Raw genomic sequence first — 57,671 nt, 5'->3', positions numbered from 1 at the left:
CTGTCAGCTCGTGATAATGTGTGGAAAAAAGCGTTTTGGCACCAATATGATCGTGAACAAATTCAATGATCGCCTGCGCAAGAGCCATTCCATCATAGGTGCTTGTCCCGCGTCCAATTTCATCAAATAAAATCAAGCTGTTTTTCGTTGCATGCACCATCGCATTTTTTGCTTCGAGCATCTCTACCATAAAAGTACTCTGACCAGAAATCAAATCATCTGCCGCCCCAATGCGTGTAAAGATTTGGTCAAAGATCGGAAGAGTCGCCTTCGATGCCGGCACAAAGCAGCCAATTTGCGCAAGAATGGAGATAAGCGCCATTTGTCTCATATACGTACTTTTCCCTGACATATTTGGTCCAGTAATGAGTAAGGTTTGCCGGCCATTTCCCATATGGCAGTCATTCGGTACATACTCCTGGTGATCCATCACTTTTTCAACGACTGGGTGACGACCATCTATGACATCTACCTCATCCTCTGAGAATTCTGGACGGATATAACGGCGTTTTTCACTGACAGTCGCAAAGCATTGGAGAGCGTCCAGCTCACTCATTTGTTTTGCGAGCAGCTGTAATCTAGGAATATAACCTTTCACTTGCTCCCTGAGAGCTGTAAATAGTTCATATTCCAATTCGTTGATATTTGATTCTGCTTCAAGTATCAGTGCTTCTTTTTCTTTTAATTCAGGTGTGATATACCGCTCTGCATTGGCAAGCGTTTGTTTTCTTTCATAACGGCCTTCCTCCAGCAGATGTGTATTTGCGCGTGTCACTTCGATATAATAACCAAACACTTTATTAAACCCGACTTTTAAGGAGCGAATGCCGGTATATTCTCTTTCCTGCTGTTCAAGACGTGCAATCCAGTCCTTTCCGTTTCGGCTGGCATCACGGTATTCATCTAATTTTGCATTGTAGCCATCTTTAATCAAATTGCCTTCTTTTATCGTCATCGGCGGATTTTCATAAAGTGCATCTTCTAATAAATTAAGCAAGTCACCACAAGGATCAATCGCATTCGCTCTTGATTTTGCCATTTCCTCTGGCAGTGAGTGCACAAGCTCTTTAATGGCTGGTACTTGTTTTAAGGATTCCTTTAACTGAATGAGATCACGGGCATTTACGTTGCCAAATGCGACGCGGCCCGCTAAACGTTCGAGATCATATACTTGCTTTAACCGTTCACGCAGATCCTCTCGTTCAAAGAGATGGTCCATAAGAATTTGCACCATTTCCTGGCGTTCTTTAATGTGCGAAAGCCGAATTAACGGCCGGTCGATCCATTGCTTGAGCAGCCTTCCACCCATCGCTGTTTTTGTTTCATCTAACAGCCATAACAAAGAGCCCTTCTTGCTTTTTGAGCGGATCGTCTCTGTTAATTCAAGATTTCGTTTTGAGTAAAGATCAATTTTCATTGTTTGTTCGAGCTCAAACACTTGAACTTGCTGAAGGTGATCGAGACTTCTTTTTTGCGTTCTTCTTAAATAAGCATATAATGTCAAAAAGGCCGATCTTAGTTGCTCGCTCAGGCGGGACACGAGCCGCTCAGCTTCATCGATCAATTCATCACTATCTTCGTATGAAATGGTCGCTTGGCACCGATCCTTTAAGGTCTTGACTGTTTCCTCATCCAGCTGCTTTGACACCACAATTTCTTTTGCACCGACAGAATAAATTTCAGACACGACTTCATCTAATCGATCAATGAAAGCCGCCATGTTTTCACCAGTAGATAAATCGGAAAGTGCAAGTCCATATCCATTTTCAAACTTTGTCACAGAGGCAATGAAGTTGTTTTCATTTTCACTTAAGCCTTTACCATCCATCACCGTACCTGGTGTAATGAGTTGAACGACTTCTCTTTTGACTACACCTTTTGCCGTTTTAGGATCTTCCACCTGCTCACAAATCGCGACCTTGTAGCCTTTTGAAATCAATTGTTCTATGTATGCAGAAGCAGAATGATAAGGAACACCGCACATTGGTATGGTCCCGCCATCTCTGCTTGTTAGCGTGATTTCTAATTCTTGTGACGCTTCTTTTGCGTCATCAAAAAACATTTCATAAAAATCGCCTAAGCGAAAAAATAAAAAGGCATCTTGATACTCTGCCTTGATTTTTAAATATTGCTGTATCATGGGCGTATAACTTGCCATATTTCTAATCCCTCACTATATTACATTCGAATTCATACCATCTTTCATTATAGCATAAAAAATCACCTTTTTTCTCCTAGATAGGACACAAAAAAACTAGGGGGATATGCGCCCTAGTCATCAATTACTCTTCTGGATCACCCGCTAGGAATTCTGGATGAATATCCTCTAACTCCTCATCCACCTCTTCTTCCCACTCATGATCATCTTTTTCTTTCCAGCTTGAATTGACCTCTACAACAATTTTTGTTTCTCCTACCACTTCAGCAATGAATTCACGCTCTGCCTGAACGATAATTTTATTGCCGTTTGGAGAAATGGTCACTTCTAGACAATTCGGCTGCTGCAGCACTTTTGCAATCACTTCGTGCTCATCATCAAGGAAATTTTTATCTTTATATCTTAGTTTGATGATGTCTACATATTTCACCCGTTCTGTGACGACTTCTGTTTTTGTGTTATCAGCGTAAGAATACCATACGTTAATATCAAAGGTTCCTTCAATCTCAACAGTTTTACCGACCTTTTCAGCATCATACTTATGATTAATGATCCAACCACCTAGGATGCTGGTTGGTTTTTGCGATGGAGAAATGGTGTGTGTGCTTTGGGTGAATTTCCTCCCTTTTGCAACCACCGCTTTTGTAATAATTTCTCTGTATTCAGACATTCCGGCATGCCTCCTTGTTCTTGATCGTTTTATCTTATGCTGGGCATTCGTCTAGTGTGTCACGATTTTGAACTTCATGTTCAATTAAATTCATTTCTGTTTCAGTGTATGCATGGTCGCCCATAAACTTGCCTTGAAAATTGGAAAAGTTGGAGAGTGAGAGATTTTGGGGTGACGAAACAAGAAGTAGAATGGGAAGTGTGATTTTTGTTCTTTCAAAAAATGATGATAGCAAAACAAAAAACCCCGCATTTGCGGGGTTTTCTCATTTAATGGAGCAACTTGGTGATGAGTTTTTCACTTTTGAACCGGTTTCTCCTAATAAGAGGTCACCGCCGGTTGAAAGAATGATTTCATCTGTTACTTGATTAGAAATCGTATGCGCTACGAGCTGAAGCAGGGAATTGACTTCCACTTGTGATTCTTTAAATTCTTGAATCACTGGAATTTCATCCAGTTCTTCTTGCAGGGCATCGATTTTTTCTTCGACTTGCTTTAAGGCTTCATGTTTGCCGTAATGCTTTAAATTCACAGCTTGTTTTTGAAGCGCCTTAATTTGATTAATAATCGTTGAAATTTTTGTATTTTCATTGATTTGCGCTTCTGCTTTCTTGAAGAAATCAACTTCTTCTGTTTCAGAAATCATTTTAGCGAGCTCTCTTGCGCGCTCGACAATCTCTTTTTTTGAATAAAGCGTCATTTTAATTCACCTCGATAGCTTCTCCAACCATTTCTCCGTCAAGAGACCAAGTTTTGGCTTGTGTGATTTTCACTTTGACGATGTTGCCAATCGCTTCTTTTGGTGCTTTAAAATTCACAAGCTTGCTTTTACTTGTATATCCGGCTAGGATTTCAGGGTTGTTTTTACTTTCACCCTCTACTAATACTTCGACAGTCTGCCCTTCATATTCCTTCATTTTTTTCGCAGAAATTTCATTCACGAGGGCATTCAGGCGCTGCAGACGTTCTTTTTTCACATGCATTGGCACGTTGTCTTGCATTTTCGCTGCTGGTGTTCCTTCTCTTGGAGAGTAAATGAACGTATAAGCAGCGTCAAACTCAACCTCGCGATAGAGGGAAAGTGTTTCTTCAAACTGCTCATCTGTCTCATTTGGGAACCCAACAATAATATCCGTTGTTAATGAAGCATTTGGCATCGCTTCTTTGATTTTGCGCACAAGATCAAGGTAACGCTCACGGTCATATTTTCTCGCCATAAGCTTCAAGACAGAAGAACTGCCTGATTGAACTGGCAAATGAATATGATCGAGAAGGTTCCCACCCTTAGCAAGCACTTCAATTAAGTGATCGTCAAAGTCACGCGGGTGGCTTGTTGTAAAACGGATACGCGGAATATCGATTTTACGTAGCTCATCCATCAAGTGTCCAAGACCATATTCCATGTCTTCAAAATCTTTTCCATACGCATTCACGTTTTGACCAAGAAGGGTAATTTCCTTATATCCTTCTGCCGCTAAACGTCTGACCTCTTGAATAATTTCGTCAGGGCGGCGACTTCTTTCCTTACCGCGCGTGTAAGGGACGATACAGTATGTACAGAATTTATCACAACCGTACATAATATTCACCCAGCCCTTAATTTTTCCTTGGCGGGCTCTTGGAAGGTTTTCAATGACATCGCCTTCTTTTGACCAAACCTCGATGACCATTTCTTTTGAAAGATAGCATTCAGATAACAGCTCTGGCAGGCGGTGAATGTTGTGTGTACCGAAAATCAAATCAACAAATGGATGTTTCTTCAAAATACGGTTGACGACAGATTCCTCTTGAGACATACATCCGCAGACACCTAAAATTAAATCTGGCTTTTCACGCTTTAATGCTTTTAAATGACCAAGCTCTCCGAACACTTTATTTTCCGCATTCTCACGAATTGCACAAGTGTTTAATAAGATGACATTTGCATCCTCCGTTGAGTTTGTCGGTTCATAACCAAGCGCCATAAAAATACCAGCCATCACTTCTGTGTCATGCTCATTCATTTGACAGCCATATGTGCGAATATAAAACTTGCGCCCGTTTCCTAACCCTTGAAAACGCTCGTCAATTTGAAATTGATTGTATTCGACTTCTTCTTTACCCCGTTTTTTTGCATCTTTTAAGGAAGGCGGAATGTACACAGCTTCAAAATACTGGCTATAGTCCTTCTCGGATTTTTTGTCCGATGAACTTACTTGTCCGCTCGCTTTTCTCTGCTCTTCATTCATGAATTTGTACTCCTTTCAAACCAAGCTCCACCCTACAGTATAGACTATTTTTAATGAATTGAAAATAAATTCATACGTGCCACTACTTTTCAATCCACACGAATTTTGCATGAATATTGAGTAGGTTTCAGATGTAGATCGTCTTTACCTAAAGGGTTTTGTATTTCTTTGACAATCTTCATATGCTGTGTACCGACACTCTCAACTAAAGTAATCACATATGATTCTTTTTCCTCTTCTGCTACCATTCTTTCTTGTTCAGATAAGAAGAATGGAAAGTCTTGGTGAGTCAGTTTAGATCCTTTTACTTCTATGAGCTTCTCTTTTCCATCGGGGTAATAAGATTTGATATCAAATCCATGACCATCTTCCGTCTCAGCCACCCAATCGACAGCTTCCGCTAATTGTTCCCGACCCACTGCTTTTAATTGCTCTACTTCCTTACGATAAACAAATTTCTCTGCTATTCTACCTGTCTCTTCGTTTTGCTTTGCTCTTTCTTCTCTTAATTGTTTATAAACATCTCTATGAATGATTCTTTTTCTTTTAAATTTGTTCTGATCTTTCACTTTTGGAGTAAGGTCCTGATCCAAATATACTTCGTAAACAAAATCATAAAAAAACTCATTTAAAGAATTGATATCTTGTATTAATTGGTGATGGTCAAAATGATCAATATTATACTTTTTAAAAACCAATGAGCTTGCCACGTATTTTTTAGGTCTTAATGATTTACCCAAATGAAAATCACCTATATGAAAGCCCTCTAGTCTTTTATGGTGCTTTAATTCCGGCTGTAGCCTCTTCCTCCAAATAGCTGCCTCTTCTTTAATTTCAGATAAAGATAAATTTTCAGTTCCAGTTTCAATTGTTAAATAAAAATCTTCCCCGTTCTCAGCAAATAAAATAACAATAAATATTCCTTTTTGTGTCGTTGTTTTTTGGGAATTAGGATTTGTCGTTAATCTCCTGTCTAAAAGTGCAATCCAAAAACATTCTGCAACTTTTCCATTTCCTGTAGATGCTTTAATATCGATCCTATCCAAATTCCTCATATAACGTTTTTCTAATTCATAACGAATGTTGTTTGGGATTTCTTTATTAAACATGTTGTGAAAAGGGTGATTCTTATCTGTTCTCCCTTTGTTCTTATAATCTAAAAATTGCTCATAAAAATTTTCTTTATTAAATAACATTTGTCTCACCACTTACCTCAATAGATCTTTTTACATACATTATACATAACAAACGGTAGATTTGATGAAATATGGAAAGAATAGTGCAAAAAAAGAGAGCCTGCGCTCTCTCAATCAAGTATGTTCAGTTTTTTTGCTTCTTCTTCGATGATCGTCAGTGCACGGTCCAGTTCTTCTTTTGTGTGCTCTGCTGTGATGATGGCTCTAATTCTCGCTTTTCCTTTTGCTACAGTTGGGAAAGCGATGCCCTGGGCAAACACGCCTCGGTCTATTAAAGCCTTTGAAAAGCGAAACGTAAGAGCTTCGTCTCCAATCATGATTGGAATAATGGGTGTTTCTGTCGGAGCAACTTGAAATCCAAGGCTGACGACTTTTTCTTTGAAATAGGCGGCGTTTTCCCAGAGCGTGCTAATTCGCTCTGGTTCGTCTAACAGCACTTCAATCGCTTCTTCACACGCTCTAGTCACAGCTGGCGGATGTGAGGTGCTGAATAAAAACGGTCTTGCTTTATGCTTTAAATAATCAATCAAAACGGCTGATCCCGCTACATAGCCGCCGAGCACTCCGACAGCCTTACTAAGTGTCCCAACCTGAATATGCACTCTGCCGTCGAGTTTAAAATGGTTGACTGTCCCGCGGCCATTTTCACCAAGCACGCCCGAGGCATGTGCATCGTCTACCATCACAAATGCATCATATGCTTCTGCGAGCCTGACAATCTCAGGAAGTGGCGCAATATCTCCATCCATCGAGAACACACCGTCTGTGACGATGAGACGAACGCGGTAATTCATAGATTTCTTTAAAATTTTCTCAAGCTCTTCCATATTGGAATGACCATATACTTTTTTATCTGCTTTTGTTAACCGAATGCCGTCAATGATTGAGGCATGATTCAGTTCATCTGAAATCACAATATCATCTTTTGTCAGGATACTTGATAAGACCCCTTGATTGGTCGTAAAGCCTGATTGGAATACAAGGGCTGCCTCGGTCTTTTTAAATGCAGCGAGCTTTTTTTCAAGACGTTCGTGCATCGTCATTGTGCCAGCGATCGTTCGTACCGACCCCGTACCAGCACCGAATTGATCAATGGCCTCTTTTGCCGCTTTCATCAGCCTTGGATGTGAGGTGAGGCCTAAGTAGTTATTTGAGGAGAGCTGTATGACAGGTTGTTCATTTAATGTCACAGTGGATGATTGTTTTGAGTCAATCTCTTTCAATGTTTGGTGAGTGCCTTGCTGCTTCATTGTTTCCAGTTCATCTTGTAAATACGTGAATTCTTTCATCATTTCTTCCCCCTTTGATTTGATGGCATCATCAGTACGACCTTTCCGCACATCCCATTTCTCATGAGTTCAAATCCCTTTTCGAACTGTTCAAATGGTAGTGTATGGGTGACAACTGGCTTGACATCGATGGTATTTGTTCTTAATAACTCAGATACTTGACGCCACGTTTCAAACATTTTTCTCCCCGTGATCCCTTGCACGGTTAATCCCCTAAAAACAATTTGATTCGTAATGTCAATTGTCACTGGTCGTTCTGGCAAGCTTAGTATATTGACTTTCCCTCCATTTGCACAAGCTTCGAGAGCTTGATTAATGGCAACTGGATGTCCTGACATCTCGCATATCACACCTGCCCCCTCCATCCGCGTGAACTGCTTAATCACCTCAACAGGATCATCTTTTCCAATATCCACGATATGGTCTGCTCCCATTTCCCGGGCAAGATTCAGCCTGTATTCGTTTTGATCGACAGCAAACACTTGGACAGCACCGGAAGCTTTCGCGACGGCGATCGCCATTAAACCGATTGGTCCGCAGCCAAAAATCGCCACTGACTTACCTGAAACAGGTGTGTGCAGCACTGTATGAACCGCATTGCCAAGCGGCTCTTGAATAGACGCAAGCTCTACTGGCATTTGAGCTGGATTGTGCCACACATTTTGTTCAGGTACTTTGACATATTCAGCAAAACAGCCGTCAATGTCTACTCCTAAAATTTTCGTTTCATTGCACAAGTGCTGTTGACCTGTTAAACACATAGAGCACTGATTACATACAACATGTGTCTCTGCCGATACAAAATCCCCTACTTTTGCACGTGAGACTTGCTTCCCCGTCTTGACAACTTCCCCTGTAAATTCATGTCCAAAAATGTAGGGCGCTTTAACTCTTCCCTTTGCCCAGTCATCCCAATTGTAAATATGCACGTCTGTTCCGCATATCGAAGTGGCTTTCACCTGAATCAATACTTCGTGATCTTTGATTTCTGGAATCGGCATCTCCATCAGCACCGCTCCGTAAGCGCTTTCTTTTTTAACAATTGCTTTCATCGTTCCACACATGACGTACAACCCCTTTGTTAAAAAACTTCTCCCAATGAGATTTTAACACGTCTTATTTTCGTCGTAAATACCATTGTCTACTGTAAAAAGACAAATGAACACTCCACATATTTTTTTGGATATTTTTCTAAAAAAAAAAAGCAAATCCCCATAGAAAAGGAGATTTACTTTTTGATTCACCGTCTTTTTGAAACGGCAATATATAAGGCTGGCACAATTAATAGTGTCAAAATTGTTGAGAAAAAGACACCCGATACAATGCAGATTGCCAGCGGCTTAAAGAGCGGATCATTACTTAATGCTACAGGCATTAGGGCAACAAGTGCCGTAAATGCTGTTAGTAAAATTGGCCTAATCCTTGCTCTTCCCGCTTCAATGACAGCTGTCTGTTGATCGAATCCCTGCTTACGCCGCTGCTCAATAAATTCGAACAAGACAACCGCATTTCGGACCACGATACCAGCTAATGAGACAATTCCCATTGTTGCCATAAAGCTGAACGGCGTTTGTGTGACAAATAGTCCGATAACAGCTCCAGATATCGCTAAGTAAACCGTTCCTAGAACTAATAGTGGAAGCATCAATGAATTGAACTGGAAAGCGATGGTCACATAAATGAGAAGCAAGACAACCCCAAATAAGAGACTAATTTCAATAAAGAACTTGGTTTGATCTTCATTTTCTCCGCCTTGAGAAATAGCTAGATCCTTCGCTGCATCTGTTTTTCCTACTTGATCGACGACTTCTTTCATGTCGTCTTTAAACGACTCTGACGTGCCAGGGTACGCCTTCAGCGTAATGGTCGGAATTCCATTTTCATGTGGAATGCTTTCGTACTGCTCTGTTTCTTTTTCTTTTACATATCGGCTAAGTGGCTCGAGTGAAGGCATACCGCCTTCATTTGAATTGACAGGCACTTTTATTTCTTTTAGCTTTAATCCATTTTGATGTGTACCTACATGCTGTTTGACCACTAAATCGATATTTTTTGTTCCTTGTTTAAAGCTGCCTAATGGCATGCCTTCTGTCACAAGACCGAGCTGTCTGCTGACAAGCTGAGCGCTGAGGCCATCCTCTGCCATTCGGTCACGGTTTAGTTCAAAGGAGATCGTTTTTACCGGCTGATTGACATCGTCAGTGATCAAGCTCGCTCCTTTTTCTTTCATTTCACTTGTGAGCGTTTCTTTGACATCAATGAGCTTTGCAAAAGAGTCACCCGCAATGGTTACTGTCACAGGTGCACCAGTTGGAGGTCCTTGAACAATGGTTTTCATAAAGATATCAGCATCTTTAAATTTCTTACGCAATGGCTCTGTCATACGATCGATCAATTGTTTACTCGTCATCTGATCATTGTCTACTCTCACGACAACCTGACCAGTATGATCACTTGCATTTGAGATACTTTCATTAAACAGGTTCGGTACACCGCCGCCTGCAAAGATCGCCGTCTCTTCAATGCCTTTCTGCTGTTTCATCTCTTGTTCTATTTTCTCTAATGTTTCATTTGTTTTGTCTAATGTTGTTTCACTTGGAAGTGTGACAGTGACAACCACTTCTTTCTTATTCGCTGCAGGGAAAAATTCAAATGGTGTGACGAAAATTAGTAAAAAGGCAAGCGTTGCAACAAGCAAACCACTTAAACCAATAAGCAGCGGACGCTTCACAATATTCGTCAGCACACGGTCTGCATAAAAATCAGCTAATTTTTTTAACGGTTTGCCTAGGAATCCTGGCTCTTTTTGAATTTTCTTGTTCTGTCTTTTTCGGTTCACAGTATATTGATAGACTGGCACTAGTGTCAGAGAAATTACCATAGACGCAAGTACAGTCGTTACGAGGACAGACGGTAATGCTCGTATAAATGAACCGTTTGCACCTGATAGGAAAACAAGTGGCAAGAAAGCAAACACAACCGCAAGTGTTGAGGTCAAAATAGACCCTGCAACTTCTTTGACCCCTGCAATCGTTCCTTTCAGCGGACTTTCATATTTTTTCATCTGCCTTAAAATATTATCGTTGACGACAATGGCATCATCGACAAGTATTCCTAGGGCAATGATAAATCCGATAATCGATATCTGATTGAGGTCCACTTGTAAAAATGGCAACGGAATCGTTCCGATTGTGATTGATAATGGGATGGCAAGTGAAACGATGAACGCACCGCCAATGGTCAGACCAAGTGTGGTGACAACAATAACAGCGATGACCGCAACAATGGCTTCTTTTATCAAATCATTAAAAATGGCATCCACTTCACTTTTTTGTGAATAGTAGTTTACCCACTCGACACCACTTGGAAGCTGCTTCTCTTTCTCAATAACATCACTGACTTTGTCATACATTTTAGGAATATCAAGCCCTGGTTTGATATTGACTGTAAATGAATAGGCAGGCTTTCCGTTATACGACACAATGTCACTTTTCTCTTTTTCTACTTCTTTTAAGCTGCCAAGCTGACTGATTGTGACCGGTTCACGGTTCGTTTTGGAGAAAAGCTCAAGCTTTTTCACTTGATTCAAACGGTCGTAGGCATCGATGGACAGCTTAACCTTCTCGCCGCCTGTCCGAATGTCGCCTAGTGGAGATGTGTCAAATTCCTGATTGATGGCATTTGTGACATCCGTTACACTTAACCCTTCATCCTCCAGTTTACTTGAATCTAAGTTTAATACCGCTTGTTTGTCATTGAATCCTTTGATGACGACACTGTCTACCCCATTGATGTCCTCAACCTTTTCCTTCAACGCACGCAGCGATTCCTGACTTTTTGCTAAGTCTGCTGATTGACTTGCCACAGCCATATAAGAACCAACCGGCACGCTGCCAAACTCATCCTTTACATCAGGCTCCATCACTCCATCAGGAAAGGACGACGCAGCACTTGTGGTTTCGTTCTTAATTTGACTTGCCACCTTTTGAAAGTCGGCTTGATCATCAATTTCAAGCACAATATTTGAAAACCCAATGGCAGAAACAGAGCTCGTTTTCTCTACACCATTGATATCAGATATGGCTGATTCGAGCTTATTGGTTACATCACTTTCCACCTTTTTTGCATCCGCACCTGGGAACACGGTGGAAATCGTGACGATATTCGCTTGGAATTCTGGCAGTTCTCGCTTAGGAAGCTGTGTAAATAAATAGCCGCCAGCAATGAGAACAATAAAAAATAAAATAAAAACAAGCTTTCCTCTTTTCAAAAAAGCTTCAACCATTATTTCACCTACTTAAATATTTATTTTTGATGAAGTATTTTTAACTTAATCTTAATTTATCATCATGGTGAAAAAATGCAAGCTCTAATATGTCATTTTTATCTATTTCATGAACTGAATTTGTTATATAAGAAATGTATAGTGGTAAACAAAAACAACCTGCTTACATGATGTAAGCAGGTTGAAAATAATAAAATTAGAATTATCGTGGCTCAACAATCAATTTGATGGCTGTTCTTTCTTCTCCATCGATAAGAATGTCAGTAAAGGCTGGAATGCATATCAAATCCACTCCACTTGGTGCAACAAATCCCCTTGCTATGGCTACAGCCTTGACCGCCTGATTCAGCGCTCCAGCGCCGATTGCTTGTATTTCCGCTGCACCGCGTTCACGTAAAACGCCTGCTAATGCTCCTGCTACTGAATTCGGATTTGACTTTGCTGACACTTTTAAAATTTCCATTTCTGCTCCCCCTTAAATTTACAATGGATAAGTGAGTGTTCATTAGAACAATCTTTGTTAGATGATGCTATTTTTTGAAAATCCATCCCCAAAATGTTTTTCAAAAATAGCAGGCTACCTACCATTTTTACTATATTCACGATAGAGGGCGCATATTCCTTCTTTCTGATTAATATTTTTCTGAAATAAATATGTGAACATTTATTCAAAGAAAATATGGTCATCATTTATCAAAATTCGATCAATTTTGACAGCTTTTTTCGACTGTTCGTCAATTTCTACGATTACTGCACTTAATGTCGTGCGTCCTTCCGCAATCTCAAAACGGACTGGAAGACTCGTTTTGAATCGTTTAATAATCGTCTCCCGATCAACACCTAAAATGCCATCATAAGGTCCTGTCATTCCCACATCTGAAATATACGCAGTTCCTTTTGGCAAAACGCGATTATCTGCTGTTTGAACATGTGTATGCGTTCCAACGACACATGATGCACGGCCGTCTGTATACCAGCCCATCGCTAGCTTTTCACTTGTGGCTTCACCATGAAAATCAATAAAAATGAACGGTGTACGTTTAGATGCTTCCGCAATTAACTCGTCTACTTTTTGAAATGGGCAGTCAAGTGGGGGTAAAAAAGTACGTCCTTGCAGGTTGATGACGGCTAATTCTTTCCCTTGTTTTTTGATAAACGTCAGACCTTTACCAGGTGTACCTTCTGGGAAGTTCGCCGGACGAACCATGTTGGCTGCGTCATCGATGAAATCAAAAATGTCTCTTTTATCCCATGTATGGTTGCCCATTGTGAGCACGTCAGCTCCTGCTTGCAGCAGTTCATGATAGATTTTTTCAGTGATCCCTTTTCCATGAGCAGCATTTTCTCCATTGACAATGGTAAAGTGGGGCTGATATTTCTTCTTTAGCTTTGGCAAGTATTCTTTCAGTGTGTCTCGTCCAGGTGAACCGACAATATCTCCAACAAATAATATTTTCATGCGCTTTGAACCCTTTCTCTTATAAATTGACTTCTTATCAGTGTTGCATATTTACACAAAAAAATAAAGCGGCGCTAAGCGCACCGCTCTATTTTGCATACTCTACTGCGCGAGTTTCTCGAATGACCGTCACTTTAATGTGACCAGGGTAATCGAGCTCGTCCTCAATCCGCTTACGAATATCCCTTGCTAGACGGTGAGCTTCAAGATCATTAATTGAATCCGGCTTCACCATAATACGTACTTCACGTCCAGCCTGTATCGCAAACGATTTTTCAACACCTTCATAAGATTCAGAGATATCTTCTAATTTCTCAAGTCTCCGAATGTAATTTTCAAGCGTCTCACTTCGTGCACCAGGGCGTGCTGCAGATAATGCGTCTGCTGCCGCAACAAGAACAGCGATAATAGATGTCGGTTCTTGGTCACCGTGGTGAGAGGCAATACTGTTGATGACAACAGGATGCTCTTTATATTTCGTCGCAAGCTCAACGCCAATTTCTACGTGGCTTCCTTCTACTTCATGATCAATGGCTTTTCCAATGTCATGCAGAAGACCTGCTCGTTTTGCAAGCTTTGCATCTTCTCCAAGCTCTGAAGCCATGAGACCTGCAAGATGTGCAACCTCAATTGAATGCTTCAGGACATTTTGTCCATAACTTGTACGGAATTTTAAGCGACCGAGAATTTTGATGAGATCCGGATGCAGACCGTGAACTCCGACTTCGAATGTCGTTTGCTCACCCATCTCACGGATATAATCATCGACTTCACGGCGTGATTTTTCCACCATTTCTTCAATTCGTGCAGGATGAATGCGGCCATCCTGGACTAGCTTGTCCAGAGCTATCCTCGCTGTTTCACGTCTAATCGGATCAAAGCCCGATAGGATAACAGCTTCAGGTGTATCATCTATGATCAAGTCAATACCTGTTAACGTTTCTAACGTACGGATATTTCGTCCTTCACGTCCGATAATACGACCTTTCATCTCATCATTTGGAAGATTGACTACAGATACCGTCGTTTCAGCTACATGATCAGCTGCACAACGCTGTAACGCAAGTGAAAGAATATTTTTCGCCTTTTTATCAGCCTCTTCTTTCGCTCGGTTTTCAGATTCTTTCGTCATGACTGCAATGTCGTGGGAAAGCTCATTTTCAACTTGATCCAGAATGATTTGTTTCGCTTCATCTCGAGTTAAACTTGAAATACGTTCCAACTCGGCTTTCTGCAAACGAATCATATCATCCACTTTGCTTTCCATCTCTTCAATATGTTGTTGTCGTTCATTCAGAGAATGATCTCTCTTCTCCAACAGGGACTCCCGTTTATCTAAAGATTCATCTTTGCGATCAAGATTTTCCTCTTTTTGAAGTAAACGGTTTTCTTGTCTTTGAAGCTCATTACGTCTTTCACGAACTTCTTGCTCCGCCTCTACACGAAAGGAATGAATTTCATCTTTCGCTTCCAAGAGCGCTTCTTTCTTCAATGCTTCCGCATCACGCTTTGCATCCTCAACAATTTGTTCGGCCATGTTTCTTGCGCCGGATATTTTTGCTTCTGCAATGGTTTTACGAACAAAGTAGCCAACAACTAAACAGATTAGGCTCAGCAAAATGGAGATGATCGTAAACATCGTAGGCGACATATTTTCACCTCCTCTTGCTATGAACTTGGTTTTACAAATAAAGTGTCGGCATGTACATTGTTTTGTGTCTCAACATACAGGGCCTTCACAGGGAATGAGATCCTCACTGCCCTTGTCAAGTTTAAATTAGTTATCAATCATGTTAAGAAAAACAAGTGATACATTTCCATTGTAATTGTGTCGGAAATACTTGTCAAGCTTGCTATCTTAACGTTTGCAAAAGCAGATCAGAATTATTCTTGATTCAGCAGCTGATATATTATATTGTTCACTTGGCCCAGTTTCGTGTTATTTTGAATGTTTGACAACAATACAACAATGGTTTGTCCAGATTTGCTAAAGCTGTTCAAAATGTTGAAACCCGGCATGACACCATGGTTTGAATAGCTGCCGGGAGCAACATAAAATCCCATTCCGTATGTGGAGCTACTTCCTGGCGTAAACATCTTTTTATAGCTCTTCTGCGAATACAGTTTGCCGTCTATCAGTGCTTGGTCAAATTTGCACATATCTATAGCACTCATATAAATATCTCCAGCACCATACAGCTGAGATAGATCAGGCATATACGGTGTAATCATTCTGCCGCCTTTCAGTTTATACCCTACAGCAGGATAAGGGTTTTTTTCATATGTTTTGTAAAAACCTGCATGCGTCATTCCTGCCGGTTTAAAAATATGATTCGTTATATATTGTTCATAGGACTCACCGCTTACTTTAGCAACAATATAAGCAAGAACAGAATAGTTGGAATCCTTGTATTCCCATACGCCCGGCTGACGATTAATTCCCTGACGTTCTATATCTTTTATTAAATTGTCCGGAGTAATTGCGCCGTTTCCTTCAATATGTCCGTTTATTCCCGATGTATGTGTAAGTAGATTTTTCAAGGTAATCTTTTGTCCGTTAGGGAAATGAGGTAAATACATGCTTACCGGATCACTTGTCTGAAGTTTCCCCTTTTCCTCAAGCTGCAAAATAGCGGTTGCTATCAGCGCTTTTTGTGACGAACCGACATAAAAAGATGTCAATGGATTATTTTGAATTTTTTGTTTACGGTCTGCATAACCAAAACCTTTATTTGTTACGATTTCTCCATTTTTAACCATCATGGCTGTTCCGCTGAAACCGATCTCATTTAAATAGCTGCTGATATTTTGATTGCGGTCTACTGTTTTGATTTGTTCCTCTGATTTTTTGACGGTTTTCTTTTTGACTTCTTTTTTCTGGCTAGTACTTGAAGCTGCTGCAGTTTGTTGAAACGGGTTGTTCTCTTCACTATTTCGATGAAGCACATTCCACATCGCTAAGTAAATCATCGCTGCTAAAAAAACAAGCACAAGTTTTCCCCTCTGATTTGGTTTTCTCTGTCTGCGTTTTGCAGTTCTACTGCGGGTTGGGCTTGTCATTACCTTTTCCTCCCAAAATAAATCCCATTTTATATTTTAGACGGATGAAGTACTGAAAAAGTTGTCGAAAGTTTTTTGCAAAATAAAAAAGGCTGAGTTTTTTCACCCAGCCTTTTGTATCATTTCATACTGATTTTATTTTTATTCTAATTCTTCTAGCGCCTCTTCAGCTTCCTGCTGCGCTACTCCGTTATTATCCAAGCCGTAATGTTCGCGAATTTGCTCCTGAATCATTAGCATGATATCTTTGTTTTCTTTCAGGAACTGTTTCGCATTTTCGCGGCCTTGTCCAAGACGTTCCTCTTGGTAAGAATACCAAGCACCGCTCTTTTGTACGATATCTAGTTCGCTTCCAAGGTCGATGATTTCGCCCTCTTTTGAAATTCCTTCACCGTACATAATGTCTACTTCTGCAATACGGAATGGCGGTGCTACTTTGTTTTTCACTACTTTAATTCTCGTTTTATTCCCCATAATGTCATTGCCCTGCTTCAGCTGTTCAGCACGGCGCACTTCTAAACGAACAGATGAATAGAACTTCAGCGCACGTCCACCTGGCGTTGTTTCAGGGTTACCGAACATGACCCCAACTTTTTCACGAATTTGGTTAATAAAGATGGCAATGGTTTTTGATTTATTAATGGCACCAGATAGTTTACGAAGTGCTTGGGACATCAAACGTGCTTGTAGACCAACGTGTGAATCACCCATGTCTCCTTCAATCTCTGCTTTTGGTACAAGAGCAGCTACTGAGTCAATAACAACAATGTCAACTGCACCACTGCGGACAAGAGCTTCTGCAATTTCAAGTGCTTGTTCTCCTGTATCAGGCTGAGAAAGTAACAACTCATCAATATTGACACCTAGTTTTTGAGCGTAAACTGGATCGAGCGCATGCTCTGCATCAATAAATGCAGCTTGTCCTCCCTGCTGCTGAACCTCGGCAATGGCATGAAGTGCTACTGTCGTTTTACCAGAACTCTCTGGACCATATACTTCAATAATACGGCCACGAGGATATCCACCTATTCCTAGTGCAGTATCAAGTGCTAACGAACCACTCGGTACTGTTGAAATACGTGTATCTGTTCGCTCTCCTAGTTTCATAATAGAGCCTTTACCAAACTGTTTTTCTATTTGTTTAAGAGCCATATCTAAGGCTGCTTGACGATCACTCATTCTATTGTTTCCTCCTTTATCAATTCCACTATCTATACTATACCTTGTTTCACCTCATTTGCCAAGAAAAAAACGAACACATATTCGATTTTTTCTTGGCAGATTTTTAAGAAAAGAGTGATTTCTATTAGAAAAAACACTCTTTTATAAAGGAGTAAACCTAACAAAAAACAAAATTAACTTTCTTTTAATAAATTGAGCAAGTGATGCAGTCCGTATTTCACAGCGCGCTTTCGAATGCCCGACCGGCTTCCTGTAAACATCCATTCAAACACGTCTGTATGGTCTTTCATAGATAGCCCGATGAACACTTTTCCGACAGGCTGTCCCTCGTGGGTATCAGGGCCTGCTACACCCGTAAAGCTAATGCCAATATCACTTCCCGTAAGCTTTCTAGCACCTTCAGCAAGCTCTAAAGCACACTCTTTGCTAACAGCACCATGAGAAGACAATGTTTCCTCACGGCAGCCAAGCACCTGCTGTTTGACTTGGTTTGTATAACAAACGATACTGCCGCTTAAAATCGACGATGCACCTTCAAGATCTGTCAGCCATTCAGAAAACATTCCGCCTGTCAGGCTCTCAGCCGCTGCCACTGTTTTCCCGTGTTCGTGCAGAGCCTTGGAGGCTTCACGGACAAGTGATGTATCACCATACCCGTAGAAGTACTCTCCTACACGCGCTAAAATTTTCGCTTCCGTCTCTTTTAACAGACGCTCCGTTTCTTTTTCATCCTTATGCTTAGCCGTGAGCCTAAGTGTCACTTCACCGTCAGATGCGAGAGGTGCAATCGTTGGGTTGGTTTGAGCATCAATTAAATCTTCTAGGTCTGTTTCAAGCTGTGATTCACCGATTCCGAAAAAGCGAAGAACAACAGACACGATTTTTTCCTTCAAATCCAGTTTCTCAGATATCAGCGGCTTCGCCTCGTTCTCAAACATTGGATGCAGTTCACTTGGCGGACCAGGAAGAAGCATATAAAACGTATCGTTTTCTTGAATAAACATACCTGGAGCCATTCCAAACCGGTTCACGAGCACATCAGATCCTTCTAGGACGAGTGCCTGCTTCCGGTTATTCGGTGACATGTCTCGTCCAGTCTTTCGAAAGTATTCTTGAATGGATTCAAATGCTTCTTCATTTAGCACGAGCTCTTTTCCAAGCGTACTTGCGATGGTTTCTTTTGTTAAATCATCTTTCGTTGGTCCAAGACCACCTGAGAAGATAATAAAATTCGATCTTTCCTGCGCCACTTGAATGGCCCTTTTTAAACGCTCTGGATTGTCACCAACTGCTGTATGGTAATAAACATTCACACCAATTTCAGCCAGCTGTTTGCTGATGAATTGTGCATTCGTATTCGTAATTTGCCCTAGCAATAGTTCGGAACCGACTGCAATAATTTCTGCTTTTCTCTCTGACTTCAAAGCGTACACGTCCTTTTTAGTTAGCATTCTTTAAAGCTTCCCAGTTTTTCACAAAGTAATCCCAGCCTGACACAACAGTGAAGAACACTGCTACCCACATCGCAAGGTCACCAAACGGGAATGATACAAGTTCGAACGGCAGGTTATGCAATAGAAGAGCTGAAATCGCAATGATTTGCGCCCATGTTTTCACTTTTCCAAGCATATTAGCTGCTACCACTTCACCGCCTCCGGCTAGTACAAGCCTTAGACCAGTTACAGCAAATTCACGGCTAATGATCACAATCGCCATCCATGCCGGCGTGAGGTTGTACTGAACAAGTATAATTAAAGCAGCTGAAACAAGCAATTTATCTGCAAGCGGATCTAAAAATTTACCAAAATTCGTCACTAAGTTCAGTTTACGCGCATAGTACCCATCAATCCAGTCCGTTGTCGAAGCAACAATAAACAGTATTGCTCCAACAAGATGTGTCACTTCGATGCTGACGTGACCAAAACGCGCAAAGCCCCAATCTAAAGGTGCAAGCATAATAATCATAAAAACAGGGATCAAGGCGATCCTAGAAAGAGTTATTTTATTCGGTAAGTTAAACATGAATTTCAATCCTCCAATAAGCCATTTTTTTATGTATATATAATAGTAGGAACAAAAGAAAAGTCATCTACTTGCTTAAGATGACTTTTCCTTTCCTTTATTCACAATCACAATGTTTTGTGTCATGGTGTTCTTAGGGTCTAATTCGTACTTAAGCGTCTCGTCATTCACCTTAATATCAATTCCAGTCGCATTGCCTAGACGGATATCGACCTGAGAGAGCTCAGACAAGTCTGTTTTAAACGATTCGCCATCTTTAAGTTCACCCATTTTCAGCACTTTTCCAGATTCGTCTCTGACGCGCAGCCAAGAAGCTTTTGTAGCAGAAATGGTTAACTCCATCTCATCTGCGCCTGACACTTCATACGTTGTCGTTGAGCCTTCTGTATTCGCTGCCTTCAAAGAGACCGTTTCATCGTCTTTGGATGAATCCTTTGATGAGTCATCTTTTTTAGATGATTTTTCTTGATCATCTGACGAAGCTTTTTCTTTTTTCTTTTGATCCTTGGCAAGAGATGAATCCTCAGATACTTCATACTTAGATTCTGACTGCTGAGGAGCCGTCTGGTTGTTCTTCTGTCCGCTATCATGATTGACCGCCTGCACGATGACATAAATGATCGCGATGACCACAAGGACGCCTCCAATAATCAAGATGGTCGGCAGCAGCTCAAGCACCTTCGAGGCAGGCTTAGGCAGCTCTCTTTGCGGCTTAATATTTGATAATTTATCAGATACTTCATCGTTATATGTGCTCGGCACATCTTTACGAAATTCTTCGAACAATTGTTCAGGATTTAGTCCAACGGCTTCGGCATATTGTTTAATAAATGCTCTGACGTAAAATTTACCTGGAATAATATCATAGTTTCCTTGTTCGATTGCTAGCAAGTAGCGCTTTTGGATTTTGGTCACCGTCTGAAGATCCTCCAGCGACATCCCTTTTTCCTCTCTGGCCTCAATGAGCCGTTTTCCCAATTCAGTCAAAACAAACACCTACCATTACCATATTAAAAATCGAAGCCAGAAAAACCAGAATGATCAAACACTTGTGGTTCTTCAGCGTGCTCATATGTAATCTCTTCGTCTGCACTATTACGCAATTCAATGATATAGTCGAAATCATCCATTGTATATTCTGAATTTTGAATAAAGATGTCTGGATGCTCAACTACTTTTGTTGCCGGCAGTCTCATAATTTCTCTTAAAAGCTGCAAGTGCTTCTCAGAACCTCTTCGCGTCGACACAATCCCATCAATAATAAAGACGTTATCTGGGCTGTATTCATCCGCAATCAGCTGACTTCGGATCGTCTGTTTCAAAAGAGTCGACGATACAAATAGCCATCTCTTGCTGGCACATACACTTGAAGCCACAATTGATTCTGTTTTTCCGACACGCGGCATCCCGCGAATCCCAATCAATTTATGTCCTTCTTTTTTAAATAGTTCTGCCATAAAATCAACAAGAAGACCAAGCTCGTCCCTTTCAAATCGGAACGTCTTTTTGTCATCTGCATCACGCTGAATATATCTGCCGTGACGAACCGCTAAGCGGTCACGAAGTTTTGGCTGTCTTAATTTCGTTACTTTTATCGTTTCCATTGTATTTAAAATTGATTCAAGGCGCTTAATTTGATCTGTATGGTCACAGCGCAAAAGCATTCCGCGTCTTGATACATCAACACCATTAATTGTCACAATATTAATTGAAAGCATCCCCATTAGAGATGAAATGTCTCCTAAAAGTCCGGGACGGTTTACCTGTATCTCATATTCAAAATACCATTCGAGCTTTGCCAAATGATATTACCCCCTTCATTGTGGCAAATTTTTACCTTCCTATATCATAAAGCATTTTCACATTTTTAGAAAGCACAATGTTGTGAAACAGTTAAAATAAAAAGAGAGGCACAAACGACCCCTCTTTTTGTTTAGTGCGAGCTATTATTTTCAACCAGTTTGACCATCATATTGGCAATTGCGCGCTGCTCATCTTCTGATGCAACGCTCCAAAGGTCAGCAAGTACTCTTTCTTGCTCGTTCTTTGCTTCAACTTCGTTAGCTAAATATCCGCCAATTTCATACGCAAGGTTATTGATGGTATCATCTTTTAAGCCTTTATCCTGCGCATGATTTAAGCGGTCACCTAAAAAGTTTTTCCAATGGTCCCAGTTCTCAAGTACTGACATGTCGATTCCTCCATTCGAAAAGATGAATTACAGCCATAGCTTTTGTCATGGAGTTACGAATTATACACGTTATTTAACAGTACCAGCCTCCATTAACGGATAAAATTTGACCTGTCATATAACTTGACTGCTTTGAGGCGAGAAACCAAATGACATCTGCAATCTCCTCAGGTGATGCAAGCCGGCCAAGCGGGATTTCTTCCTCCAGCATGTCAATATCTTCTTGTGTGAAGCTTTTCATCATGTCTGTATGGACAGCACCTGGCGAAACAGCATTTGCTCTAATTCCACTTGGGGCAAGCTCTTTTGCCAGACCTTTAATAAACGCATTTTGCGCCCCCTTTACCATGCTATACAGCACTTCACACGATGCACCTGTTTCTCCCCATATTGAGCTTACCGCAACAATATGACCTGCTTTTTTTTGAATCATGGCTGGCAATAGGTGCTGGGTGAGCTCATATGGACTTGTGACATGAAGCTGCACCATACTGGCTAATACGTCTTTTTCTGTATCTGTCACTAATCCGACATGACTCTTACCGCTATTTAATACAAGAATATCTGGACATACAGGCAGACGGCTGACGAGCTCATCTGCTCCGCCCGTTTTAGCTAAATCCGCTTGAACGACATGCGTCTGAATATGACATGTTTCTTCCAGCTCAGCGGCAAGCTGAACGGCTGTCTGTTCATTTTTGTGATAATGGAGTATCACATGGCAGCCTTCCTGGGCAAGCTTTTTTGCCGCAGCCTGCCCAATCCCGCCACTGGCACCTGTTATCAGCGCCCAACGACTCATCACATGGATTCCTACTTTCTATTTGAAATATCTATTCTTTTCGTTTAAATGGGAACCAGTTCGCTGATCCGAACAATTTCACCATCACAGGTACGAACAATGGTAGCACAACGAGTGCGTACAGCAAAAGTCCTGTGAGAACAAGTGTTGCAATCTGCAGGAGAGACAGCACTCCTGAAGGAAGCATGGCTGCAAATGTTCCTGCCAAAATAACAGCAGCAGACATAATGACAGAGCCCATATTCTTCATTGATTCGGTCATCGCAAACTGAATGTCTTTTGTTTTGTATTCATTGAACCTCTCCATTAAGAAAATCGAATAATCGACTCCGAGCGCCATTAATATGACAAATCCAAAGAATGGAACCGCCCAGTTAATGCCCGGATATCCGAAGAAATGAGTGAAAATAAATTCTGTCATTCCGATAGCTGTAAAGTAAGTCAAAATAAGTGAACCTACCAAGTACAGTGGCATCACAAGCGAACGGAACAGGATCACAAGGATGAGGAAAATACCGATCATCATGTAAAGAACCGTCTTATTGAAATCTTGGTCTGAAAGCTGTTTTAAATCAGCATTCATACTTGATACACCTGAAACGCCGAATGATGCATCTTTTAAATTCGTTTCAGGAAGTGCCCGCTCGACAGAAGCTTCTACTTGTTTGATCGTCGACATGGCTTCGTTGCCATATGGATTTTTTTCTAAAATGACATCAATCTTTGTCATCTTGCGGTCATCCGACATGTATGAATCAAACACTTGCTTGAATGCTTTGTTTTTCAGCACGTCTTTTGGGATAAACCAGCCGGCCATGTCTTGATCTGGTGCATTTTTCAGTTCGTCTAAGTAGTCACCTGCACCCATTAATCCGCTTGAAATTTTCTCTAAGCCATCGACGCTTTTGTTCAGCCCATCTGTCAGTTTGGTCAGGTCATCACCAAAGCCGCCAATCTTTTCTTTCATTTGTTTTTGACCATCAATCACTTGCCCGGCACCATTTGCAAGCTTTGGCATATTATCAGCTATTTGCCCTTGACCTTTAGACGTTTTATCCAATCCAGTTTCAATTGCATCTAAGCCAGCAATGAGTTCATCGATTTGACTCGTCAAGACTTTTTGCTGCTCTTTAGCTTTTGCGATAAAGGCATCCGCTGCTTCAAGCTGTTTTCTAGCTTCTTTCGCTTGTTTGGCATAGCTGTCTGCCTGTTTTGCGCCTTCTTGCAAGGTCGTAGAAAGTTCATTATATGAAGCTTTGATGGCTTGATACGATTGATTTTCTTTCACCTGCGGAATTTGTTTTTCAAGTGTACTAAATTGTTTATTTGCTTGTGTGATTAATGCTTTTACATCCGCTGCGGCAGAGGAGGACGTATCCACCTGCGCCAATGCTGCCTTTAATTCTTTGGAAATGCTTTTATATAGCGACACTTGCTGATTTACTTGTTCGACTTGAGTCGTTAATTCTTTTTTCGCACCTTTAATTTTTTCTTTAATCTGTGCAACACCGTTTTTGTTTTGATCGATTCCGCCTTGTAAATCTCTTAACGATTTTTCGATGTTTTGAATGCCTGTTTTCACTGATTCTGTACCAGAAATCAATTTGTTAATGCCTTTTCCAGATGATTTGATTTGCGGCGTTTGATCCTCAATGGATTGACTCATTGTCGTCAGTGCATCTTGGATTTTTTTCAAGCCTTCATTACTTTTATCAAGTCCGGTATTTAGTTCTTTTGCTTGTGATTTCACGTATAGATCACTCAGCCCTTTACCGACAGGACGTGTCGCACTTCTCACTTTACTTACGCCATCTGTTTGTTCAATTGCACGGCTGAGTTTTTCAACAGCAATCAGCCCTTTATTGTTGTCTAACAGATCAGCTGATTTCACGACAATCGTTGCAGGTAGAGCTTCTCCTGGTCCAAATTTGTCAGAAATCGTATTGAATGCATTGACTGATTCATATTTATTACCGATTTCATCTAAGCTGTTATAAGAAAGCGTTTCTTTATACATGAGAATGGGCGGAAGCGTAATGATTCCTACGATTAGTAAACTGAAAAGTGGTTTTTTAAATGAAAAGCGTCCTGCTGTTTCCCACATTTTTGACTGCGGATGCGCAATATCACCTTTAATCGGCCAAAATAACACTTTTCCTAAAACCGCCATAAAGAACGGAACAATCGTGAGAAGCGCCACAATGAGCACAGCAACACCAACTGCTACTGCAACAGCTGATTTATAGAGCTGAAACTGTGCCAGGCCAATACATGTAAAACCGATGAGCACAGCAATTCCGCTGAATAAAACAGTCTTTCCTGCTGTTTTATACGTAATGAGAATTGCCTCAATTTTATCTTTACCGTGTGCGATTTCTTCTTTAAAGCGGCTGAGAAGTAGAATGCAGTAGTCCGTTCCTATTCCAAACATGATCGCGACCATGAAAATTTGGGTAAAGGTCGAGAGCGGGAAGTCGAGATATTTAACTAAATAAGCCACGATGGATTGACTCACCAAGTAAGACAGAGCTACTGCGACTAATGGAACGAAAGGCGCCACAGCTGATCTAAAGACAAGGACAAGAACGATAAGAATAAACCCAATCGTAATGAACTCTGTTTTCTTCAGACCTTCTTGCGAGCTTGTGATCACGTCATCATCAATTAACGGCTGTCCTGTCATTTCATATGTGAGATTTAAGCTCTTCAGCTTTTCATTGACTCTTTCTTTAAAATCGGAAGCTTTGATTTTGTTTGAGTCATATGTAACTGGAACAAGGAGCGTCGTGCGATCTTTAGAAAGCATCTGTTTTTTGATATCTTTATTGGCGTCAAAATAAGAAGTGATGTCCTCGACATGTAGATCTTGGTCCTTTTCTAAAATCTCCATTGCCTTTTTTAAAGATGTTTCTCTTTCTTTGACGATGTTCTTTTCTTGAAAGACAATGACAATTGATTTTTCTGTATCACCGTTTTCAGACATTTTCTTTAATAACTGATTTGCATATGAGGACGGATAGCCGTCTGGTACTGAAATTTGCCCTTTTTCTTTTGTTAATTGCGCCATATTAGGGGCGGTGATGAGTAACACTGCCGCTAATACGATCCATAAAATCGTGATCAGCCATCTACCCTTTATGATTGCTCTCATTAGTACTTTGTGCCTCCTCTTCGATGATTACTTGATAGATCTTTTCATATGTTTGAATAAATGATTCCATTTCTTTTTCTTCCAGCTTTTCAAAATAAGATCGAACGAGATCCTGAAGCTGCTTTTCCATTCGGCTGACCACATCTTTGCCCTCTGGCGTGACGTAAAGGTGAACATTTCTTCGATCGGCTTTATCGTGCTCACGGACAATATAGTTTTTTGTAAAAAGACGATTGGTCATGGAGGTTACCGCACTTTTATTCACATTGCATACATTTGCAAGGTCAGTAGACGTACATCCAGGATGTAAATTGATGTATCGAAGCGAGTAATACTGATCAAGCGTCAGCTCTTTATCAAGCTTTTCCGTGATCATACTCGATACCTTTTTTTCCATCATAAGATAGACGTCTGCATATCTCTGAATGAGCTGTGCAATTTTATTTTGTTCCATACGTTGCTCCTTTTTTAGTTTAAGTGTTTAACTATTAAAGAGTTTAACTAATGAACAAAATGATTGTCAATGAAAATCCATACAAATCACAGGCTTTTATTCATTAGAGACAAAAAAGACAAACTCATTTATCTGAGTTTGTCTCTCTTTATTTATTTGGTTTTCGGGACGACTTTGAAAACGGACATCCGTTCTTCATCAATTTCTTCCTCTAAAATTTGCTGAATGTCGGTTAATTGGATCTGTTCCAGCATAGTCACGACATCAAATAAGCTCATGTCTAAAAATGCATATCGGGTAAATTGGTTTGCAATGTATTCAGGAGAGTTCATCGCTTTTAAAAAGCTGCCGATTTTCTTCTTACGCGCGAGCTCAATTTTCTCTTCTGAGATCAAGTTCTTTGCTTGAAGAAGGGTTTCTTTTAATACTTTCGCCAGTTGATCAGGATCATTTGTGTCTCCGCCAACTGACGTGAAGCCAAAGCCGCCTTCTTCCGTATAATCGTAGCTGAAGGTCTCATCAATTAAACCTTTTTCATACATTTGTTCATATTGTAAGGAGCTTTTACCAAACAGTGTCTCTAAAATGAGATTCATTCCGAGCTCATGTTTTAACAGCTCATTTCCTTTTTTATGAGGATTCTTTGTTTTCATACCGAACATACATTTCGAGCCTTGTACGTTCATTGGAAGTTCGTATTCTTTTCGGTACACACCTTCAGGCTCATTGATGTCTTTTCGTTTGATCTCTGGCTGGTCTGTAAATGGCTTTTTCGCCTGATTTGCTCGAACTTGATCTAATATTTGCTTCGGATCAACGGGACCGACAACAAATAGAAGCATATTGCTCGGGTGATAGAACGTTTCATAGCATTCATACAAATGATCTTTTGTAATCGGAGCAATGCTTTCTACTGTTCCAGCTATATCAATTCTCACGGGGTGCTCTTGATATAGATTTTCAATCAGACCGAAGAATAAACGCCAGTCCGGATTGTCATCATACATGTTAATCTCTTGACCAATGATGCCCTTTTCTTTTTCGACCGTTTTTTCAGTAAAATAAGGTTCCTGAACAAAATCAATGAGTGTCTCAAGATTTTGTTCGACATTTGAGGTGCTTGAGAATAAGTAAGCTGTTCTCGTAAATGTCGTAAAAGCATTTGCGGATGCTCCTTGTTTACTAAATGTATGAAATACGTCTCCGTCTTCTTTTTCAAACAGTTTATGCTCTAAGAAATGGGCAATTCCGTCAGGCACTCGAATCATGTCTTCTTTGCCAAGCGGCACAAATTCGTTATCGACAGAGCCATATTTGGTTGTAAAGGTCGCATAGGTTTTGTTAAACCCTTGCTTTGGGAGCACATAGACGTCAAGTCCGCTCTCCATTTTTTCGTGATAGACCGTTTCTTGCAGCTGGTCGAATTGAATTGTTTTCACTGTCATGAAGCACCCTCCGTTCCTTTAAGAAAATAGGTCGTATCCCATTCGATTTTCTGACCCACTTTGATGATGTCCTCTTTTGTCACTCGGTCAAGTGCTTCTAAAAAGGAATCAAGCGTTTCCCCTGTTGGCACAACGGCATGCTGATACAGGTATTCCGCTGTCCCATAAGATGTATCGATCGTTTCAAGCAGCTGATTTTTGACGACAGCTTTTGTTTGGTCAATCGCTTCATCTGAAAAATCACCTTTTTGCATCGCTTCAAATTGTTCTTTAATGATGTCTACTGCCTGCTGATAGTTGCCGACTTCAATCCCTGACATGACCATCATCAAGCCTTTAAAGCTCTCAAGTCTAGACACAGCGTAGTACGCAAGACTTGCTTTTTCCCGAACATTGATGAATAGCTTCGAGTGTGAGAAGCCGCCGAATATGCCATTAAACAAATGCAAAGCCGGATAATCGTCATCTGCAATCGTCGTATGCGTGCGAAAGCCGATATTCAGTTTGCCTTGCTTCACGTCTTCTTCGTCGATGACTTCTTTTGCTTCTCTTTGCGTGCTTGCTGATTCAGCGTGTTGTTTAACCAGTTCTCTATCACTTGTTTTGAAGTATTGAGAGACCATTCGGCTGATGTCTTGTTCGTCTACATCTCCCACAACATAAAGATCAAGCTGATTTGTTTGAAGCGCATGCTTATATGCTTCAAACAGCGAATGAGCTGTGATCGTTTCGATATCTTCCATTTCTCCATTGACGTGCAGTGCATACGGTTCACCTTTGCACATTTCCTGCACAAGCCTTAAGTTCGAGTAACGCATTTTATCATCATACACTGCTTGAATTCGCTGTTTTAAAGTACGTTTTTCTTGATCTACATATAATTGACTAAACGCTCCATTTTCAACATACGGATGGAATAGTAGATCAGATAGTAAGGCAATCCCTTTTTCTAGTAAAGGGGTTTGATCCTTTAAATATTTCTCATTCGCCATTTCCAGGCGGAAGGTAATGATGTGATTCTCCCCTTTTTTCGCCATGTCTGCCGAAATTGTAGCACCATAAAGCTCATCAAAATAAGCACGCAATTCTCCTGTTTTCGGCATTTTCTCTGTTCCTCTTAACAGCACATGCGGGAAAAGTGAACGCATGGTGACGTCATCTTTCGATAGAGGCGCAAGCATTTTAAAAAGGATTGTGACCGTTTTAAATTTTTCTGTTTTGACAATATGAGTATGAAGACCAGGTGTGTCTAGTGTCTTCTCTTGTAAGTACGTCATGAGAAACCTCCTTTGTTCATCCTATTTATTATGTATTAGAACATAGCTGATATATACGTAAAACAGCCATTTAATAGACATTATATCAATCAGAGGAAAGGATAGGAAATAAAAACGCCTCTGCTATAAGCAGAGACGCCGGTCGTTATTTCATTCTAAAAGGCCACCAATTCCATTTACCGAAAATACGAACCATGACCGGGATGAAGAGCGGTAATACAACAAAAGCATATAATAAAAGCCCAATGAGTATGACCGTTGCAATTTCAACAAGTGATAATACACCGGACGGCAGCATAGCGGCAAAGGTCCCCGCTAATATCGCGACTGCTGAAATAATGACGGAACCCATATTTCTCATCGCTGATATCATTGATGCTTGCACATGCTCTCCCTTCCATTCATTAAAGCGATCCATTAAGAAGATCGAATAATCAATGCCAAGGGTGACAAGAATGACAAAGCTGAAAAATGGGACAGCCCAGCTGAGACCGTCGTAGCCAAAAAATGTTTTAAAGATCCATTCTGTTAAACCGACGGATGTAAAATACGTTAAAATGAGTGAAAGTGTTAAGTATATCGGCATGACGATTGACCGTAATAATATAATTAAAATGATAAAGATGCCAACTAGCATGAAAATGACCGTTCGAATAAAGTCACCGTCAGATGTTTCTTTTAAATCTACATTTAAACTTGAGATACCAGACACACCGTAATTTGCATTCTTTAACCCGCTGACAGGTAAATATTGATCAAGGGTGTCCTCAATTTTCGCAACGCCTTTCATCGCTTCATTGCTGTATGGATTCACATTTAAAATAACTTCAAAGGTTGTTAATTTACGATCTGGAGACATATACGTATGAAAGATTTGCTTAAATTCAGGGCGTTTCAGCACTTCTTCTGGAATAAACCAGCCTGTTATTTCTTCATCTGGCGCTTTCTGAAGCTGCTTTAAATAGCCGTCCGCCTCTGTGAAGCCGCTTTTGACCTGCTCAAGCCCTTCAATACTTTCATCTAAACCATCTGTTAACAATGTGAGTTTTGATGAAAGCTGGCTAAATCCTTTTTTGATGGCTTTTTGACCGTCTGTCAGCTGGTCTGCGCCATCTTCAATTTTAGGCATTTCTTTAATCAATTGTTTTTGACCCTCATTTGTTTGATCAAGACCGGCATAAATTTGATCCAGTCCTTCCATGAGCGCTTGTACTTGACGTTTTACTTCTTTTTGCTTGCTTGATAGGCTTTGAATCACTGAATCTGCTTTCTTGATCTTTTCTTTAAAGACAGAGGCTTCCTCTTCATACAGACTCATTTGGTCCCCTGCTTGATCAAGCATTCCTTTTGTGTCTTTGAATACTTTCTTTATTTCTTTATATTCATCCATATCTTTTACTTCTGGAAGCCGTTTTTCAAGTGCTTCAAACGATACATTTTCATACGAACTTTTTACTTTTTTAATGGTGGTTATTAGCTGCTGATTTGATTTCGCATGACGTTCAAGCGTACTCACCATTCGTTTAAGCTCTTGAATCATCGCTTCACTGCTTCGATATTCTTGCTCTAATTCCTTTTTTGCTTCTTTGATTTTACTTCGAATGGTTCCGACGCCATCTTTACTGCGCCTCACCCCATCTTCTAAAGAGATCAGGGACACCCTTACTTCTCCAATGCCGCTTTTGATCGCTTTTGTTCCATCAATCAGCTGATCAATGCCTTTAGCGGATTCTTGAATTTTTGGTTTTTGTTTAAGAAGGGCAAGATTTGTTTCGGTCAAACCATCTGAAATTTTTCCGATTCCTTCATGGCCTTTTCCTAATTCTCCGCCCAGCTCTTTTGCTTGAGAGGTGACGTAAAGCTGACTTAGCCCGTCCCCAACAGGCCGAGTGACACTGCGAACTGTTTTTACTTCGTCAATGTCATTTAATTTACGGGTCAGTTTTTCAATTATGACAATCTTTTCTTGGTTATCTAACTTATTGTCACTTTCAACAAGTACATTCAGGGGCAGCGCTTCCCCAAAGCCAAATTGCTCTGATATCGTATTAAATGCAGACACTGATTCATACTTTGTCCCAATCTCATTTAAGCTGTTATAAGAAAGAGTCCCGTCGTACATCAGAATAGGAGGCACCGTAATGAGTGCAACTAAACCTAGGCTGATCAGCGGCCTTTTAAATGAAAAACGCCCAGCCCATTCCCACATTTTACTTTGCGGGTGGCGAATGTTTTCTCTTTTAGATGGCCAGAAAAGGGATTTTCCAAAAACAGACATAAAAAAGGGAACGATGGTGACAAGGGCGATCAGCAGGATACCAACTCCAACAGCAACACTAACGGCTGATTGATACAATTGAAATTTGGCAAACCCAATGCTTGAGAAGCCGACTAACACGGCTAAGCCACTGAAAAGGACCGTTTTCCCTGCACATTTATATGTGATGATAATCGACTCTTTGACATCACGACCTTGACCGATTTCTTCTTTAAAACGGCTTAACAGCAAAATACAATAATCTGTTCCTATACCGAACATAATCGCTACCATAAAAATCTGAGTAAAATTAGATAGAGGAAATTGCATATATTCTACTAGAAAAGCCACAATACACCGGCTGACAGCATAAGAAATGCCGATCGTAATGAGCGGAACAACAGGTGCCAAAATCGATCTGAAAACAATGATTAAAATAAAGAAAATAAAAATGATCGTTATAAGTTCAGTTTTCTTCAGACCTTGTTGAGAGCTTTGAATGACATCTGAATCCACAAATTTTTGTCCCGTCATTTCATATGAGACATGATAGGGCTTTAAAACTTCCTCAATTTGTTCTTTAAGCTTCACAGCTTTTGTTTCGTAGTGGTCGAATTTGAATGGAACAAGAAGTGTACTTTTATCCTTTGATAAAAGTTGTCTTTGAATGTCCGGATCTACATGAAAATACGAAGTAATTCCGTCAACGTGGAGGTCTGGAGCATGTGTCATGAGTGCAGATAAAGCCTTTTTTAATTCCTGCTCTTTCTTTGGGAACAGATGTTGTTCGGAGAATACAATGACACCCGTATCTTTTTTCCCGTTTTGATCTGTGAGCTTATCCAATAAGTGAAGTGCCTCAGCTGTTGGTGTCCCCTCCGGAACCTTTAATTGCCCTTTTTCTCTTGTTAATTCCTCTAAATTGGGCGCAGTAATAAACAGAATCACAGCTGTTATCATCCACACCACTAATACAATCCATCTTGCTTTAATTATTTGCAACATAGCTGCTTCAAGCTCCTTCTAGTTCATCAATCAATTTGCTATATTTGAGCGTGTCTGAAGTGCTGACTGCGTCTCCTTCAACGTGCTAATGGCAGGATGACCTATTCAATTGTCTTTTCGTGTTGAAGAAACACACATTCATCATCACCACGCGAACTCAATTTCCGCCTAAAGAAGGACAGAAAATGAATGTTTTTGAACACCTCCCGTTTGGAATAATTTAAAAGATATTACTATACATTAGTTTAACTATCAAAATTTTACATGTCAATTTATAAAAAAGAAAAAAGATGGCAAAATACCGTCTTTTTTCTAGATTAAACCGTTTTTAATTGTTCACTTTCATCTTCTTCATCTGGCTGGATGAAGAAGATGACCAAAAATAGAGAAATAAGACTGCAAATGGTCGAGAGAATAAAAACGATGGAGTCCCCTTTATCCATGAGATAAGCGTAAATCGGAGGTCCTAAAGCGACACCGATAAAACGCATACTGCTGTAAAACGACGTAATGGTTCCGCACTGCTCTTTTTCAATTCCTTCTGTGATCAGGGCATCAAGTGCAGGCAGGACAATACCGATGCCAACACCGCCAATGCTTAAGCAGATAAACAATACATATAAGCTGTGATTCCACCATAAAAGCATATAGGAAAGTGATAACAAGACCATGCCTACGATTAAAAAGATTCTCATTTTCCCTTTTTCTTTTCCAATTGTTTTCCCAGCAACGTATGAGCTGATGGATAGAAAAAGGAGCGGAATGCTAAGCAGGAGCCCTTTTTTGACACCCTTAATTTGATAAGCTGCCTCTAGGTTATCAGATAAGTAAAAAAGCACACCAAAAAGAAGAAACATAATAAAACCGCCAATTGCAAAAATGGCATACAGCCAGCGTCCCTCATGCTTAAATATGGTCTTTGTTGATTTTAAAAATTCTTTGAATGAAGGTGGGTCCTCCTCTTTTTTCGCGGATTCTACCATGAACAGTACCATGAGAAAGCTGATGATTGAGAAGAGCGGAATAAACCAAAATGGCACAAACCAAAACCATGAAGCCAAAAGCGCCCCAATAATTGGGCTCAATACCTTTCCAGCTGTGTTAGAGGTTTCAATGGCTCCTAGTCCCGCACTGACTTCTTCATCATCATGAAACAAATCTCCAATAAACGGCATCACGACAGGTGCTGCCCCGGCTGAGCCAACACCTTGAAGGACCCTGCCAAATAGAATCCACATGTACGGTTCTTTCATGATCGTTGAGGCAACTGCTGCCACAGCCCCTCCAAGTCCTGCGATTAACAGACACGGCAGGAGTACCTTTTTTCGCCCGATTCGATCTGATAAATAGCCGGCGATCGGAATACATAAGATCGCGACAACGGAGTATACCGTAATAATGAGGGAGACTTGAAAGGAAGTAATGGAAAGTGTCTTTTCTATCTGTGGCAATACGGGAATGAGCATCGAGTTCCCAAGTGTCATGATTAAAGGCACTGATGATAATGCAATAATATTCTTTTTACTGACTGTTTTCTCGCCCAACATCATTCACCCAATTCTATATACTGTTACGTATTAGTGTGGCAAGTTTTACGGGTATTATGTATGGGCAAACAAAAAGCAACCGCTTATGAAAGCGACTGCTCGTTAAAATCGTTTACGTATCACATGAAAGCTGAATTTATCCGCTCGAAAATAATTAAGCGAGTATAAGACCGGCTGATCATCCTGATCATAGTGCATTTGTTTCAGTAGTAATAATGCTGTTTCAGGGTCACATTCTAGTATCGGTGAAACCTGATCGTGGTAGCCGATTGGTTCAATGTCAGCAACTGCATATTTTATCCCGCTATGTGGTTCTCTTCCAAACAGCTCAAAAAGAGACTCTTCTTCATGTGTAAAAGAAGCGGGAAGATGCTTGACCGGAATTTTATCTAAACAGTAAACCACGGGCTGTCCATCTGCCGTCCGAACGCGCTCCATTGAAAACATCTCATCAGATTCATCACACTGAAAACGAATCACATCATTCTCTGTTGGTTCCCCTTCTTGGGAGGATAAAAAAATGGTACCAGGCGTCATATTGACCTGCTCTATCATTTTCGTGACACTTGCCAGCTGTTCTATGCCTGTTGAAAAGAGTGGTCTTGTGTTGACGAACGTACCCACACCATGCCTTCTAATTAAATATTTCTCTTCTTCTAATATACGAAGGGCTTCACGCAGTGTCGCTCTGCTCACGCCTAAAAGCTTTGAGAGCTCAAACTCAGAAGGCAGCTTTTCTTTTTCGGCATATACGCCTGATTGTATATCTTCTTTAATACGGTCAATCACTTTCAAATATAAATGGCGATTGTCTGTTTTGGTCGACATGTTTTCCCTCCGTCTAATCAATGCAAATGATAAGATGAGAAATCTCTATTCCGAGATAAGTTGAACATAACTATATCATGTTTTTGCAAATAAATAAATAGTCTGACTTCCAGTTAACATAATCATACTATCGTTCACTTCTTTTTTAGAAAGCTCTCTTCGATTTATGAAGAGAGCTCATCATATTGTTCTTTTGAAAGCAGGACTTCTCTCGGTTTACTTCCTTCATAAGGACCGACAACGCCTCGCTCTTCCATTGCGTCAATCAGGCGGGCGGCCCGGGTATAGCCGATGCGGAATCTTCTTTGAAGCATAGAGACAGAAGCCGTCTGCATGCCGATGATGAGTTCCACTGCTTCATCATATAAATCGTCATCCACAGCTGTAAGCTGATCCTGCGTTTCTTCAGTTGGAATCATTTCTTCTTGATATTGCGCTTTTTGCTGAGTGATCACATGGTCAACGACATGCTCTACTTCTTCATCTGATAAAAAGGCGCCCTGCACACGAACCGGTTTGTTTGCCCCAACTGGTAAAAACAGCATGTCCCCTCTGCCGAGCAGTTTTTCTGCGCCCCCCATATCAAGGATCGTCCTTGAATCGGTTTGCGAGGACACGCTAAAGGCGATGCGAGATGGGATGTTGGCTTTAATGACACCTGTAATGACATCGACAGAAGGTCTTTGTGTGGCAATAATTAAATGAATCCCGGCTGCACGAGCCATTTGCGAAAGTCTTGTAATAGAATCTTCCACATCTGAGGAAGCGACCATCATTAAATCTGCAAGCTCGTCTACAATGACGACAATATAAGGAAGTTCTGGCTGTTTCGCCTCTTCTGATTGATTCATTCGTTTAATGTAATCATTGTACCCTTCAATATTTCTTGTCCCCGTATGAGAAAATAATTCATAGCGGCGTTCCATTTCACTGACGACTTTTTTCAGTGCCTGTGAGGCTTTCTTAGGGTCCGTTACAACGGGAGCGAGCAGATGCGGAATGCCATTATACACATTTAGTTCAACCATTTTCGGATCAATCATCATCATTTTCACTTCATGAGGTTTCGCTCTCATGAGAATACTTGTGATAATGCCATTGATACACACACTTTTTCCGCTTCCTGTCGATCCTGCTACAAGTAAATGCGGCATTTTGTTCATTTCAGCGAGCACGGCTTCACCCGAAATATTGCGGCCTAGTCCAATCAGCAGCTTCGCATTTGGACGGTCATTTTGCTTCGATTCTAATACCTCTTTTAAAGAAACCATCGCAATTTCTGCATTAGGAACCTCAATACCGATGGCTGATTTCCCAGGAATCGGCGCCTCAATCCGAATATCTTTTGCGGCGAGAGCAAGGGCTAAGTCATCACTTAGATTGACGATTTTACTTACCTTCACGCCGACATCTGGATAGACTTCATATTTGGTAACAGCCGGTCCTAAGTGAACCTGTGTGACTTTTGCTTTGACGCCGAAGCTTTGAAACGTTTTTTCAAGCTTTCTTGCATTTTCATATATATTCTTCTTGTCTGTTTGCTGTCCTGAGTGCTGCGGCTCTGCCAAAATATCCAGTGATGGCAATTCGTAATCTTTGTTTTCAAGTTCCGTAAACGTCATCGGCGGCGCCTCTTTTGGTTCATCAGCTGAATCTGATGGAGCCGGCGTACTTTGCACAGATTCTTGAAGAGGCGAAGTCTCTTTTGCCGCCTGCTCTTTTTGAACGAGCGGGGTGAGAATGTCATCTCTGTCAGCAAAGCTTGAGATAATCGGCTGACTATTGTCAGGCACTGGCGCTTCCTCTTCCATTATGATCTGATCATCTTCGTCCTCTTCTTGAATACGAGACCGTTTTTTCTTTTGGGCCGTTTTCTGAGAGGGCGCGCTCTTTTTCGCCTGCCTGATTCCTTTCATATCTTCAACAAACGCTTTCCACTGCTTCACCATAAATTGCGAGACAGGCAGCGTCACTTTTTTCACCATTTCTTGAAGAGATCGATTTGTAATCAACACAATTCCAATCAGCATCAGAACGATTGCCATGATTTGAGAGCCTGCTTGTGCAAATAAGAAATAAGAAGCAGCAAATAATACGGCACCGATCATGCCGCCTCCTAAATCAGGCGACCCCGTCTCACCTTTCATGTCCATCAAGAAAAGCTCAAATGTATTTCTGATCACACTTTGAGAGCCTATCGCACCCGCAGATGAAAGGTGCTGAAAGAGCTTCACATGAGACAAAAGCAAGATACTCGCAATGATGCAGTATAGCCCTGCTTTTCTTCTTGTCAACATATCTGGGATTTGTTTTTTCCAGAAGATGGTCACGCCAAAAAGAAATAATCCGATAAGGCAGAGAATGAACCATTCACCTGCAAAGAATCGGAATAAATGTACGAAGGTTTGTCCAACGACGCCTAGCTGTAAAATGGCGATGATCGCTATGGCAATACAGACTAACCCATTTAATTCATATTTCAGTTTTAGCTGTTTATTTTGTTTTTTTCTCGTTTTCCGTTTTCTCTTTTTAGCCATACTCATCACCTTACTACGAAAGAAAATATAACCTACCGAAAGATCAGAAAGAAAGCAGCCTGGTTTTGGCTGCATCTTGTTGTAAGTTTTCCCTTTATTATAGCATAGAATCATTCATATGAGTCGGTTTGATTGGAGCCTAATTGTAACTTCAATCGCTTGCCTGGTGCAAGCTCTTGATTCAGAAAATCCATTGGATTGGTGCTCATGACTTGAACGATTTCTGCTTCATCCTCTTTCATTTCAACCATAACTGGCACGCCTTGGATGTTTACCTGCTGAAGTTTGCGGTCTCCTTGTTCCTCTGCGTAAATGGCTTCATATGGCATAGGTGTGTATAAAATCATTGGATCAGCCCCTCGTTTTGAGATGCCCTTTCTCCAATCAGCTCGTTCAACTTTTTAATCGCTTGTCCTACACCGCCTACTTCATTCATGAGACCGTATTCTGCCGCTTCATGACCAACAACATTTGTTCCAATGTCTCTTGTCAAATTGCCTTTTGAGAACATGAGCTCTTTGAACTTCTCTTCTGTAATATTGGAGTGGCTTGTCACAAAGTTAATGACTCTTTCCTGCATTTTATCTAAGTATTCAAAGGTTTGCGGGACACCGATCACAAGACCAGTTAAACGCACAGGATGAATGGTCATCGTGGCTGTTTCCGCAATATAGGAATAGTCACACGATACAGCAATCGGGACACCAATGGAGTGGCCGCCGCCAAGTACAATCGATACAGTCGGTTTTGATAAAGACGCAAGCATTTCTGCAATCGCTAGTCCCGCTTCAACATCGCCGCCTACTGTATTTAAGATGATCAAAAGCCCTTCAATCTTTGGGTTTTGCTCTACTGCTACGATTTGCGGTATGACATGCTCGTATTTGGTTGTTTTATTTTGTGGTGGAAGCTGCATGTGCCCTTCAATTTGTCCAATAATGGTGAGGCAATGGATATTTGTATCTTGCGGCAGCTGTGGTATGGCTGTTTCACCAAGCTGCTGTATTTTGCTCATAATGCTGTCTTTTTCTTCTGGCTTTCGCTCAGGCTGCTGTTCATTTTTTTCGTCCATTTGTCTCCATCCTTTCCTCAAACTCTCCTCCTATTATGAACAAGAAGGCCATATTCAATCCGCATTCCTCGCACCACATCAAAAAAGCCCAAAGAGCTTATGCTCCTTGGGCTTTCTCATTATACTTCCATAATAATTGGAATGATCATCGGCTTACGTTTTGTTTTTTCATATAGGAATTGATTGAGTACGTCACGCATGGATTGTTTCAATGTTGACCATTCAACAATTGAGTTTTCCGTTTGCTCTTTGACAATCCCTTTGACCATTTCTGTCGCTTTCACAATCAGCTCTTCAGATTCTCTGACATACACAAATCCTCTTGTGATGATTTCAGGTCCAGAAATTAATTGTTTCTTTTGTTTATCGAGCGTAATGACGACAATTAAGATACCATCTTGAGACAATAGGCGTCTATCGCGTAACACAATGTTCCCGATATCACCAACGCCAAGACCATCGATCAAAATATTGCCTTGGTGAACTTTTTCACCAATCTTGACGTTCTGTCCTCTAAACTCCACAACATCCCCTTTATCAATCAAGAAAATGTCACTTCGTTTCATTCCCACTTCTTCAGCAACACGAGAATGTGCTTTTTGCATACGATATTCGCCATTCACCGGAATTAAATACTTCGGCTTTAGTAAGTTCAGCATGAGCTTTAACTCTTCTTGGCAGCCATGTCCAGAAACATGCACACGTTTTTGTGCAAAAATGACTTGTGCGCCGCTTCTTGTAAGGAAATCCACTGTTTTTGAATAGGTAAGTTCTTGTCCAGGAAGAGGTGTAGATGCAATCACAACCGTGTCATCTTTTTCAATATGAAGCTGTTTGTGATTTTGTTTCGCCATTTTTGTTAACGCAGCTAAAGGCTCTCCGTGGCTTCCAGCTGTCAGGACGACCACATCGTTTTTCGCCATTTTCTTCACTTCTTGAACTGGTACAAATAATTCTTCGTCTGCTGTGACATAACCAAGTTTGATCGCCAGCTGAAGAGTCGTCATCATATTCTTTCCTGCTACGGCAAGCTTACGGCCATTTTGATTTGTTGCATTAATGATCTGCTGCACTCGGTTAATGTTAGATGAAGATACAGCCACAATGACACGATTTTCAGCATTGTACATCGCATTTGAGATTTCGTCTTGGACGAGCGCCTCAGAAGGTGTATAGCCTGGTTTTTCAGCATTGGCACTGTCTGAAAGAAGTGCTAAAACGCCATTGTTTCCAATTTTCGCAATCTCTCCGATGTCACAGGCTTGGTTAAGCGCTGGGGTTTGATCAAATTTAAAATCACCTGTGCATACGATTGAACCAAGAGAGGTTTTGAAGCTGATCCCAACTGAATCAGGGATGCTGTGATTCGTTCTAAAAAATGATACCTTTGTTGTTTCAAACGTAATGACTGATTTTGCATGTACCTCACGCAAATCAGCTTTTTGATTGAAGCCATACTGTTTTAATTTTTCTCGAAGTAACGCAAGGGTCAGCTTCGTTCCGTAAACTGGTACAGACAATTTGCTTAAGCAATGGAATACGCCTCCGATTGCTTCATCATGTCCGTGGGTAAGAAAAATTGCTTTCACCCGATCAGCACGTTCTGTTAAATAAGAGATATCAGGAATGACAACGTCAATGCCTAGCATTTCGTTTTCTGGATGCATCAAGCCTGCATCTACCACATATATGTCCGAATCAATTTCAATGACATATAAGTTTTTCCCGATTTCTCCAACGCCTCCAAGTGCAATAATTCTTACGTTCTCTGTATTTTTCTTTTTCAAAATTCTTATCCTCCTAGTCTCAAGCCCGTCCATCATCGCTTAATGCTATTATAACTGAATCTAATTTTAGAAAACAAGATGAAGTCACATTTTAAGAAAGTGTTTATGTATAAAAAACGGTCATACTCAGGGACATCTGAGAATGACCGCTTACGAAATCTTTTGTTTTGATCAGCTGTTTAAGACGCTGCTTAAATCCAGTCTCTCTTCTTCTGACAAAGGTAGAAGCGGAAGACGAACCGATCCGACATCTAGTCCTTTCAGCTGAAGAGCTGTTTTGACAGGCGTTGGATTTGGCGCTGAGAATAGCTGTTTCATGATTGGAAGCAGCTTTTGATGGATCAATGCGGCATTGGCCGTTTGACCTGAAGCATAGCTTTTCAGCATTTGCTGCATATCAAGCCCTACGATATGAGACGCCACAGAGACTACTCCTTTTGCACCAACAGATACAGCTGGAAGTGTTAAGCTGTCGTCACCTGAATAGACATCGAAATCTTCTGGTGTTTCTGCAATAATTTTTGTCATGGCATCAAGATCACCACTTGCTTCTTTGATTGCGACAATGTTAGGTATTTGCGCAAGCTTAATGGTTGTTTCTGGGGCTAATGACGCAGCCGTTCTCCCTGGTACATTGTAAAGCATGACAGGAAGAGATGTAGACTCGGCAATGGCTTTAAAGTGTGCATACATGCCTTCCTGTGATGGCTTGTTGTAGTAAGGTACGACAAGCATCACTGCATCAACGCCCGCTTCTTCTGCTTTTTTCGTTAGTTTGATAGACGCATTTGTATTATTACTGCCTGTTCCTGCAATGATTTTACAACGACCATTTGCTAATTTTACCGATTGCTGAAAAAGAGCGACTTTTTCCTCAGTCGATAAAGTTGGCGATTCGCCTGTTGTCCCTGCAACGACTAATGAGTCACTGCCGTTTTTTAACAAGTAATCAATGAGAATTGATAGCTTTTGGAAATCAATGTTGCCCTTTTTATCAAAAGGTGTAATCATAGCTGTTGCGATATTTCCGAAATTCATTTTTTTCACCTCATCATGATTCAATCACATTTATCTTGAAAGTTCAAACACTTCGTGCAGGGCATTGACAGCCGCTCTCATGTTTTCTTCGTTCACTAGCACCCAAATGGTCGTATGGCTGTCAGCCGATTGTAAAATCGGAATGTTTTGCTCGGATAGAGCCGATACAATTTTTGATGTGACACCTGGTACACCCATGATGCCTGCGCCAACAGCTGATACTTTCGCACAATTTGTTGTGACAATTGGCGTATAACCAAGATCTTTTAGGATCGAGGTTGCCTTTTCAGTCATTGCACCTGTCACGGTATACACAATCTCACTCGGTGTAATATTGAAGAAATCGACACTGATTTGTGCATTAGCCATTGCTTTAAAGACCTCAGTTTGGACGCTGTATTGCCCTTCTTTTGCCGGGACTTTGATTTGCGTCACATCATTGACATGTGCAATACCCGTAATGAGGCGGTCGTACACATCATGGCTCATTTTATCTGAGTAGTGTGACGTGACGAGTGTGCCCTCTTCATCAGAGTATGTTGAACGGACCCTCATTGGTACTTTTGCTTGCATCGCAATTTCGACAGCTCTCGGGTGAATGACTTTTGCTCCTTGATATGCAAGGTTGCAAATTTCTGTATATGTCACGACTCTGAGCGGCTTTGCATTTTCAACAATGCGGGGATCTGCCGTCATGACGCCTTCTACATCTGTAAAAATATCAATAAAATCTGCCTGTAATGCGGCACCTAAAGCAGCTGCGGACGTATCACTGCCGCCTCGTCCAATTGTGGTCACGTCTCCATTTTTCGCGGCTCCTTGGAACCCAGCAACAACGACAACATCATGTTCAGATAGTGCCGCCTCGAGACGTTCGCACTTCATATCAATAATTTTCGCACTCGTATGTTCCTTATCTGTCACAAAGCCAGCCTGTGCGCCTGTCATCGCTACAGCTTTTAGCCCGTTTTCATTCAGCATGCTTGAAAACACAACAGCTGAAATATTCTCTCCGCAGGAAACGAGCAAGTCTTTTTCTCGATTTGTCATATGCTGCGCGCTGCCGTAAAGCAGACCAAGCAGCGTATCTGTCGCATAAGGATCGCCTTTTCGTCCCATTGCGGAAACGACGACAACAGATTTATAGCCTTTCTCTTTTGCCGATAAGATATGTGCAAGTGCCCTTTGTCTACCTTGATCATCTTTGACAGATGTACCGCCAAATTTTTGGACAATTATTTTCACTGTTTTCACTCCAAGTTCATTCTGACGTAACAGAAGAGAGCAGGCGAAAGATGCCTAACTCTCTTCTGTTCGTCCTCATCATCCATTGAATGTTAAACTAATTTTAATGCTTTTAAGCTTTCTGCAATTTGAACGGAGTTCCATGCAGCGCCTTTTAGCAGGTTATCAGATACAATCCACATATGGAACCCGTTTGGACGGTCCAAATCTTTCCGAATGCGGCCGACAAATACGTCGTTTTTCCCAACAGCATCTGCAGGCATTGGATAAATTTGCTGAGACGGATCATCTTGCAGTGTAATGCCTGGAGCATCTTTTAGAATGGACTTGACGTCTTCAACTGTTGCGTCGTTTGATTCTAGTTCGACGTAAACAGATTCTGAATGTCCTGTTTCAATTGGAAGTCTCACACATGTTGCCGCTACTTCCAGCTCTGGCATATGCATGATTTTTTTCGTTTCGTTGATCATTTTCATTTCTTCAAATGTATAGCCATTGTCTTGGAATTTATCAATTTGCGGAATCGCATTAAATGCAATTTGATAAGGCATGACTTCCGGCTTCACATCTTCTTTATTTAAAATGGCTTGTGATTGGCTATATAGCTCGTCAATGGCTTCATGTCCTGCACCTGATACGGCTTGGTAAGTGGACACGATGACTTTTTTCATGCCATACGCCTGACGAAGCGGTTCTAATGCCGCTACCATTTGAATCGTTGAACAGTTAGGGTTTGCAATGATTCCTTTATGGTCATGCAAGTCTTTTTCGTTTACCTCTGGTACGACAAGAGGGATGTTTTCGTCCATACGGAAAGCACTTGTGTTGTCTACAACAATCGCACCTCGTTTGACTGCTTCAGGAGCTAGCGCCTTGGAAACATTTCCTCCAGCACTGAATAATGCAATACTTACTCCTTCAAAGCTTTCAGGTGTTGCTTCCTGTACAGTATACTCTTGACCTCTGAATGTCACTTTTGTTCCAGCAGAACGTTTTGAGGATAGTAGAGTCAGTGTATCCATTTCAAAATCTCTGTCAGCTAGTGTTTTTAACATTTGTTGACCGACAGCTCCAGTCGCTCCAACTACAGCTACATGCAATCCTCTTCCCATCAGTAAAACTCCTTCCGACCCATCCATGATTCTTTTCTTTCGGATGGCCATCCTATGACTTTTTACATTTTATTTTACCATAGAAAAGCAAGGCTTGAAGCATCTTTTTTGAATCTTTCATGATTTTCTAGTGAATCTATTATTCGCTTGGTCCAATTAAAATTGGCTGAATTTGTCTATGCTGAAGTGCCTCTTCTACTGTTTGAGAAAGCAAATCCATGTTCGCGACCATGGAGGTCGGTTTTTTAAATGGATCATCCTGGCCAAATGGAATAAAGAAAATATTTTTTGTCGACATCAGCCTCATCAGATTTGTACCATTTAAGCCTAGCGCATCATTTGTTGAAATTCCTAAAACGACAGGACGATGATTTCGAATGGTTGCTTTTGCCGCCATTAAAACAGGGCTGTCTGTCATGGCATTTGCGAATTTCGCCATCGAGTTCCCTGTTAATGGAGCAATGACCATACAATCAAGTGGCAGCTTAGGTCCGAGCGGCTCTGCTTTCACGATTGAGTCAATCGCCTTAAAGCCAGTCAGCTTCTCGATCCGCTCAATCCAGTCCGCCCCATCTCCGAATCTTGTATTCGTGTTCTGGACCGTATATGACACCACTGGACGCACTTCTGCTCCTTCTTTTACAAGTGCTTCGATCTGCGGATAAACAGCTTCGTACGTACAGTGGGAACCAGTTAAGCCAAAGCCGATTCTTTTCCCTTTTAATGTTGTCATGATTCCATCCCCCTTTTTTCCTCTGCAAGTTCACATAAGAGCCCAGAAAGCACTTTTGCAATGATTTGCCCTGCTGTCTTTGGTGCGACAATCCCCGGGAGTCCTGGTGCAAGAAGCGCCTTCACCCCGTGTTTTTGTGCAAAGTCAAAGTCTGTTCCTCCTGGGCGGGAGGCGATATCCAAAATGAGTGTCTTTGGTGTCATGCTGACGATGACAGATGAATCTAATACAAGGCTTGGAATGGTATTGATGATGATATCTACATCTGTTACTTCTTCTTTTAACCGGTCCATTGAAAATGGATCGAGTCCCATTTCAAATGCCCGCGCTAAATGCGCTGTATCTGCTGCCCCTACTTTTACATCGGCACCGAGTGCCCGAAATGTGCGGGCAATGGTGAGTCCTGTTCTTCCGAGCCCAAGAACAGCGACACGTGATCCATGAATCGTATAATCCGTTTGCTGAATGGCCATCATGATAATCCCTTCAACTGTTGGAATAGAGTTATATATGGCAATATCATCTCGCTCAAACAGCTTCACAAGTTTTCGGTTCACCTGCTTTGCCAGATTGTCTAAGTACGTATTAGAAATACCTGAGTACAGGGTACAATGGGCAGGGGTTCTTTCTAAATATGTTGCTTCTAGTAACACCTGTTCATTTGAGAAAACTGTCGCGACAACACCTTCATCCGTTGCCCCTGATACTGGCAGGATCATACTGTCTACCTGTTCGAATGGAAGTTCTGACATTTTTAGCTTTTCAGCCCCAATAAATCCGTGATCCAGCTGATCAAATCCAACCAAAAACACTTTGGCATGCTGCTGTGACAGCTTGCGAATAATTTCAAGCTGCCTTGCATCTCCCCCGATCACCGCAACCGTTAAACCGCTCAACATACTGACCGTTCACCTTCTTTATTTAAAAAAGTCTGTAATATTTTCTGAATCTCCCTTTTAGCATATGAGGAGAGGATTCAGCCTGTGAACAAATCGAAGAGAGAAAAGAAAAAGAGCACCCATTTATGATGGATGCTCTTTTTCCCCGGGCGGCTGAAGTGCTTCAGGCACATCGAGAATGATCATATCTGATCCTATTTTTTGAATGTGATTCCACGGGACGCGGATATCATTTCCTTGCTTTCGAAAGCCAAACCACTTCACGGAAGGTATGATGAGTGCTGTGATTTGACCGTCCTGTTCATTGATTTCAAGGTCGGTTTGTCCAAGCACGCCAAGCCGCTCCGCTCTTTTGATATCAACGATCTCTTTTCCTGACAGCTCGCTTAGCCTCAAAATCGCATCACTTCCCTTCCGTATCATATATGCAGCCACAAGAAGAAATAGACCGTCCCGCTTTTGCAAGTTATGCATGGTGCCAATTTGAATACCAAGCTGGTTTCAGTTGATGAAAGTGATCATGGTCTGCCAGCATTCTCTCCACTCGGTTCACCATACCTTTTACATGTTCAGTGTCATAAGAAAGCGTCCAAACAATAGAAGAAAAGCAGCTCATTGCTGTATAGATAGAAAAAAGAAGCCAAAAATCGTCTGTGGCCTGCGTATTTACATAGTGATCCAGTTGCCCTGCTGAAAACGGAATACTATTTTCTCGGCTAAATAAGGACAATTTATAAAAATCATGAACCGGATCACCCCAGTCAGATTGATCAAAATCAATGACGCCGGCATACTTACCTTCTTGTATGATGATATTCCCCAAATGAAAATCATCATGCTGGAATTGATTAGGTCTCGCCTTTACCGCATCAGCATGTGATTTGATAAAATCTAATACGAATTGCTCTTTCGTAATGGTCACTCCACTTGATTGATAGGCATGTACATACCGTTCATGTTTCGCCATGACTCTCTCATCCCATGGCGCGACATGAGCAGGTGCGGGACATGTATGCATGAAATTCAGCTCTCTGCCTGCCCGTCTTCCGATTTCATACTGCTCTTCATTTGTAAGCAGACGGATGGATGCTCTAGCGTTCTCTCCTTCAATAAAAGAGAAAATACGATAGGTACAGTTAAGTTCAGTATTCATTCCAACCTCCATGACTTCAGAACATAGAAGCCCTCGATTTTTAAACTTTTGCTGAACTGACGCTTTTCTTTTAAAATTAGCATACGTTTTGAGATTTGATAGCTTGAGCACCAGCTTTTCACTTGAAGATGTTGTGACGAGGTAAGTACGGTTTCCAGATAATCCAGATGTCATCGGTTGAAAGGAGATGGCTTGTGTCAGAAGCGGAGAGAGGAGTTTCAGTTTTTCTCGTTCCATGTAAGTAGTGCCCCTTTCTACTTGATATACAATAAACGGCAGACCTCATAAGAAGCCTGCCGTGTTGTTTACATTATGATGGCTGATCACCCGTAGGACTAATAAGCGAGAGCGCATAATCCTCAGTAAAGATTCGTTTTGATAAGTTATTCACACCGTCTAATGTGACTTTATTGATTTCTTCAATAATTTCATCAAGTGTACGATGTTTGCCAAGGAGCAGTTCATTTTTACCGTTTCGGCTCATCTTACTGTTTGTGCTTTCAAGACTGAGCATTAGGTTCCCTTTCATTTGTTCCTTAGAGTTTTCAAGCTCTTTTTGCGTGATTCCCTCACGCTTTAAGACGTCTAGCGTTTGTAAGATGGTTTCAGAGAGCAGGTTTAACTGCTTCGCTCCAGTCCCGCCATAAATCGTCAGCATGCCGTTATCTGCAAATGAACTGTGATAGCTGAAAACAGAATAGGCGAGTCCTTTGTCTTCTCTTACATCCTGGAACAAGCGGCTGCTCATGCTTCCGCCAAGAACATTATTTAAGACGATTAAGTCATAGATGCCTTTGTCTCCAGCTGGGAGGCCATTAAAGCCCATGCATAGATGCGCTTGCTCTGTTTCCTTTTTGCGTGTGAGCTTGTCATAGTAAAATTGCGGCGCTTCTACAGGCTGTTTTTTTCCTTTCGTTTCATACGAACCGAACAACTTTTCAACTTCACTAATGAATGTGTCATCCACATTCCCTGCAACAGAGATAACGACGCGGTCCGGCGTGTAGAATTCATCCATATAAGCTCTAAGAGAGTCACCGTTAAAGGTAGAAAGTGTTTCTTCTGTTCCTAAAATCGGGAACCCTAAAGAATGATCACCATAAATCGCTTTGCTCAACAGATCGTGAACGATATCATCAGGTGTATCCTCATACATTTTGATTTCTTCATATACTACATTTTTTTCTTTTTTCAGCTCTTCTTCATCAAAAGCAGAGTGGAAGAACATGTCGCTTAATACATCGAGGGCGTAGCCGGCATGTGAATCAAGCACCTTTGCATAGTAGCAAGTGTATTCTTTTGACGTAAAGGCATTTACTTGACCACCGATGCGGTCAAAGGATTCTGCGATATCACGTGCAGATCTCGTCTTTGTCCCTTTAAAGAACATATGCTCTAGAAAGTGTGATATCCCATTAATTTCTGGTGTCTCATGTCTAGAACCCGTTCCAATCCAGACGCCAATTGCGACAGATCTTACAGTGGGATTGTTTTCAAGTACAATTCTTACTCCGTTTTGGCATGTATACGTTTTGACCAAGTTTTGCTCCTCCTATTCAACAAACAGATCGGATCACGGATGTCTTTTTTCACTTAGGAGGTCAGAAACCGTTCCTAATTCATATCCTCTTTCCTTGATTTGAGTGATAAGTGCGTCAAGACTTTTCGCCGTCGAATCTGTTGGATGCATTAATATCATCGCCCCATTGTGAATTTTTCCAAGCACCCGTTTTTGTAGTACGTTTGGTGACGGTTTTTGCCAGTCAATGGTGTCTACCGTCCACATAATGGTTTCCATTCCTTCTTCTGCGGCAAGCTTCACTGTTTCTTCTTTAAAGCTACCGCTTGGAGGGGCGAACCACTTCGGTTTTTTTCCAAGGGATTCTTCAATTTGACGATTTGTTTTGGTAATCTGCTCTAATGCTCGTTCTCTTGTCAGTGTGCGCATATCTGGGTGATTGTATGAATGGTTTCCAATTTCATGACCATCTGCCACGATCTTTTTAGCAAGATCCGTGCTTTTTTTCACCCATTTGCCCTCTAAGAAAAAGGTCGCCTTGACCTGATGCTTTTCCAGTGTCTTTAACATCTTGATTAAATGCTCGTCACCCCAAGCCACGTTGATGAGGAAAGCATTCATTTTTTTATCTGGATGTCCCTTGTAAATGGGTTCAGCACCAAGTTCATGTAAATGAATAGAAGGTTTTGTTTCATTGAAAACAAGCAGCTTTTCATCAAATGACCCTTGTTTTTTCATTTTTTCATAAGAGGCATCGATATTGACCGTCTGTCCATTTAGACCAGGCATCTTTTTCCACACTTTATCAATCTTAGCATTTTGCGCCTTCACTTCATAGTCAGAAGACTTCGATTCAATCTCTTGATATAAAATATCTTTTGAAACAGATGCAACCTCAGCATGCTCTTTCATTGATTCAATATATGTAACAGCAGCCGGCTGCTTCATCGTTTGATATGACACGAGCAGTAAAAATACAAACACAATGAATGGTAACGTTTTTTTCAATGGTTGTCCCTCCCCTTTACCACAAATTATGATGGGGAGAAACAAGCTAGAACTATTGTTAGCGCAAGAAAAGAAAGAAGCCTGGTACGGATACCTGGCTTCTAACATATTTCATTAAGACTGTTTTTCTTCTTTTTCCTTTTCTTCACGTAAAACAGCTTTGCGAGAAAGGTTCACACGGCCTTGTTTATCGATTTCAGTGACTTTGACAAGTAATTCATCGCCAATCTTCACGACATCTTCTACTTTGCCTACACGATCAAGCGCAAGCTCAGAAATATGAACAAGTCCATCTTTGCCGCTGAAGATTTCAAGGAAAGCACCGAATTTTTCAATGCGTTTTACTTTACCTAAGTAAAGTTGTCCTACTTCAACTTCTCTCACAAGATCTTCAATGATTTTCTTCGCTTTTTGGTTCATGTCTTCTTCTGTAGAAGAGATAAAGATTGTACCATCTTGTTCAATATCGATTTTCACACCAGTATCTTCGATGATTTTATTGATTTGTTTACCGCTTGGTCCAATGACATCGCGAATTTTATCAGGATTGATTTTCATCGTTAAGATTTTTGGTGCATAACGAGACAATTCTCCTCTAGAAGCAGGAATCGTTGACAGCATGCTATCTAAGATTTCCATTCTTCCTTTTTTCGCTTGTTGGAGCGCTTCTTCCAAGATGTCTTTTGATAGACCATCGATTTTGATATCCATTTGAAGTGCTGTTACACCTTTTGATGTACCTGCAACTTTAAAGTCCATATCACCAAGTGCATCTTCCATTCCTTGAATGTCTGTCAGCACTGTGTAGTATTCACCGGATTTCACAAGTCCCATTGCAATCCCTGCAACTGGTGCTTTAATTGGAACACCCGCATCCATCATCGCAAGTGTGCTTGCACAAATACTTGCTTGTGAAGTAGATCCGTTTGATTCTAGTACCTCAGACACAAGGCGAACCGTATAAGGGAAATCTTTTTCAGATGGGATCACTGGTTCTAATGCCCGTTCACCTAGCGCTCCATGTCCGATTTCACGGCGGCCTGGGCCACGCATTGGACCTGTCTCACCAACACTGAATTGAGGGAAGTTGTAATGGTGCATGAAGCGTTTTGATTCTTCAACGCCTAGACCGTCAAGAATTTGCACATCGCCAAGTGCACCTAATGTACAAATACTGAGCGCCTGTGTTTGTCCTCTTGTAAATAGACCTGAACCGTGCGTTCTTGGTAGAAGTCCTACTTCTGAAGAAAGTGGACGGATTTGATCTACACCACGTCCATCTGGACGTACTTTCTCTTCAGTGATCAGACGACGAACTTCATTTTTGACAAGCTTGTTTAATACGTCTTTCGCTTGTTTAATTGTCGCTTCGTCGCGATCTTCTTCTGCAAATTTCTCAACCACAGCTTTTTTCACTGCACTGATTGCATCTTCACGTGCATGCTTCTCATGTACTTGAATCGCTTTCAGCAGGTCTGTTTCAGCAAGTGCTTTTACTTCGTCTGCTAACGTTTGATCTACTTCATATAGAGGAATATCGATTTTTGCTTTACCAACTGCTTTGACAATTTCCTCTTGGAATTCGATTAAACGTTTGATCTCTTGGTGACCATACATGATAGCTTCAAGCATTGTTTCTTCTGGTACTTCATCAGCACCAGCTTCGACCATGTTGATCGCATCTTTTGTTCCAGCGACTACAAGGTTGATGTCACTTTGTTCAAGCTGTTCTACATTTGGATTGATGATAAACTTTCCATCAACTCGTCCTACTGTAACGCCGGCGATTGGTCCCTCAAATGGAATGTCAGACACACATAATGCTAAAGATGAGCCAAACATTGCAGCCATTTCAGATGAACAATCTTGATCCACGCTCATGACGATACTAATAACTTGTACTTCGTTTCTAAATCCATCAGCAAATAATGGACGGATTGGTCTATCAATTAAGCGGCTCGCAAGGATCGCTTTTTCACTTGGACGGCCTTCTCTTTTAATGAAGCCACCAGGAATTTTACCTACTGCGTATAATCTTTCTTCGTAGTTCACAGTGAGCGGGAAGAAATCAAGTGGTTTTGGTTCTTTAGAAGCTGTTGCTGAGCTAAGCACAGCTGTATCTCCGTAGCGTACGAGGACCGCTCCGTTTGCTTGCTTTGCAAGCTGGCCAGTTTCAACTGTCAGTTGACGTCCAGCCCAGTCTATGGTGAAGACATGTTTCTCTTGTCCCATTCTGAGAAAAACTCCTCTCTTATCTTGAAATTTTAGTTAATTCTTATTATGAACAAAATGATTTTCACATATCAATGTGAAAGGTGTATGTAGAAGGGTTTTTGCCATTCTTTCAACATTTTAACCATAAAATATTAGTGATTATACGATAAAAAAGCGGGAATCCTCCCGCTTTTTACGATTATCGACGTAAGCCTAGTTTGTTAATTAACTCACGGTAACGAGTTACGTCTTTATTACGTAGATACGTAAGAAGATTACGACGTCTACCTACCATTTTCAAAAGACCGCGACGTGAGTGGTGATCTTTCTTATGAGTACGTAAATGCTCGTTCAAGTTGTTAATTGATTCTGTTAGGACAGCGATCTGAACTTCTGGAGATCCAGTATCAGATTCGTGTGTTTTGAACTCACTAATTAATTGAGTTTTACGCTCTTGAGTAATAGCCATCCTGTTTCACCTCCAAATCATGTTAGCCCCATCTACCTCGCAACCGTCGGTGAAGTCGGCCTGCCAAGTAAGTGGTTTTAAAGCTACAGGAATAATCATACTAAAAATATGCTGAATTTGCAAATGGTAGAGCAGTTTTTCTATGAATTTTTTGTTTGCTTTCGCTGATGTTGAAAAAACTGAATCGCTTCTTCTTTATCTTGACTGATTTGAGCCGTTAACTCCTGGATTCCGTTAAATTTTTGCTCACTGCGAATGCGCTTGAACCACTGTAATTTAATCGGTTCACCATATATTTCTTCGTTAAAACCAAAGAGGTTTACTTCAATGGCAGGTTGATCAGGACGTTTTTCATAAAAGGTTGGTTTATAGCCAACATTACAAACACCGTCATACACTTTACCTTTCACTTCTGCTTTTACTGCATAAACCCCTGTTGGCGGAATGATATACTCAGCAGATAAACCGACATTCGCAGTCGGAAAGCCGATCGTCCGTCCTCGTTTATCACCATGAATGACAATACCGCGCAGCTGATACGGTTTTCCTAAAAGCTCACTCACATATTCAACATCCCCATTTTTCAATGCAGAGCGTATGAGAGTTGAGCTGACTTTTCGGTCTTGATTGGACAACTTAGGAACGATGGTGGCCGTGATACGCCCTTTTCCGTACTCATCGAAGGTTTCCATTGTACCTGCACCAAAACGGCCAAACGTAAAATCAAAACCAGCTACTGCGTGCTTCACATTCAGCTCATCTAAATATTGATCGACAAACTCTTGAGGAGATAGCGCTGCAAAGCTTTCGCTGAACTGCACAATGTATAAATAGTCAGCGCCCAGTTGTTCGATGAAATCAATTTTATCCTCAAGCGGTGTAATTAAGTCCTTGGGTTCACGTGCTTTTTGCAAAACATGTGATGGGTGCGGATGAAAGGTCATGACCGCTAAAGCCAATCCTTCTTTTCTCGCAATGCTTTTTGCTGCGTCAATCACTTTTTGATGTCCGAGGTGAACACCGTCAAAATACCCTAAAGCCATAACAGACGGGTCTTGATCCTTTTGATTCAATGTATGTGGGTGTGTTGTATGTGGGTGTGAAATATGTATAGTCTTCACGAGATGGTCACCTTTTCTTTAAGATTGCTTGTCCTGAGATAAGATCTTCGCCGGCTTCATCAGATTCTGTTTGGTCGGGTGCTTCATATATATCGCCATACACCGACCTGAAGGAGCAAAGACAGCGACACGATCTTCCTCTGCGAAATGAGCGAATTCATCAGGCATGGGCAGGACTGCACCGTTTTCCACTTTACTTGCTAATGTATCATTTATCTCCCATTTCGGCAAATGATTGAGCGCACGCTCGATCGAGACAAGGTGCTCATCTACTGTGCCTTCTTCGCTTATATCTCGCAGCTCATCAAGGGTGATGCACTCATCTAGTGTAAAATCACCTGATCCTATGCGAATGAGATGTGACATATGAGCTGGAAATCCTAGTTTCTTTCCAATATCAACTGCTAAGGTTCTGACATACGTTCCTTTTGAACATAAAACGGTGAATCTAAATGATACTTTTCCATTTTCAAATAAAGCAGGTGTTGTCCGCTCGATACGGTGAATCGTAATCTCGCGGCTCGGCCGCTCAATTTCAATGCCTTCTCTTGCATATTCGTAGAGTTTTTTTCCGCCAATTTTCACAGCCGAAAACATAGGAGGAATTTGTTCAATGGTTCCTTGAAACTGTTTCAGCACAGCATCAATGTCTTCTTCTGAGATGGGGTTTTGCACCTTTTTTTCTTCTACGATCTCACCTGTTTGGTCTTCTGTTGTTGTAGAAAATCCAATCGTGATTTCTGCATCATACGTTTTCGATTTATCTGTTAAGTATTCGACAATCTTCGTTGCTCTTCCGATACAAATGGGCAGAACACCTGATACCTCGGGGTCGAGGGTACCTGTATGTCCGACTTTTTTTGTATGTAAGAGCTTTCTCACTTTGAACACACAGTCGTGAGAGGTCATCCCTCTTTCTTTATGTAATAAAAGAACACCATTTACCATCTGCGCTCTCTCCTTTCGTAAACGATGAAAAAGGACAGACGATCATCGCCTATCCTTATTTCAACGTCTTATTCGTGATCTTTTGTGTTTAGTTCAGCAATTAGGCTTTCAATTCGGTTTCCGTAATCCACGGATTCATCGAATTCAAAGTGCAGTTCTGGTGTTTTGCGAAGTCTAATTCGATTGCCAATTTCAGAGCGGATATACCCTTTAGCCTTAGCAAGGCCTTTTAAGGTTTCCTCTCTTTTCTTCTCGTCACCGAGAACAGAAATGTAGACTTTGGCAATTTGCAAATCACCGGTTACTTCGACATCGGTTACAGTCAAAAAGCCGATTCTTGGATCTTTTAGCTTTCTGCCTAGGATATCGCCTAATTCTTTTTTCATCTGCTCACCCACGCGGGTTGCTCTCATACTCATGATCATATCACCTCTAATTAAAACCACTCAGTTTTCGTGATCGTTCGTTCAATTTCAGGAAAAGAATCAATAAAGCTTAAAACACGCTGCAATTCCTTTTCCACTTGAACCCGAGATGAGGAAATCACGGCGATTCCAATTGATGTACGCTGCCATGTGTCCTGGTAATCCATTTCAGCCATGGTTACATTGAATTTATGGCGCGTTCTTGTCAATATACGCTGAAGAACCGCACGTTTTTCCTTCAGTGAGGAGGCATCATAAATGATGCACTCACATTCGGTATAACCGATCATTTTCTTTCGATTTCTTGCATAACAAATGATTCCAGAACATCGCCTTCACGGATATCATTGTATTTCTTAATGGTAATACCACATTCATAACCTTGTGAAACTTCTTTCACGTCATCTTTGAATCGTTTTAATACGTCGACTTCGCCTTCAAAAATAACGACGCCGTCACGAATTAAGCGGATACCACTATCTCTTGTGATGGTTCCTTCAGTGACATAACCACCAGCAATTGTACCGATTTTAGATACTTTGAACGTTTGACGAACTTCAACTTGACCGATGACTTTTTCTTCATATTCAGGGTCAAGCATTCCTTTCATCGCCGCTTCAATTTCATCGATGACTTTATAAATAATGCGGTGTAAGCGGATATCTACGTTTTCTGTTTCAGCTGTGCTCTTCGCGTTTCCATCAGGACGTACGTTAAATCCGATCACGATCGCATTAGAAGCACTTGCTAAAATAATATCAGATTCTGTAATCGCTCCAACACCCGTATGGATGATTTTCACTTTTACGCCTTCTACTTCAATTTTTTGAAGAGCGGCCGTCAGTGCTTCAGCAGAACCTTGTACGTCTGCTTTCACGATCAAGTTGATATCTTTCACTTCACCTTGTTTGATTTGCTCAAATAGGTCATCTAGAGATAATTTCGCTTTGTCTGAACGCTGTTCATCAAGCTGTTTCGAAGCACGCGCCTCACCTACTTGACGAGCTGTTTTTTCATCTTTGAATACGAGGAACTGATCCCCTGCATTTGGTACATCGTTTAAACCAGTGATTTCAACAGGTGTCGATGGTCCTGCTGTTTTCACGCGGCGTCCGATGTCATTGACCATTGCACGAACGCGCCCAAATGTATTTCCAACAACGATTGGGTCACCTACTTGAAGCGTACCAGTTTGAACAAGAAGGGTTGCAACTGACCCTCTTCCTTTATCAAGCTCAGCCTCGATAACAGTCCCTTTTGCCGCACGATTTGGGTTGGCTTTCAGTTCTCCAACTTCGCTGACAAGAAGGATCATTTCGATCAATTCGTCAATGCCTTCACCTGTTTTTGCAGATAGAGGAACGAAGATCGTTTCGCCGCCCCAAGCTTCTGGTACTAGACCATGCTCCGTTAATTCCTGCATCACACGGTCAGGGTTCGCTGTTGGTTTGTCAATTTTGTTGACAGCAACAATGATTGGCACTTCTGCTGCTTTCGCATGGTTAATAGCTTCTACCGTTTGCGGCATCACACCATCATCTGCTGCCACGACTAGAATGGTTGTATCCGTTACCTCGGCACCACGTGCACGCATCATTGTAAAGGCTGCGTGTCCAGGTGTATCAAGGAACGTGATTTTCTTGCCGTTTTCTTCAATTTGGTATGCACCGATATGCTGCGTGATTCCACCAGCTTCGCCTTCAACGACTTTCGTCTTACGAATGCTGTCAAGAAGCGTTGTTTTCCCGTGGTCAACGTGTCCCATGATCGTCACAACTGGAGGGCGTACTTGCATATCTTCTTCTTTATCTTCCACTTCATACTTTTCAAGTTCAGTTTCTTCTAAAATAATGACTTCCTCTACTGGAACGCCATATTCAGAAGCGATTAGTTCAACTGTATCTTTATCCAGCTCTTGGTTAATGGTTGCCATTACACCAAGCATCATCAGCTTTTTGATAATTTCAGCTGTTTCTTTTCCAAGCTCTTCAGCCAGCTGGCCGACTGTCATTGAATTTGTAAATTCAATTTTTTCAGGAAGCTCTTTCTTAGGCTTCACAGGTCTAGCTTGTTGATGCTGCGATTTGTTATTCCCACCGCGTTTATTTTTGTTTTTGTTTTGGTTGTTGTTTTTTTTGTTTTTATTAAATTGATTATTCTGCACGTCATTCTTCTTTCTATCATTGTTTTTGTTAGATGATTGTTTTTTTTGTTCTGCGGGTTTCTCGTTAGTTGTCTCTTTTGCTTTGGCTTTTTTATAGATAGCGTCTAGCTTTTTCACAGTGTCGTCTTCAAGCGTCGCCATGTGGTTGTTCACTTCCACATTCATATCCTTAAGCGCTGCTATAATATCTTTACTTGAAACATCTATGGCTTTTGCGTATTCATATACTCTCACTTTAGCCATTCGTTCACCCCCAAATAAATTAATCGAGCAAGCTTATAAGCTTCTTAGCGAAGCCTTGGTCAGTGACAGCGACAACTACGCGAGCTTCTTTCCCAATAGAACGTCCGAGAACGGAACGGTCTTCAATTTTTCTAACCGGAACATTATAAAATTTGCATTTGTCAGATACCTTTTTCTCTGTGTTCGGTGAGGCATCTGCTGCAAGAAGAACCAGCTTAGCACGCGCATGTCTAACTTCTTTGATCACAAGATCTTCTCCTGACACGACTTTACGAGCTCGATTTGCTAGACCAAGCAAAGGATACCACTTAGAATCAGTCATTTGGTTTTTTCACCTTTTCAGCTAGTTCTAGTAATTCTTCGAATATGCGTTCGTCAATCTGTGTCTGAAATTGCTGCTGTAAACTGCGTTTGTTCTTTGCCGCAAGAATGGTTTCTTTATCGAGAGAAAGGTAAGCTCCGCGTCCGTTCTTTTTTCCGGTTGCGTCAACAGACACTTCACCTTCTTTAGAACGAACAACACGGATCAGTTCTTTCTTTGGTTTCATTTCTCCCGTCACGACACATTTTCTAAGCGGGATTTTTTTTCGGCTATTCACCTTTTACATCACCTCTTATTCGTCAGATTCCTCAGCTACTGGTTCAGCCTCTAAGAAAAGAGATTCAGAGTCTTCAGTTCTTGGGAAAATACCGAGTTCCCTTGCATCTGTTTCGCTTTTAATGTCAATTTTCCAGCTAGTCAGCTTTGCTGCAAGACGAGCATTTTGACCTCTTTTACCAATGGCTAACGACAGCTGATAATCAGGGACAATGACTGTTGTCGCCTTATCTTCTTCATTCACAATAACATCAAGTACTTTTGATGGACTTAATGCATTGGCAACAAATTCAACCGGGTCATTAGACCAATGGACAATGTCAATTTTTTCGCCTTTTAGCTCGTTGACAATTGCTTGTACACGCTGGCCTTTTGGTCCAACACAAGAACCAACTGGGTCAACATCAGGATCATCCGTACGAACAGAAATTTTAGAACGGTCCCCAGCTTCTCTAGCAACCGATTTAAGCTCTACAGTACCATCATAAATTTCTGGCACTTCAATTTCAAATAAACGCTTTAAAAGACCTGGATGTGTTCTAGACACATAAATTTGTGGTCCTTTTGTTGTTTTTTCGACTTTTGTAATAAACACCTTAATGCGGTCATGTGGTTTGTAGTCCTCATTTGGCATTTGTTCGTTGACCGGAAGAAGGGCTTCGATTTTGCCAAGTGACACGTAAATGAATTTACTGTCAATTCGCTGAACGATTCCCGTCATAATGTCTTCCTCGCGATCGATAAACTCAGTGTAGATCACACCTCGCTCTGCTTCTCTCACTCGCTGCGTCACCACTTGTTTCGCAGTTTGAGCTGCAATGCGTCCGAAATCTTTTGGCGTGACTTCAATTTCAACGACGTCACCTACCATGTAATTCGG

The 57,671-nt window shown here is 41.2% G+C and carries 49 protein-coding genes (2 of these 49 only partly in view); all 49 read right to left on the bottom strand.

Annotated features, from left to right (window positions below):
- On the bottom strand, positions 1-2,158 hold the 5' portion of the coding sequence (mutS, locus tag MHH41_RS08295; protein ID WP_251191246.1) for a DNA mismatch repair protein MutS. It extends 419 nt beyond the left edge of the window; 2,158 of the gene's 2,577 nt are visible here — the first part of the coding sequence; it begins with the start codon at positions 2,156-2,158; its stop codon lies beyond the left edge, outside the window.
- 124 nt (positions 2,159-2,282) lie between these two features.
- Entirely contained in the window at positions 2,283-2,828 is a 546-nt protein-coding gene (gene cotE / locus MHH41_RS08290; protein ID WP_003212450.1) for an outer spore coat protein CotE, read from the bottom strand.
- A 265-nt stretch (positions 2,829-3,093) separates the two neighbouring features.
- Positions 3,094-3,528, bottom strand: a complete 435-nt coding sequence (locus MHH41_RS08285; protein ID WP_003211238.1) for a RicAFT regulatory complex protein RicA family protein — start codon at positions 3,526-3,528, stop codon at positions 3,094-3,096.
- Between the two features lies 1 nt (position 3,529).
- On the bottom strand, positions 3,530-5,056 hold the full coding sequence (gene miaB / locus MHH41_RS08280) for a tRNA (N6-isopentenyl adenosine(37)-C2)-methylthiotransferase MiaB (protein WP_012010025.1): 1,527 nt from the start codon (positions 5,054-5,056) through the stop codon (positions 3,530-3,532).
- Positions 5,057-5,145: 89 nt separating this feature from the next.
- Positions 5,146-6,252 carry an MrcB family domain-containing protein gene (locus MHH41_RS08275; protein ID WP_335364959.1) on the bottom strand — a complete coding sequence of 369 codons (1,107 nt, stop codon included), beginning with the start codon at positions 6,250-6,252 and terminating at the stop codon, positions 5,146-5,148.
- Between the two features lie 110 nt (positions 6,253-6,362).
- Positions 6,363-7,544, bottom strand: coding sequence for a glycine C-acetyltransferase (locus MHH41_RS08270; RefSeq protein WP_106032963.1), 1,182 nt, complete (start codon positions 7,542-7,544; stop codon positions 6,363-6,365).
- Positions 7,541-8,605 (bottom strand): L-threonine 3-dehydrogenase, encoded by a 1,065-nt coding sequence (gene tdh / locus MHH41_RS08265; RefSeq protein ID WP_226805210.1) that lies wholly within the window; start codon positions 8,603-8,605, stop codon positions 7,541-7,543. The genes MHH41_RS08270 and tdh overlap by 4 nt, the downstream gene beginning before the upstream one ends.
- Before the next feature lie 176 nt (positions 8,606-8,781).
- Complete coding sequence (locus MHH41_RS08260; protein WP_340866095.1) at positions 8,782-11,826, bottom strand: efflux RND transporter permease subunit; 3,045 nt, start codon at positions 11,824-11,826, stop codon at positions 8,782-8,784.
- A 202-nt stretch (positions 11,827-12,028) separates the two neighbouring features.
- Positions 12,029-12,289 (bottom strand): stage V sporulation protein SpoVS, encoded by a 261-nt coding sequence (gene spoVS / locus MHH41_RS08255; protein ID WP_003211281.1) that lies wholly within the window; start codon positions 12,287-12,289, stop codon positions 12,029-12,031.
- A gap of 201 nt (positions 12,290-12,490) precedes the next feature.
- Positions 12,491-13,285, bottom strand: a complete 795-nt coding sequence (locus MHH41_RS08250) for a TIGR00282 family metallophosphoesterase (RefSeq protein WP_003212177.1) — start codon at positions 13,283-13,285, stop codon at positions 12,491-12,493.
- Positions 13,286-13,373: 88 nt separating this feature from the next.
- Positions 13,374-14,936 carry a ribonuclease Y gene (rny, locus tag MHH41_RS08245; protein ID WP_003211958.1) on the bottom strand — a complete coding sequence of 521 codons (1,563 nt, stop codon included), beginning with the start codon at positions 14,934-14,936 and terminating at the stop codon, positions 13,374-13,376.
- 233 nt (positions 14,937-15,169) lie between these two features.
- A complete protein-coding gene (locus MHH41_RS08240) occupies positions 15,170-16,345 on the bottom strand; it encodes a serine hydrolase domain-containing protein (RefSeq protein WP_309216728.1) in 1,176 nt (391 codons plus the stop codon).
- A gap of 141 nt (positions 16,346-16,486) precedes the next feature.
- Entirely contained in the window at positions 16,487-17,524 is a 1,038-nt protein-coding gene (gene recA, locus MHH41_RS08235) for a recombinase RecA (RefSeq protein ID WP_050944976.1), read from the bottom strand.
- 176 nt (positions 17,525-17,700) lie between these two features.
- Entirely contained in the window at positions 17,701-18,951 is a 1,251-nt protein-coding gene (locus MHH41_RS08230) for a competence/damage-inducible protein A (RefSeq protein ID WP_340866667.1), read from the bottom strand.
- A gap of 16 nt (positions 18,952-18,967) precedes the next feature.
- Positions 18,968-19,549: a CDP-diacylglycerol--glycerol-3-phosphate 3-phosphatidyltransferase gene (gene pgsA / locus MHH41_RS08225; RefSeq protein WP_310426755.1), complete on the bottom strand. Its 582-nt coding sequence runs from the start codon at positions 19,547-19,549 to the stop codon at positions 18,968-18,970.
- A gap of 75 nt (positions 19,550-19,624) precedes the next feature.
- On the bottom strand, positions 19,625-20,536 hold the full coding sequence (locus MHH41_RS08220; RefSeq protein WP_003212257.1) for a helix-turn-helix domain-containing protein: 912 nt from the start codon (positions 20,534-20,536) through the stop codon (positions 19,625-19,627).
- 23 nt (positions 20,537-20,559) lie between these two features.
- Entirely contained in the window at positions 20,560-21,351 is a 792-nt protein-coding gene (locus tag MHH41_RS08215; RefSeq protein WP_003211480.1) for a DUF3388 domain-containing protein, read from the bottom strand.
- Between the two features lie 131 nt (positions 21,352-21,482).
- On the bottom strand, positions 21,483-21,740 hold the full coding sequence (locus tag MHH41_RS08210) for a DUF3243 domain-containing protein (RefSeq protein ID WP_003211590.1): 258 nt from the start codon (positions 21,738-21,740) through the stop codon (positions 21,483-21,485).
- A 73-nt stretch (positions 21,741-21,813) separates the two neighbouring features.
- Entirely contained in the window at positions 21,814-22,542 is a 729-nt protein-coding gene (gene ymfI, locus MHH41_RS08205) for an elongation factor P 5-aminopentanone reductase (RefSeq protein WP_106028933.1), read from the bottom strand.
- 31 nt (positions 22,543-22,573) lie between these two features.
- Positions 22,574-25,693: an MMPL family transporter gene (locus MHH41_RS08200; protein ID WP_340866090.1), complete on the bottom strand. Its 3,120-nt coding sequence runs from the start codon at positions 25,691-25,693 to the stop codon at positions 22,574-22,576.
- Positions 25,671-26,147: a MarR family winged helix-turn-helix transcriptional regulator gene (locus MHH41_RS08195; protein WP_003212512.1), complete on the bottom strand. Its 477-nt coding sequence runs from the start codon at positions 26,145-26,147 to the stop codon at positions 25,671-25,673. The genes MHH41_RS08200 and MHH41_RS08195 overlap by 23 nt, the downstream gene beginning before the upstream one ends.
- Before the next feature lie 152 nt (positions 26,148-26,299).
- A complete protein-coding gene (gene yfmH / locus MHH41_RS08190; RefSeq protein ID WP_253622598.1) occupies positions 26,300-27,592 on the bottom strand; it encodes an EF-P 5-aminopentanol modification-associated protein YfmH in 1,293 nt (430 codons plus the stop codon).
- On the bottom strand, positions 27,589-28,869 hold the full coding sequence (gene yfmF / locus MHH41_RS08185) for an EF-P 5-aminopentanol modification-associated protein YfmF (RefSeq protein WP_340866088.1): 1,281 nt from the start codon (positions 28,867-28,869) through the stop codon (positions 27,589-27,591). Before yfmF ends, yfmH begins: the two co-directional genes overlap by 4 nt.
- A 145-nt stretch (positions 28,870-29,014) precedes the next feature.
- A complete protein-coding gene (locus tag MHH41_RS08180) occupies positions 29,015-32,131 on the bottom strand; it encodes an MMPL family transporter (RefSeq protein WP_253622599.1) in 3,117 nt (1,038 codons plus the stop codon).
- 317 nt (positions 32,132-32,448) lie between these two features.
- Positions 32,449-33,678 (bottom strand): MFS transporter, encoded by a 1,230-nt coding sequence (locus tag MHH41_RS08175; protein ID WP_436232230.1) that lies wholly within the window; start codon positions 33,676-33,678, stop codon positions 32,449-32,451.
- Positions 33,679-33,780: 102 nt separating this feature from the next.
- Complete coding sequence (locus tag MHH41_RS08170) at positions 33,781-34,506, bottom strand: GntR family transcriptional regulator (protein ID WP_340866085.1); 726 nt, start codon at positions 34,504-34,506, stop codon at positions 33,781-33,783.
- A gap of 164 nt (positions 34,507-34,670) precedes the next feature.
- Complete coding sequence (locus MHH41_RS08165; RefSeq protein ID WP_003210839.1) at positions 34,671-37,043, bottom strand: FtsK/SpoIIIE family DNA translocase; 2,373 nt, start codon at positions 37,041-37,043, stop codon at positions 34,671-34,673.
- A gap of 110 nt (positions 37,044-37,153) precedes the next feature.
- Entirely contained in the window at positions 37,154-37,390 is a 237-nt protein-coding gene (locus tag MHH41_RS08160) for a YlzJ-like family protein (protein WP_003211099.1), read from the bottom strand.
- On the bottom strand, positions 37,387-38,115 hold the full coding sequence (locus tag MHH41_RS08155) for a ClpP family protease (RefSeq protein WP_003212436.1): 729 nt from the start codon (positions 38,113-38,115) through the stop codon (positions 37,387-37,389). Before MHH41_RS08155 ends, MHH41_RS08160 begins: the two co-directional genes overlap by 4 nt.
- Positions 38,116-38,234: 119 nt before the next feature.
- Positions 38,235-39,902, bottom strand: a complete 1,668-nt coding sequence (rnjB, locus tag MHH41_RS08150; protein ID WP_003212233.1) for a ribonuclease J2 — start codon at positions 39,900-39,902, stop codon at positions 38,235-38,237.
- A gap of 171 nt (positions 39,903-40,073) precedes the next feature.
- The gene (gene dapA / locus MHH41_RS08145) at positions 40,074-40,940 is read right to left on the bottom strand and encodes a 4-hydroxy-tetrahydrodipicolinate synthase (RefSeq protein WP_003211660.1); all 867 of its coding nucleotides are present in this window, start codon (positions 40,938-40,940) and stop codon (positions 40,074-40,076) included.
- Between the two features lie 30 nt (positions 40,941-40,970).
- Positions 40,971-42,185, bottom strand: a complete 1,215-nt coding sequence (dapG, locus tag MHH41_RS08140) for an aspartate kinase (protein ID WP_050944998.1) — start codon at positions 42,183-42,185, stop codon at positions 40,971-40,973.
- Positions 42,186-42,277: 92 nt separating this feature from the next.
- Positions 42,278-43,297 carry an aspartate-semialdehyde dehydrogenase gene (gene asd, locus MHH41_RS08135; RefSeq protein ID WP_003211715.1) on the bottom strand — a complete coding sequence of 340 codons (1,020 nt, stop codon included), beginning with the start codon at positions 43,295-43,297 and terminating at the stop codon, positions 42,278-42,280.
- A gap of 139 nt (positions 43,298-43,436) precedes the next feature.
- Positions 43,437-44,030, bottom strand: coding sequence for a dipicolinate synthase subunit B (dpaB, locus tag MHH41_RS08130; protein ID WP_050945000.1), 594 nt, complete (start codon positions 44,028-44,030; stop codon positions 43,437-43,439).
- A complete protein-coding gene (dpaA, locus tag MHH41_RS08125) occupies positions 44,027-44,929 on the bottom strand; it encodes a dipicolinic acid synthetase subunit A (protein WP_003212195.1) in 903 nt (300 codons plus the stop codon). The genes dpaB and dpaA overlap by 4 nt, the downstream gene beginning before the upstream one ends.
- Before the next feature lie 123 nt (positions 44,930-45,052).
- Positions 45,053-45,325, bottom strand: a complete 273-nt coding sequence (locus MHH41_RS08120) for a YlmC/YmxH family sporulation protein (RefSeq protein WP_012010001.1) — start codon at positions 45,323-45,325, stop codon at positions 45,053-45,055.
- A gap of 70 nt (positions 45,326-45,395) precedes the next feature.
- The gene (locus MHH41_RS08115) at positions 45,396-46,319 is read right to left on the bottom strand and encodes an aminoglycoside phosphotransferase family protein (RefSeq protein ID WP_340866081.1); all 924 of its coding nucleotides are present in this window, start codon (positions 46,317-46,319) and stop codon (positions 45,396-45,398) included.
- 73 nt (positions 46,320-46,392) lie between these two features.
- The gene (locus tag MHH41_RS08110) at positions 46,393-47,622 is read right to left on the bottom strand and encodes a M16 family metallopeptidase (RefSeq protein WP_212045871.1); all 1,230 of its coding nucleotides are present in this window, start codon (positions 47,620-47,622) and stop codon (positions 46,393-46,395) included.
- 33 nt (positions 47,623-47,655) lie between these two features.
- Complete coding sequence (locus MHH41_RS08105) at positions 47,656-48,549, bottom strand: polysaccharide deacetylase family protein (RefSeq protein ID WP_223250646.1); 894 nt, start codon at positions 48,547-48,549, stop codon at positions 47,656-47,658.
- A 174-nt stretch (positions 48,550-48,723) separates the two neighbouring features.
- A complete protein-coding gene (gene pnp / locus MHH41_RS08100) occupies positions 48,724-50,841 on the bottom strand; it encodes a polyribonucleotide nucleotidyltransferase (RefSeq protein WP_137054621.1) in 2,118 nt (705 codons plus the stop codon).
- A 181-nt stretch (positions 50,842-51,022) separates the two neighbouring features.
- Positions 51,023-51,292 carry a 30S ribosomal protein S15 gene (gene rpsO / locus MHH41_RS08095; RefSeq protein WP_012009997.1) on the bottom strand — a complete coding sequence of 90 codons (270 nt, stop codon included), beginning with the start codon at positions 51,290-51,292 and terminating at the stop codon, positions 51,023-51,025.
- Positions 51,293-51,432: 140 nt separating this feature from the next.
- Positions 51,433-52,413 (bottom strand): bifunctional riboflavin kinase/FAD synthetase, encoded by a 981-nt coding sequence (gene ribF / locus MHH41_RS08090; RefSeq protein ID WP_340866079.1) that lies wholly within the window; start codon positions 52,411-52,413, stop codon positions 51,433-51,435.
- An 18-nt stretch (positions 52,414-52,431) separates the two neighbouring features.
- Positions 52,432-53,361 carry a tRNA pseudouridine(55) synthase TruB gene (truB, locus tag MHH41_RS08085; protein ID WP_137054623.1) on the bottom strand — a complete coding sequence of 310 codons (930 nt, stop codon included), beginning with the start codon at positions 53,359-53,361 and terminating at the stop codon, positions 52,432-52,434.
- Positions 53,362-53,429: 68 nt separating this feature from the next.
- Positions 53,430-53,780, bottom strand: coding sequence for a 30S ribosome-binding factor RbfA (gene rbfA / locus MHH41_RS08080; protein ID WP_003210803.1), 351 nt, complete (start codon positions 53,778-53,780; stop codon positions 53,430-53,432).
- Between the two features lie 17 nt (positions 53,781-53,797).
- A complete protein-coding gene (locus tag MHH41_RS08075) occupies positions 53,798-54,076 on the bottom strand; it encodes a DUF503 domain-containing protein (protein WP_012009994.1) in 279 nt (92 codons plus the stop codon).
- Positions 54,073-56,193, bottom strand: coding sequence for a translation initiation factor IF-2 (gene infB / locus MHH41_RS08070; RefSeq protein WP_003212253.1), 2,121 nt, complete (start codon positions 56,191-56,193; stop codon positions 54,073-54,075). The genes MHH41_RS08075 and infB overlap by 4 nt, the downstream gene beginning before the upstream one ends.
- Positions 56,194-56,212: 19 nt before the next feature.
- Positions 56,213-56,515, bottom strand: coding sequence for a YlxQ family RNA-binding protein (locus MHH41_RS08065; protein WP_034619894.1), 303 nt, complete (start codon positions 56,513-56,515; stop codon positions 56,213-56,215).
- The gene (gene rnpM, locus MHH41_RS08060; protein ID WP_340866077.1) at positions 56,508-56,792 is read right to left on the bottom strand and encodes an RNase P modulator RnpM; all 285 of its coding nucleotides are present in this window, start codon (positions 56,790-56,792) and stop codon (positions 56,508-56,510) included. The genes MHH41_RS08065 and rnpM overlap by 8 nt, the downstream gene beginning before the upstream one ends.
- Before the next feature lie 15 nt (positions 56,793-56,807).
- On the bottom strand, positions 56,808-57,671 hold the 3' portion of the coding sequence (gene nusA / locus MHH41_RS08055; protein WP_003211013.1) for a transcription termination factor NusA. Its footprint extends 252 nt past the window's final position; 864 of the gene's 1,116 nt are visible here — the last part of the coding sequence; its start codon lies beyond the right edge, outside the window — the gene reads right to left on this strand; its stop codon occupies positions 56,808-56,810.

The sequence above is a fragment of the Bacillus sp. FSL K6-1145 genome (assembly GCF_038003425.1).
Taxonomy (GTDB): domain Bacteria; phylum Bacillota; class Bacilli; order Bacillales; family Bacillaceae; genus Bacillus; species Bacillus pumilus.
Note: the sequence above shows the minus strand (reverse complement) of the source record. Positions and strands in the feature narration are given on the sequence as shown.

Bases quoted from the DNA above. Each gene is read 5' to 3' on its own strand.
- cotE (WP_003212450.1), bottom strand. From the start codon at position 2,828: ATGTCTGAATACAGAGAAATTATTACAAAAGCGGTGGTTGCAAAAGGG.
- MHH41_RS08285 (WP_003211238.1), bottom strand. From the start codon at position 3,528: ATGACGCTTTATTCAAAAAAAGAGATTGTCGAGCGCGCAAGAGAGCTC.
- miaB (WP_012010025.1), bottom strand. From the start codon at position 5,056: ATGAATGAAGAGCAGAGAAAAGCGAGCGGACAAGTAAGTTCATCGGAC.
- MHH41_RS08275 (WP_335364959.1), bottom strand. From the start codon at position 6,252: ATGTTATTTAATAAAGAAAATTTTTATGAGCAATTTTTAGATTATAAG.
- MHH41_RS08270 (WP_106032963.1), bottom strand. From the start codon at position 7,544: ATGATGAAAGAATTCACGTATTTACAAGATGAACTGGAAACAATGAAG.
- tdh (WP_226805210.1), bottom strand. From the start codon at position 8,605: ATGTGTGGAACGATGAAAGCAATTGTTAAAAAAGAAAGCGCTTACGGA.
- MHH41_RS08260 (WP_340866095.1), bottom strand. From the start codon at position 11,826: ATGGTTGAAGCTTTTTTGAAAAGAGGAAAGCTTGTTTTTATTTTATTT.
- spoVS (WP_003211281.1), bottom strand. From the start codon at position 12,289: ATGGAAATTTTAAAAGTGTCAGCAAAGTCAAATCCGAATTCAGTAGCA.
- MHH41_RS08250 (WP_003212177.1), bottom strand. From the start codon at position 13,285: ATGAAAATATTATTTGTTGGAGATATTGTCGGTTCACCTGGACGAGAC.
- rny (WP_003211958.1), bottom strand. From the start codon at position 14,936: ATGTCGCCTACGATGTTTACGATCATCTCCATTTTGCTGAGCCTAATC.
- MHH41_RS08240 (WP_309216728.1), bottom strand. From the start codon at position 16,345: ATGACAAGCCCAACCCGCAGTAGAACTGCAAAACGCAGACAGAGAAAA.
- recA (WP_050944976.1), bottom strand. From the start codon at position 17,524: ATGAGTGATCGTCAAGCAGCCTTAGATATGGCTCTTAAACAAATAGAA.
- pgsA (WP_310426755.1), bottom strand. From the start codon at position 19,549: ATGTTTAACTTACCGAATAAAATAACTCTTTCTAGGATCGCCTTGATC.
- MHH41_RS08210 (WP_003211590.1), bottom strand. From the start codon at position 21,740: ATGTCAGTACTTGAGAACTGGGACCATTGGAAAAACTTTTTAGGTGAC.
- ymfI (WP_106028933.1), bottom strand. From the start codon at position 22,542: ATGAGTCGTTGGGCGCTGATAACAGGTGCCAGTGGCGGGATTGGGCAG.
- MHH41_RS08200 (WP_340866090.1), bottom strand. From the start codon at position 25,693: ATGAGAGCAATCATAAAGGGTAGATGGCTGATCACGATTTTATGGATC.
- MHH41_RS08195 (WP_003212512.1), bottom strand. From the start codon at position 26,147: ATGGAACAAAATAAAATTGCACAGCTCATTCAGAGATATGCAGACGTC.
- yfmH (WP_253622598.1), bottom strand. From the start codon at position 27,592: ATGACAGTGAAAACAATTCAATTCGACCAGCTGCAAGAAACGGTCTAT.
- yfmF (WP_340866088.1), bottom strand. From the start codon at position 28,869: ATGACGTACTTACAAGAGAAGACACTAGACACACCTGGTCTTCATACT.
- MHH41_RS08180 (WP_253622599.1), bottom strand. From the start codon at position 32,131: ATGTTGCAAATAATTAAAGCAAGATGGATTGTATTAGTGGTGTGGATG.
- MHH41_RS08175 (WP_436232230.1), bottom strand. From the start codon at position 33,678: ATGTTGGGCGAGAAAACAGTCAGTAAAAAGAATATTATTGCATTATCA.
- MHH41_RS08170 (WP_340866085.1), bottom strand. From the start codon at position 34,506: ATGTCGACCAAAACAGACAATCGCCATTTATATTTGAAAGTGATTGAC.
- MHH41_RS08165 (WP_003210839.1), bottom strand. From the start codon at position 37,043: ATGGCTAAAAAGAGAAAACGGAAAACGAGAAAAAAACAAAATAAACAG.
- MHH41_RS08160 (WP_003211099.1), bottom strand. From the start codon at position 37,390: ATGATTTTATACACACCTATGCCATATGAAGCCATTTACGCAGAGGAA.
- MHH41_RS08155 (WP_003212436.1), bottom strand. From the start codon at position 38,115: ATGGACGAAAAAAATGAACAGCAGCCTGAGCGAAAGCCAGAAGAAAAA.
- dapA (WP_003211660.1), bottom strand. From the start codon at position 40,940: ATGAATTTCGGAAATATCGCAACAGCTATGATTACACCTTTTGATAAA.
- asd (WP_003211715.1), bottom strand. From the start codon at position 43,297: ATGGGAAGAGGATTGCATGTAGCTGTAGTTGGAGCGACTGGAGCTGTC.
- dpaB (WP_050945000.1), bottom strand. From the start codon at position 44,030: ATGACAACATTAAAAGGGAAAAGAATCGGCTTTGGCTTAACTGGTTCC.
- dpaA (WP_003212195.1), bottom strand. From the start codon at position 44,929: ATGTTGAGCGGTTTAACGGTTGCGGTGATCGGGGGAGATGCAAGGCAG.
- MHH41_RS08115 (WP_340866081.1), bottom strand. From the start codon at position 46,319: ATGGAACGAGAAAAACTGAAACTCCTCTCTCCGCTTCTGACACAAGCC.
- MHH41_RS08105 (WP_223250646.1), bottom strand. From the start codon at position 48,549: ATGAAGCAGCCGGCTGCTGTTACATATATTGAATCAATGAAAGAGCAT.
- pnp (WP_137054621.1), bottom strand. From the start codon at position 50,841: ATGGGACAAGAGAAACATGTCTTCACCATAGACTGGGCTGGACGTCAA.
- rpsO (WP_012009997.1), bottom strand. From the start codon at position 51,292: ATGGCTATTACTCAAGAGCGTAAAACTCAATTAATTAGTGAGTTCAAA.
- truB (WP_137054623.1), bottom strand. From the start codon at position 53,361: ATGGTAAATGGTGTTCTTTTATTACATAAAGAAAGAGGGATGACCTCT.
- rbfA (WP_003210803.1), bottom strand. From the start codon at position 53,780: ATGAGTATGAGAGCAACCCGCGTGGGTGAGCAGATGAAAAAAGAATTA.
- MHH41_RS08075 (WP_012009994.1), bottom strand. From the start codon at position 54,076: ATGATCGGTTATACCGAATGTGAGTGCATCATTTATGATGCCTCCTCA.
- infB (WP_003212253.1), bottom strand. From the start codon at position 56,193: ATGGCTAAAGTGAGAGTATATGAATACGCAAAAGCCATAGATGTTTCA.
- MHH41_RS08065 (WP_034619894.1), bottom strand. From the start codon at position 56,515: ATGACTGATTCTAAGTGGTATCCTTTGCTTGGTCTAGCAAATCGAGCT.